Raw genomic sequence first — 54,678 nt, 5'->3', positions numbered from 1 at the left:
AGAGGACGTCCGCGCGCAGCGCGTCCGCCTGCGCGGGGTCGGTCCGCTCGGTCTCGGCGATCCGCTGCCCGATCGCCCCGTCGAGGGCGTCGGTCAGCACGACGTACTCCTGGAGCTTGCCCATCGTCTCCCACAGCCGGGCCCGCTCGGTGTGCAGCGCGGCGTTGTCGCGGCGCAGCTCGTCCTGGCCGCCGCGCAGCGCGCCGACGATCCGGTTGAGGGTGGCCTGCGAGGAGGCGTACTTCGCCACGTGGTCGCGGAACCTGTTGCCGCCCGGGAGCTTGGCCAGGAGGCGGCGGGCGCCCTTGGCCGGGGTGTCGCGCGGGTCCAGGTCCTCGACGGTGCGCCGCAGCTCGACCAGCGAGCCGGCGACCCGGGCCTGCGCGTCCCCGCCCTCGGTGCTCAGCGAGCGCACGGCCCGGTCCAGCATCCGGTTGGACTGCTGGGAGGCGCCCCGGATGTCGGCGGCGCCGAGCCCGGCGATCTCGCCGATGCGCTGCGCGAACTCGGGGGAGCGGGCGTCGAGTCCGGCGAGCGAACCGACGTACTCCCCGGCCCGGCGGGCCATCTCGTCGCGGACCCCGTCCTGCAGCGGCACCAGGCCCGCGGCCTGTTCCGTGCGGATCGCGGCGACCGGTTCGGGGGCGGTCAGGACCAGCGGACCGTCCCCGGAGGATCCGGGCCCCTCGGGAGGTGTCAGTGTCATGGCGTGTCCCCCTGCGCCTTGGCGCGCGCCGCGAGCGTCATCAGGATCTTGACGGTGGGCGTGTTCACCTGGCGGATTCCGGTGAGCTTCTGGTTGAGGTAATCGGTGTGCGGGGCGGTGGCCGCGGTGAACTCGGCCAGTCCGTCCTGCGGGCGCAGCCCGTGCTTGACGGCCAGTTGGCGCAGGGTCGGATCGCTGGCCAGCAGTGCGCCGAGGTCCTTGGCCCTGTCGTTCAGCGGCACGAAGGTGTGCGCGGAGTTGACGGTGGTGTCCGGGTAGAGGACCACCACGCCGTCGAGGTCGGCCGGCTGCTTCTGCAGCAGCAGCGCGGCCACCTGGGACTCGTACACCAGGATGAGCGGATCGCCGGCGCCGCTGATGAAGGCGCGGAAGGGGTCGTCGGTGGAGGGCGCCAACGCGCCCTGTACGGCGATCAGCTTGCGCAGCAGCGGTGCGGTGCGGTCGACGCCCGCGTCGTCGGAGACGACGGCGGCGTTGTTGGCGACGTTGGAGGCCGCGGCGAGGAAGAGGGCGCCGGAGTTGGACGAGGCGGGGTCGGTGGTCCTGATGAACACCGTCCCGCTGAGCGCGGCGTCGGCGGCGGATCCGGGCAGCTGCTGCCAGGTGCGGTCCTCGGCGGCGGCCTTGAGGTAGGGACCCATGAGCAGGGTGCCGGTGTGCTTGCCGGTCATCGTCACGAGCTTGTTGCCGGCGAGCACCTCGGCGGCGCTCGCACGGGCCACGACGACGAGCGGCGAGTAGAAGGGACGGGTGGTCTGCGCGCCCTGGAGCTTGGCCTTGGCCTCGATCTCGCGGGCGGGCTCGCTGCTGCTGGGGAAGGCGAAGTCGTACTGGTCCAGGGGCAGTTTGTCCATCGCCCAGGACCCGGAGGTCTCCGTCTTGAGGGTGTAGCCCTTGGCGGACAGGGCCTTCACCACGTCGGGATCGGCGAAGAACTCGGCCTTCTCCGAACCGATGACTCCCCGCACGGTCTTCGTTGCCGTGCGCTCTGTGCCCCGGTCTCCTTGGCCCACCAGGACGACGGCTATGACGCCGCCGATCAGGAGGGCCGCCAGGGCGATTCCGAAGATGCGTCTCACGAGGGCAGCGTGCTCACGGAAACCCACATTCCGCGCGCGGTTGAGTGAACGTCAGGTGAGCAGGTGGTCCCACTTCGACCGCGGGTGAATCATCGGTGCATGAAGCGGGGGCTCGGGCAAGGACGCAAGGGCATGAGGCGACCATGAAGCAAGTGAGCGGGTGGCTGGCGGCGCTGGTGATGGTGGCCGCGGGGATGGTCTTCGTCCCCTTCGGCCTGTACGTGTGGGCGAGCAGCGGGCCCGGGCCGTCCGGGGCGGCGGCGCGGCCGGTGGCCGAGGACGTGGCGGTGACGGGCTGCCGAATCGATCCGGCAAGCCATCGGGTGCTGGCCCGGGTCGAGGTGGTGAGCCGCACGGCGCGGTCGGGCTCCTACGCCGTGACCGTCGAGTTCCGTCGCGGCACGGTGGGCGCCGCGGGTGCTGCGGGCGCCGCGGGTGCTGCCGAGGCGGACGACGTACCGGTGCGGTCCCTGGTGAAGGTCGCCGCCGCGGGACCGGGTGAGGTCGGCCGGGGCGAGGCGGTCGGTCCGGCCTGGCCCGTCGGCGTGGTGCCCTGGTGCGGGGTGGCGGGGGTGGAGCTGGTCGCGCCGGGCGGCTGAGCCGAGGGCGCGCAGGACGCGCGGGGCGCGGGGGAGGAGCATGGCACCCGGTCCGAGGCCTCCGCGGCCCCGGACCGGGGCCGTCTAGAGGGCGCCTGCCGGGTCGACGGCGGCGGAGTGCGCGTCCATGCGCTCGGCGGCGAGGATCGCGACGGCGGTGTCGGCGCGCGAGGCGGCGACGAGGAGCGCGCGGGCGGCGAGGTCGTGGGCGCGCTGGTGCAGGGCGCCGCGATCGGCGTCCCCGGCGGCGGCGGGCCTGCCCTTGATCCGTGCGGGCACGCGCCCGCGCAGCCGGGCGACCTGGCCGGAGATCTGCTCGGCGGCCTCGTCCAGACCCAGCTCGTCGGTGACGGCGAGGAGGGCGGCCAGGTGTCCGGCGAGCTGGGTGTCCAGCGCTTCGCCACGGCTGCTGTGCGGGTAGTCGGCGCGGCCGCCGCCCATGCGGTGGACCGACTTGGTGCGGATCGGCTCGTACACGAGGGGGCCTCCTGCGGGGTCAGGAGACCATCCTACATTGGATCCGGTCTAAAGTTGAGCTGAATCCGGCTGTGGCTGCCGGTCGGTGCTAATGCTGGCTGTAACCGTCCAGGAAGCTGCCGATCCGGGTCACCGCGTCGGCCAGGTCCTTGGCGCTCGGCAGGGTGACGATCCGGAAGTGATCGGGCTCGGGCCAGTTGAAGCCCGTACCGTGCACGACCATGATCTTCTCGGCCCGCAGCAGGTCGAGGACCATCTGGCGGTCGTCCTTGATCTTGTAGACCGAGGGGTCCAGCTTCGGGAAGAGGTACAGCGCGCCCTTGGGCTTCACGCAGGTGATCCCCGGGATCTGCGTGAGCAGGTCGTAGGCCGTGTCGCGCTGCTCCAGCAGTCGGCCGCCCGGCAGCACCAGGTCCACGATCGACTGGCGGCCGCCGAGGGCCGTGGCCACGGCGTGCTGCGAGGGCATGTTCGCGCACAGTCGCATGTTGGCCAGGATCGTCAGGCCCTCGATGTAGGACGAGGCGTGCTGCTTGGGGCCGCAGACGGCCATCCAGCCGGAGCGGTAACCGGCGACGCGGTAGTTCTTGGAGAGCCCGTTGAAGGTCAGGGTCAGCAGGTCCGGCGCGATGGCGGCGGTCGGCGTGTGGGTGGCCCCGTCGAAGAGGATCCGGTCGTAGATCTCGTCGGAGCAGACCACGAGGTTGTGGCGGCGGGCGATGTCGGTGAGCCCGCGCAGCATCTCGTCGTCGTAGACCGCGCCGGTCGGGTTGTTCGGGTTGATGATCACGAGCGCGCGGGTGCGGTCGGTGATCTTCCGCTCGATGTCGGCCAGGTCCGGCATCCAGTCCGACTGCTCGTCGCAGCGGTAGTGGACGGCGGTGCCGCCGGCCAGCGAGACGGAGGCGGTCCACAGCGGGTAGTCGGGCGCCGGGACGAGCACCTCGTCGCCGTCGTCCAGCAGCGCCTGCATGGACATCTGGATCAGCTCGGAGACCCCGTTGCCGATGTAGATGTCCTCGACGTCCAGGTCGATGCCCTTGGTCTGGTAGTGCTGCATCACCGCGCGGCGCGCGGACAGCAGCCCCTTCGCGTCCCCGTAGCCGTGGGCCGTGCCCAGGTTGCGGAGCATGTCCTCGAGGATCTCGGGCGGGCACTCGAAGCCGAAGGCCGCCGGGTTGCCCGTGTTGAGCTTGAGGATGCGATGACCTGCTGCTTCGAGCCGCATGGCCTCTTCGAGCACGGGCCCGCGGATCTCGTAGCAGACATTGGCGAGTTTCGTTGACTGGATCACCTGCATGGCGGGAGCTTACGGGGCCGGGCGCCCCGGCGCTGCGGGATTCGGCCCGCCGGGTGAAGGGCGAAATGCCCTGGTTCGCGGAATGGGCGGGGTGGGGGTGGGCCGCGCCCTTGGAAACGTGGGTGCGCCCGCGTTCCGGCCTGCGGAATGGCGCGGGGCCGGGTCCAGGACGCGGACCGGTGTTGCGCTCGTCACGCCGCTGCGCATAGGTGATCACCTGGTGAGGTGATCACCTGAACGGAGAGGGGGTTGCGGGATGGCCGGAACGAGGGAGCGGGCGCCCGGGAACGCGCCGGGGCCGGACTCGGTGCTGCGCTTCGCGACGGAGCTGTGCGCGTGGGTGGCCGCGCCCTGGGCGCTGGCCGGATGGTCGGTGTGGGCCGCCGTGGCGGGCGTCGTGCTGCTGATCGGCCTGCCGACCGTGTTCGCGACCCCGGGCGACAAGGCCCAGGTGATCGTCCCGGTCCCGGGCGCGGTCACGGTGGCCCTGGTGCTGCTGCAACTGGTGGCCGCCGTGGTCGCCTCCTGGGCGGCCTGGCCGGTGTGGGCCGCGATCGCGGTGAGCGCCCTGGCCGCGGCCTGTCTGGTGACGGAACGGGGCCGCTGGCGGCGCCTGCTGACGGTGTGACGCGCTGCGGGACTTTCAGGCGGTGCGGCGGAGGACGGCGTACGTCGTCTGCATGAAGCCCGCGTCCAGGACCTTTGCGGCGGTCAGCTGGAGGTCGATGTCCCGGTCCAGGGCGCCGAAGAGGGGCAGGCCCTCGCCGATCAGGACCGGGGCGGTGGTGATGATCAGCTCGTCCAGGAGGCCCTCCCGCAGGAAGGTCTGGATGGTCCTGCCGCCGTCGACGTACACCGCGCGCGCCCCGTGCACGGTCAGCCCGGCCAGCAGCTCCGCCGGTGAGCGGTGGACGGTGACGCGCGGGTCGTCGGTGGTCAGCCCGGTGCTGAGGACCACGACCCGCTTGCCCGCGTAGGGCCAGAAGCCGAAGGTGAGGACCTTCTCGTACGTGCGGCGGCCCAGGGCGACGGTGTCGATCCCGGCGAGGAACTCCAGGTAGCCCGTCTCCCCGGCCTGCGCGCCCCGCATGGTGAGCCACTCGATGTCGCCGTCGGGGCGGGCGATGAAGCCGTCGAGGCTGACCCCGATGGTCGCGGCGGTCCGGAACGGCCGGTCGGCGGGGGCGGTCCGCTCGGCGGGGTCGATCCGGTAGCCGGTGGGGTCGCCGGCGCCGTCGGCGTCGCTCATGAGGGGGTGCTCCCGGAGTGGAGGAACGATTGTTCGATCATTGAAGCATGTCGTCGACGGCTGTCGGTGGCCCCTGGCAGCATGGCCTGATGCAGCCGTTGAGGATCATCAAGGGGGACGCCACCAGCCCGCAGGCGAAGGGGCCGAAGATCGTCGCCCACGTGTGCAACGACCTGGGCGGCTGGGGCAAGGGGTTCGTCCTGGCCGTCTCGAAGCGCTGGCCGGAGCCCGAGGCCGCGTACCGGGCCTGGCACCGGGGCCGCAGCGGGAACGACTTCGGGCTGGGCGCCGTGCAGCTGGTGCAGGTCCGGGCGGACGTCTGGGTCGCCAACATGGTGGGCCAGCGCGGCATGCGCACCGGCAGCGGCGGCCCGCCCGTCCGCTACGACGCCGTCGGGCGCTGCCTCGCGGCCCTGGCCGAGCACGCCGTCGCCCTGGGCGCCTCCGTCCACATGCCCCGCATCGGCTGCGGGCTCGCGGGCGGTACGTGGACCCGCGTCGAGCCCCTGGTCACGGCCGCGCTGTCCGCCCGTGACGTGGCGGTGACGGTCTACGACTTCGACTGAGCCTCAGCGCTCGATGATCGCCAGCGGGATCTCGCGCGCGGTGCGGGCCTGGTCGTCCTCGAAGGGCGGCCACAGGGCGGTCAGCGCCGGCCAGTAGGCCTCGCGCTCCGCGGCGGTGGCCGGGCGGGCCTTGGCCTGGAAGGGGGCCGGGCCCCGCTGGACGCGGACCTCGGGCTCCGCTTCGAGGTTGCGGTACCAGTCGGGATGGTCCGGGGCGCCGCCGGCCGAAGCGGCGACGATCAGGCGGCCCTCGTCCTCGACGTAGATCAGCGGGGTGCGGGCCGTGCGGCCGCTGACCCGGCCGAGCGTGGTGAGCAGGAGGGTGGGGACGCCGTGCCAGAGGTGCCCGTCGACACCGCCGGTGGCCACGTACGCGCGTACGTGCGCCAGCTCCCGCTCGCCCCGCGGGTCCGCGGGACGGTCCCAGTCTGCGTGGGGATCGTGCATGGGCGGGTCCTGCCCTCCGTGGTGCGGGTGCGTGCCGTTCGGCGCGGATGCGAGCGGATGTGAGGGGCTAACGAGGAGCCGCGGGTTCCGTCACGATGGCCGGTCGCCGGTCGCCGGTCGCCGGTCGCCGGTCGCCGGTCGCCGGTCGCCGGTCGCCGGTCCGCCACCGCGGTCCGGCCGGTGTGCGGGGGCGCCGCCGTCCGCGGCGTGCCCCCGCGGGCGGCGCTCAGGCCAGTTCGGCCCGCTCGATCAGGACCGCCTCGGCCGGCACGTCGCCGTGGCCGCCCGCGCGACCCGTCCTGACGGCGGCGATGGCGTCGACGACCTCCCGGCCCTCGGTGACCGTGCCGAAGACGGCGTAGCCGAAGCCGCCCGGGGTCGGGGCGGTGTGGTCCAGGAAGGCGTTGTCGGCGGTGTTCACGAAGAACTGCGCGGTGGCCGAATGCGGGGCGCTGGTGCGGGCCATGGCGACCGTGTACTTCGTGTTCTTCAGGCCGTTGGCCGCCTCGTTCTCCACCGGCGCCCGGGTGGGCTTCTGGTTCATGTCCGGGGTGAAGCCGCCGCCCTGGTTCATGAAGCCGGGGATGACCCGGTGGAAGATCGTTCCGGCGTAGTGGCCGCTCTCGACGTAGGAGAGGAAGTTCGCCACCGTCGCGGGAGCCCGCTCCTCGTCGAGGTCGATCACGATGGCGCCGAAGTTGGTCGTCAGTTTGACCTGGGGCATGGGGGGTCCGGTCCCTTCTGGGGGCGTGGAGCGTGCGGGAGGGGCGGATCCTGGGTGCGGACCCTGGCGTGGATCCCTGTGTGGATCTTCCTTTTAGCTTCGCAGACCTGGCAATACGTGCCAACGGGCAGGGGTGGCCGAAGCGGTGCGGGTCGCGCGCGGGACCGGAGGAGGGCGTGCGGAAGCCCCGGGGGCGGTGCCCCGGGGCACTGGATCCGAGAGGGACGGCCTAGGGCGTGTTTCGAAAGTCCCGCCTGGCTCGCGACGCCTGGTACCGCGCCTCGCGGCGTTGTCGGAACGCCCGATTACGTCCGGTAGGCGGGCGATCCTCCGCCTTGCGATGCACGGCACCAGACGCCGCGAGCCGCGCCCTTCGGGCGCCCGGCGCTACTTTCGAAACACGCCCTAGGGGAGGTAGCGCTCGATGACCGCCGGACCCTCCTTCTCCATCAGCTCGCGCGCCTTTTCGAGCCGCTCCGGAGTCGGGTCCTGTCCGCGCGCCATCACGAGGTCTTCGGGGTCGTAGGGCCGCTCTCCGCCGGAGAAGAGCTTGGCCGGGCGGCCGGGCTGCTGGTCCGTGTCACTGTCCATCGGTACCTCCTCCACTGCCCCCTGGCCCCATCCTGCGGCGCCCCGCCCTTGAACGCACGTCGGCCGTGCGCGGCGGCCGGGTGCGGCGCGCTAGGCGACGGTCAGCGTCAACAGGGCCCCGGCCGCCACCAGTGCCCCGCAGATGATCAGGTTCACCAGCTTGTGCTCCATGAACACCGCGACGAACTCGCGGATCGTCGCGCTCGGCCAGAAGTACGCCGCCGTCGGCGAGCCGAGCACCTGTCCGTTGACCCGTGCCTTGCGCGCCATCATCGCGGCGCGGAAGGCGTGGAAGTTGTTCGTGACGACCACGCAGCGGTACCCCGGCACGGACTCGGACATGATCCGCTCGCTGAACAGGAGGTTCTCCTCCGTGGTCCGAGAGCGGTCCTCCAGGCGCACGTGCTCGGCCGGCACGCCCTGCGCGATCAGCCAGTCCGCCATCGCCCGGGCCTCGGCGACCTTCTCGTTCGACCCCTTGCCGCCGGAGGCCAGCAGCAGCGGGGCCGGGCCGCCGCGGGCGGTCTGGGCCGCGTGGATCTGCATGCCCTTGCGCAGCCGGGACGCCAGCAGCGGCGGCACCCGGTCCCCGCCGATCAGGCCGGAGCCCAGCATCACCACGAAGTCGACGTCACCGCGCACCGCGATCCGCCCGTAGAGGTAGGCGTAGCCGAGGAAGCAGAGGAAGAGGAAGGAGACGTAGAGCGAGACCAGCAGCACCGTGGCGACGGGGACGGCGAGCGCGTTCGACTCCGTGGCGAGGGCGAGCGCCGTCAGCACCAGCAGCCCGATGATCGCCAGCCCGGCGAGCAGCGACAGGAGGTTGGCCAGCGCGACGCCCTCCTTGCGGGCCATCGTCACGCCGTTGGCGATCAGGAACAGCGCCAGCGCGACCACCCCGAGCGCCGGGACCGCGAGGACCAGCGGGGCCACGAACCGGCCGCTGCCGGCGGGCAGGCGGTCGATCTGGGACAGCACCGCCACCGAGAGGCTGATGCAGGTCAGGCCCAGGTAGACGGCGTTGCGAAAACGCCTCCGGTCCTCGCGGACGCTTATCCAGAAGAGGAGGAGGAACAGGCCGGACACCGCAAAGGCGAACATGTCGCACATCGTAGGCGGCGCGCCCGTGGCGGCCGCGCCTGTGGTCGCGGCCGCCGCCCCGCCCGCGGCCGTCGCCCCACCAGCGGTGGCCGTGCCTCAGAAGAAGGTGCGGACGAACTCGGTGACCGTCCCGTCCGCCGCGACGACCGGGACCAGCTGCCACTTCTCGAAGATCGTGCACGGGTGGGACATGGCCAGCCCCACCAGGTCGCCGACCTCCAGGTCCCCGGCGCCGTCGGTCTCCAGCCAGGCGTGCTGGTCGGAGAGCTTCACCAGGCGCACCCCCGCGGCCGGGCGCTCCACCCCGTCGAGGGCCCCGCGCACCACCTCGGGCACCGGCAGCCCGAGGTCGTACGCCACGTCCCGCTTGCCGGCGTTCAAGAACGCCTGGGTGGGGGAGGGGCGGGAGACGACCTGGGCCCAGAGCCGGAAGGCGGGCAGCAGCCCGCCCTCCTCGGGCACCCGGTTGAAGGGGGTCAGCTTGGTGTACCAGTCGTGGTCGTGGGAGACGTACGCGCCGGAGCGCAGCAGCTTCAGGACCGGCCGGGACAGCGGCGGCAGCTCGGCGAAGGCCTCGGCGACGGCGTCGAACCAGGAGCTGCCGCCCGCGCTCAGCACGATCTCCTCGCCGGGTGCGAGGGCGCCGAAGCGGCCCTCCGCGTCCAGGGCGACGGTGAGGGCGGTCAGGCGGCGCAGCCAGGCGGTGACCTTCGCGGGGTCCGCGCCGGGCACCTCGGCCTCGTAGCCCGCGACGCCGACCAGGCGCAGGGTGGCGGTGCGGGCGACCGCGTCCGCGACGGCGCGGCACTCGTCCTCGGTCCGGGCGCCGGTACGGGCCCCCTCGCCGGCGCCGAGTTCGAGGACGACGTCCACGGGGCGGGTGGCGCCGCTCGGCGCGAGGGCCCGGTCCATCAGCTCGACCCCGCGCACGGAGTCGACGTAGCAGACGAACCGGAACTCCGGGTCGGCCGCCAGCTCGGCGGCGACCCAGCGCAGCGCGGCGGCGTCGACGAGCTGGTTCGCCAGGAAGATCCGCTGGATCCCGAAGGCGCGGTACACGCGGGCCTGGTGGGGCATGGCGGCGGTGATGCCCCAGGCGCCGTGCTCCAGCTGGCGCTCGAAGAGCTGCGGGGACATGCACGTCTTGCCGTGCGGGGCGAAGGCGAGGCCGTGGCGGGCGGTGTAGCGGCCGAGCACGGCGAGGTTGTGTTCGAGGGCGTCGGCGTCCAGGGTCAGGACGGGCGTGGTGAACCCGCCCGTGTGCAGGTCGCGGCGCTGGGCGGCCAGCTCGCCGACGGTGAGGCCGGCGGCCTCGGCGTCCGGGGGCAGGCCCTTGAAGCGGTGGTCGACCGGTTCGTCGGCGAGCCGCGCGACGGCGTTCCCGGGCTTCCCGGCCTCCGTGGCGTCCGGGGTGCGGGCGTCGTCCGCGGCGGGCCGGGCGGCGCGGGCCGCTTCGGCGGGGGCGTGGTCCATGGGTGCCTCCTCGCGTTGCGGTTGATGCAACGGTCGTTGCCGGTTGTGGCTCCCGCTGTCTAACATCCCGGATGACGGCGGGTCAACGCGGCCCGCCCCGCCGCACCCGCCGCGCACGCCGTGCCCGGACCGGGGCGGGGGACGGACGGGGGAGCCGCATGAGCCAGTCGGTCGACCGCGCGCTCGGCATCCTGCCGCTCCTGGCCCGCGGACCGGCGGACCTCGGCGGCGTCGCGCGCGAGCTGGACGTCCACAAGAGCACCGCCCTGCGCCTGCTGCGCACCCTGCACGCGCACGGCCTCGTCTACCGCCAGCCCGACGGCCGCTACCGCCTCGGCGCGCACCTCTTCGCCCTCGCCGCCGAGGCCGTCGAGAACCTCGACGTGCGCGAGATCGCCCACCCCCACCTCGTCGAACTCGGCGCCCGCACCGGGCACACCGTGCACCTGGCGGTCCACCAGGACGACGAGGTCGTGTACATCGACAAGGTGGACAGCCGCTACCCGGTGCGCATGTACTCGCGCATCGGCAAGCCGGTCCCGCTGACCGTCGCCGCCGTCTCCAAGGTGCTGCTCGCCGACCTGCCGGAGCCGGAGCGCCGCGCACTGGCGGCGCGCGTCGAGTACCCGCGCTACACGGCCCGCTCGGTCCCGGACGCCGATGCCTTCCTGCGCGAGCTGGACCTCGTACGGGACCAGGGCTGGGCGGCCGACCTCGGCGGCCACGAGGAGTCGATCAACTGCGTGGGGGCGCCGGTGCGCGGGGCGGACGGGCGGGCCGTCGCCGCGATGTCGCTGTCCGCGCCCGGCGTGGTCGTCACCGCGGAGGAACTGCTCGACCTGCTGCCGCTGGTGCGCGCCGGCGCCGAGGCCATCAGCAGGGAGTACGCGGGCTCGGGCCCGCTGCCCGCCGCCCTCTAGGCCGTCTCCTTCGGATCGTGCCCGACGGCCCGCGGTCCCGCCGGACAGGGGCGCTGTCCGGCGGGACCGAGGGGTGCGCGTCACGCGGTGCCGAGCGGTGCTACGCGGTGCAGTACTGCGCGGCCTTGCCGATCGAGCGGTACATGCAGTCCGCGTTCTCCAGGAGTTGGAGCACCGCGTCCTTGTTGCGCGCGGTCTCGCGGTCGATGACCTCGTCGGGCGGGTAGAAGCCGCCGCCGCTGCCGGACTCGCCGGGGTACATCTCGAAGGTGTAGGTGAAGATCTTCTGCGAGCCCCACAGCCAGTCGTCGATCGTCCCGTCCGTGATGTACAGGTCGCTCGACTGCTCGGGGGTGTAGCCGTTGCTCGCGGCCATGCTGGTGCCGATCTTCTTGTAGACCGCGAGGTCGTCCGCCGTCAGGCCCGGGGCGGTGTCGTTGTAGGTCCAGCCGTACGGCCACAGGACCAGCTGGCTGTAGGTGTGGAAGTCGATGGACGCCTTGATCTGCTGCTTGCCGCCGATGACCCGGCTGCGCACGAAGTCCGCGACCACCTTGACCTCGGGCGCCGACTCGGCCGCCGCGCCGCGGTAGGTCTCGGATCCCTTGCTGCTGGAGGAGCCGCCGCAGCAGCCCCACTTGTAGTTCCAGTTGCGGTTCTCGTCGGTGCCGACGGAGGAGGAGCCGGAGTTGGGCTGCCGGTTCTTGCGCCAGGACCGGTAGGAGCCGGAGGCGATGTCGTACTCGCCCCCGTCCGGGTTGAGGTCCGGCACGACCCAGATCTCGCGGTCGTTGACCATGCTGGTGATCCGGGAGTCGGTGCCGTACTTGGACCCGAACTCCTTGAGCAGGTACAGGGCCATCTCGACGGTGAGGTGCTCGCGCGCGTGCTGGTGCGCGGTGAAGAGGACCTCGGGCTCGTTCTCGTCGGTCGCGACGTTGTCGCTGATCTTGATGGCGATGATGTCCCGGCCCTCGTAGGACTTTCCGATGACCTTCTTGCTCATGATCGAGGGATAGGCCGCGAGGTCCTGGTTGATCTCCGCCGTGGCCTCGGCGTAGTTGTGGTACCTGGAGTCGGCCGAGGGGAAGTCGAAGGGGGCGGCGGCGATGCCGGGCATCGAGCGGTCCGGCGGCCCGGCCAGCGCGGTCAGCTCGTAGCCGCGTGCGCGCAGGGCCTTGGCCTGCATCGGGTCGGCGCTGACGACGACGGTGTGGTCGTCCACCTCGTCGATCGACACGCCGGTCGCGAGCAGCGCCGTACGGTCGGCGGCCGAGGAGGGGCCGTGGATGCGGTACTGGACGATCGCCTCGTCCTGGGTCTGGGTGGAGGGGGTGGGCGGTGGCGAGGCCGTGGCCGCGCTCATGCCGTAGGCGGGTGCGCCGAGCGCGAGCGCCAGCAGGGCCGCCGTGACGGCGGCCCTTCGGCGGGCGTGGAGCCGCATGCGTTCTCCTGGGTGGGGAGTGTGGGGGTAGCCGTGCGGACGCGCACAGCGTCCGCCCGTGGCATGTCCAGGTCAAGAGTCGGTATCCGGTCAAGAGCCGGGATCCGGCCACCCCCACAGGTACCCGCTACGGCAGGCCGTGCACGTGCGGACCCACCGCGTTGGACCAAGCGCTACCCGCTTTGGCGTCCCAGTTGGTCGACCAGGTCATCGCGCCGCGCAGCCCCGGGTAGGTCTTGGACGGCTTGAAGGATCCGCAGTTCGTGCCCTTGGCCAGGCAGTCCAGCGCGTTGTTCACGACGGTCGGCGAGACGTAGCCGCTGCCCGCGCCGCTGGGCGAGGCCGGCACGCCCAGGCCCACCTGCGAGGGGGCGAGCCCGCCCTCCAGCTGGATGCAGGCCAGCGCGGTGAGGAAGTCCACCGAGCCCTGGGAGTAGACCTTGCCGTCGCAGCCGAGCATCGCGCCGCTGTTGTAGTACTGCATGTTGACGACGGTGAGGATGTCCTTGACCGCGAGCGCCGTCTTGAAGTAGCCGCCCTGCGTCGACTGCATGTCGATGGTCTGCGGGGCCATGGTGAGGACGAAGGACGAGCCGGCCTTCTGGGCCAGGGAGCGCAGCGCCTGGGTCATGTAGGTCGGGTTGAGACCGTTCTCCAGGTCGATGTCGATCCCGCTGAAGCCGTACTCCTGCATCAGGGCGTAGGCCGAGTTCGCCAGGTTGTTGGCCGAGGCGGAGTCGTTGACCGAGATCGTGCCCTTCTCGCCGCCGATCGAGAGGACGACCGACTTCCCGGCCGCCTTCTTCGCCGCCACGTCCGCCTTGAACTGCGCGACCGTGTAGCCGCCGAGTCCGGCCGAGTCGAGGTTGAAGGAGATGGCGCCGGGCGTGGAGGTGGCGTCGGCGAAGGACACCGCGATGATGTCGTACTGCGCCTGGACGTCGGAGAGCTTCTGGACGGTCGCGCCGTTGTTGAAGTTCTGCCAGTACCCGGTCAGCGCGTGCTTGGGCACGGACGGGTTCGGGCCCGGGTCGCCCCCGCCGCCGGTCGTGGTGCCGCTGACGGGCGCCGAGCGCGGACCCTCGCCCGCCTGGTTGTAGGCGCTCACCTGGAGGGAGTACGTCGTGGACGCGGCCAGGTTCTGGAGCTGGGCCGAGGTGGCCCCGGTGACCGTCTTGACCCGGACGCCGTCCTGGTAGACGTAATAGCCGGTCGCGCCGCTGACCGCGCCCCACGAAAGGGTGAGCGCGTTCTGGCTCTGGCCGGAAACCGCGAGGGCCGCCGGGGCGCCGGGGACCGAGGGCCCCGGATCGGTGCCGCCGCCCCCGTCGGGGCCGAAGACGCTGAAGTCGTCGGCGTAGTAGGCGCTCTGGCCGTACCAGCCGTGCGTCCACACGGTGACCTGGGTGGTGCTGGGGCCCGTGGTGAAGGTGGTGGACAGCTTCTGCCAGCCGGAGCCCGAGCCGGGGGTCCAGGTGGAGACGTCCTGGGTGCCGGTACCGGTCGCGCCGAGGTAGACGTACGAGCCCTGGACCTGCGTGCTCAGCGTGTAGGTCGAGTTCGGCTTGACCGTGACGCTCTGGCTGCACTGGGCGTTGTCCTGGCCCGCCGGGGTGGCTTTGAGGGCGCCGGTCCCGGCGAAGACGGGGGAGGAGACGGCCGCGCCGCTGGAGCCCGTACAGCTCCAGTTGGACAGCCCGGACTCGAAGCCGCCGTTGCGGGCGACGTTCACGTCGGCGGCCTGGGCGGTGCCGGCGGCGAGGGCGGTGAGCCCGGCGGCCGTGAGGGTGGTGGCGCCCAGCAGGGCGAGCGTGCGGATGCGTTTCACGGAGGACTCCGGTGGGGGGAGTGGGACGGCGGGGAGCGGGGAAGGCGGGGGAGAGCGGCGGGGCGGGGCAAGTGGGGTGCCCCGTCGTCGCGTTGGCGGTCGAAGGTGGTAGCCAAGTTGGTCCAGACCAATCTCCATGTCAAGGGTCTTTGCGATGTGGCCGGAATTGGCCAGTCATCGGTTCCTTGTTGTCCCGGTTTCCGGCCACCTGTGACACGTGCCCGCAGCACGGGAATCGGCAAGCCCCTGCCCCGCCAGGGAGGACGCGGATATGGTGCTCGGGCAGGAGGGAAGCGCGTCGGTCGTTTGCGGTCGCGCAGCATGTGCGCGGACGCGCCGGACCCGTGAACGTCCGTGGCGCACGGGGTGAACAGGGGGATTCGCGTGCCGACCGCCATCGCTGTCACCAGTGCCGATCTGGTGCTGCCCGCCCCCGACCGGCACACCCCGGCGGGCGTCGTGCTGCACCCGCCGGAGCAGCTGGACCTGGAGGGCGCGCTCGCCGAAACCACGGCCCTGTTGGAGCGCCACGGGCACGTCGTGGCCGTCGTGCCGACCTGGTTGCCGGCCGCCACGGTCCGTCGGCTGCACACCGTACGGGCCATCCTGGAAAGCGACCGGATCGCGCTCATCGGCACCGATCTGCCGCCGCTGGCGACCGCCTTGCTGGTGCGTCAGCTGCGCCAGCTGAGCGTGTGCGATTTCAGTCCCGGAATCATTGCGTCCGCCGCGCGACTGCTCTCCCACTACATCTACGCGGGCGCCCTCCTGGGCACCGTGGCCAAGCTCGACCGGGTCCCGGTCGGCCTCAAGGCCCACGCCAGGTCCTGGAGCCCGAACGCCCAGTTCGCCGTACTGGCCAACCCCGAGCCCCACCTGGTCAAGCTCGGCGGTTCGAGCGGGGGCGGCGGGGCGCACGGCGGCGGGGGAGCCGTCCTGCCCCCGGGGCCCGGCTTCGCCACGCACCTCACCTTCGCCCGCGGCCAGCTCGCCTCCGACTGGGTCACCGCCGAACTCGCCCCCGCCTGGCAGGTCCAAGGGGTGATGGAGAACCCGCTGCCCGCCGACTCGCCCGCCTGGTGGGCCACCGGCAAGCTCGTCGAGTTCGCCGCGGCCATCCCCGACATCGCCATGCTCTACCAGCTGGTCGCCTCCGTCCGCCGCGAGCGGTGCCGCTGGTGCGGGGCCGAACTCATCGGCGACCGCTGCGGATTCTGCGCCGCCCCGCTCGTCGCACCCTCCTCAGCCCCCTCCGCCGCCGCACCGTCCACCGCCGTCCCCGGAGCCCGCTCCGCGGAGGGCCCCGCGTCCCGTCCCAGATCCTGACCGGCCCGAACGAAGAACGACGAGGTAGTCCCGGCCATGAACTCACGCCAGCGCCGCGGCGTCATCCTGCTGCTCCTGTCGGTCCTGTGCGCCCTCGGCGCCATCGCCGGGGTGCTGATGGTGATCGGCGACGTCAACTCGAAGGTCGGCCCCGAGGTCGTGGCGTACCGGGCCAAGGGCGACATAGCCCCGTACAGCCCGCTGAACGCGGGCCAGTTCGAGGAGATCAAGATGCCCAAGCGCTGGCTCTCGACGACCGCGATCACCGACCTGGGCGCCGTCCGGGACAAGATCGCGCTCACCACCCTGCGCAAGGGCTCCCTGCTCCAGAGCGACATGGTCGTCGACAAGCCGCAGCTCCAACCCGGTGAGCAGGAGATCGCCATCATGATCGACGCGGCGACCGGAGTGGCCGGAAAGATCTACTCCGGCGCCAAGGTCAACATCATCGCCACCTTCAAGGGGGCCAAGGAGAACGACCCCGCCCGCTCGGTGATCATCGTGGCCAACGCCCGCGTCATCAACGTCGGCAAGCTGACCTCCCTCGACAAGGACGGCAGCCGCACCGGACCGGCCGAGGTCGTGCCGATCACCTTCGCCCTGAACACCAAGGACACCCAGCGCGTCGCCTACGCCGAGTCCTTCGCGGCGCACGTCCGCCTGGCCCTCGTGGCCCCCGGCGCCGAATCGGCGCCCGCCCCGAGCGATCGCACGTACACCCTCGACGGGGACAAGTGAGGCCCGGATGACCACCCGAATCCTCCCGGCGGTCGGTGACCCGGAGGCCGCCCGCTCCATCATCACCCTGCTCAGCCAGCTCCCCGAGGCGGAACCGGCCGCCCCGGTGCCGGACTCCACCTCGCTCCTGGACACCCTGGCCCGGCTGGCCGCGGAATCCCTCGACGAACTGCCCGAGGTGGTGCTGGTCCACGAGCGGATCGGGCCCGTCCCGGCCCTGGAACTCATCCGCGACGTCGCCCTGCGCTTCCCGGCCGTCGGCGTCATCCTGGTCAGCTCCGGAGCCGGCCCCGGCCTCTTCTCCGCCGCGATGGACTCCGGCGCGCGCGGCCTGATCGGGCTGCCGCTGGCCTACGAGGAGCTCGCCGCCCGCGTCCAGGCCGCCGCCCAGTGGTCCGTGGGCGTGCGCCGCCACCTGGGCCGCGGCCCCGACGTCCTGCCCGGCCCCGGCGGCCGCGTGGTCACGGTCACCGGAGCCAAGGGCGGGGTGGGCGCCACCTTCACCGCCGTCCAGTTCGCGCTGGCCGCGGCCGCCGCCGGGCGGCGCACCGCGCTGGTCGACATGGACCTCCAGGCCGGGGACGTGGGCTCCTACCTCGACGTGCAGTTCCGGCGCTCCATCGCCGACCTCGCGGGGATCCAGGACATCTCGCCCCGGGTGCTCCAGGACGCGGTGTACGACGACCGCACCGGCCTCGCCCTGCTGCTGGCCCCCGGCGAGGGCGAGCGCGGCGAGGAGGTCGACGAGCGGGCCGCCCGCCAGGTCATCGCCGCCCTGCGCGGACGCTACGACCTCGTCGTCATCGACTGCGGCACCCAACTGACCGGCGCCAGCGCCACCGCCGTGGAGAGCGCGGACGTGGCGGTCCTGGTCACCACGCCGGACGTGGTCGCCGTACGCGCCGCCAAGCGGATGGTGCGGATGTGGGAACGGCTCCAGATCCGCAAGGCGGAGGAGACCTCCATGGTCGTCAACCGCTGGACCAAGCACACCGAGATACAGCCCTCGCTCATCCAGAAGATCACCAAGACCCGGGCCACCCGGACCCCGGTCCCCGCGGCCTTCAAGGAGCTCCAGGCCGTCGTGGACGCGGGCCGCGTCCAGGACCTCGACAACCGCTCCACCGTCAAGCAGGCCCTGTGGACCCTGGCCGGGGAGCTGGGCCTGCTCGCCGCACCGGACGCGGAGGAGCCGCCGCCGACGCCCGGCGGCGCCCTCGCGGTGCGCGCGGGCGGCCCCGTGGCCCGGCTGCGCGGCGGCGACCGCGGCGCGGTGGGCCCGTGGCGGCGCCGGTCCGGGGAGGGCTGAGGGGTGCGCGCCGGGGGGCGTGCACGACGTACGGCGCTCCGCGGGCGCGGGCGCGGGACCGGGCGCGGGACCGGGGGGCCGGGCGGCGGGCGCGCGGACGGCCGTCGGGGCGACCGCGGGCAGGTGGCCATCGAGTTCCTGGGGACGGTGCCGCTGATCCTGCTGCTGGTGGTCGCGGTGTGGGAGTGCGTGCTGATCGGCTACGCCTTCTCGCTCGCGGGCAACGCGGCGGACGAGGCGGCGCGCGCGGGCGCGGCCCGGGGCGACGGCGCCTGCGCGGCCGCCGCGGGCAGGCACATCGGCGGCGCCTGGCGGATGACCTCCAGCTGCGGGACCTCCGGCGACATCTACAAGGCGACCGTCACGCTCAACCTCCCCGTGCTCTACCCGGGGCTGAACATCGGGGTGCCCATCGTCGGCGAGGGCGGATCGGCCAAGGAGAGCGCGAGGTGAGCGGCGACGTGTTCGGGAACCGGAGGAGGGCGCGCTCCGACCGGGGCCAAGTGGCCCTGGAGTACATCGGGTTCGTCCCCATCGTGCTCTTCGTCGGGCTCTGCGGCATCCAGCTGGGCTGGATCGGCTACGTCCACGAACAGGCCGACACCGCGGCCCGTACGGCCGCCCGCGTGGAGGCCCGTTACGGCGAGGGCGGCGAAGCGGCGGGCCGGGCCGCGATCAGCGGCGGTCTGGCCTCGCGCGCCCGGGTCGTGGTCTCGAAGAACGACGACGCGGTGACGGTGACGGTGACGATCTCCGTCAATTCCATCGTCCCCGGGCTGAGCGTGCCCGACGCCACCCGCACCGCGATCATGCCCAACGACGACCCGAAGGTGACCGGACCATGAGCCTGCGTTCCCGGGTCAACACCCCCGACGACCGGCACGGCCCGCGCGAGGACGGCCGCCTGGTCTCCGCCTACCGCGCCAAACTGCTGGAGGAGATCGACCTCGCCGAGATGTCCGCGCTCGCGCCCGCCGAGCGCCGGGCGCGCCTGGAGCGCGTGCTCGGGCACATCATCAGCCGCGAAGGCCCGGTCCTGTCCACCGCCGAGCGCGCCCAGCTGATCCGCCGGGTCGTCGACGAGGCCCTCGGTCTCGGCGTGCTCGAACCGCTCCTGGAGGACCCCTCCATCTCCGAGATCATGGTCAACGGACCGGACCAGATCTTCGTCGAGCGCGGCGGCCGGGTCGAGCAGCTCCCGCTCCGCTTCGCCTCCCACGACCAGCTCATGCAGACCATCGAGCGGATCGTCTCCACCGTCAACCGCCGCGTGGACGAGGCCAATCCGATGGTCGACGCGCGGCTGCCCAGCGGCGAGCGCGTCAACGTCATCATCCCGCCGCTGTCACTGACCGGCGCGACCCTCACCATCCGCCGCTTCCCGCGCGCCTTCACCCTGCACGAGATGATCGGCCTCGGCTCGCTCGACGAGCAGATGCTGCTCCTGCTGTCCGGGCTGGTCCAGGCGAAGATGAACGTGATCGTCTCCGGCGCCACCGGCACCGGCAAGACCACCCTCCTCAATGCCCTCTCGGGGCTGATCCCGGAGGGCGAGCGCATCATCACCATCGAGGACTCCGCCGAACTCCAGCTCCAGCAGCCGCACGTGATCCGCCTCGAATCGCGACCGGCCAACGTCGAGGGCAAGGGCCGCATCACCATCCGCGACCTCGTCCGCAACTCCCTGCGCATGCGCCCCGACCGCATCATCGTCGGCGAGGTCCGCGGCGGCGAGACCCTCGACATGCTCCAGGCCATGTCCACCGGCCACGACGGCTCGCTCGCCACCGTCCACGCGAACAGCTCCGAGGACGCCCTGATGCGCCTGCAGACCCTCGCGTCCATGTCCGAGGTCGAGATCCCCTTCGAGGCGCTCCAGGACCAGATCAACAGCGCCGTCAACGTCATCGTCCAGCTGACCCGCTTCGGCGACGGCTCCCGCCGGATCACCGAGATCTCCATCCTCGACTCGCACGGCCGCGAGCCCTTCCGGATCACCACGGTGTGCCGCTACCGCGCCCAGCCCCCGGGGCCCGACGGCCGCGTCCTCGGCTACTTCGAGTACCGCCCGCTGCCGCGCCGGATCGCGGACCGCCTGTACATGAACAACCAGCCGGTCCCGCAGGCCTTCGGCGTCGCGACGGCCGACGGCGGCCACCCCTACCCAGGGCACCAGCCGCCGCACCGGCCCCACCAGCCGCAGTTCGAGGCGCACCAGCCGCCCTACCCGGCGGCGCTCCAGCCGCCGTACCCACACGATCCGCTCGATCCGCTCGACCCCCGGACCATCCTGTGAACGCTCTCGTGCTCCTCACCCTCGGAGCCACCCTGCTGGCCGGCCTGCTCGTCGTCCTCGGCGCGCACGCGTACGCCGCCGGACGCGCCCAGCGCGCGGCCCTCGTCGAACGGCTCACGGCGAGCGGCGAGCCCCCGCCCGGCGGCCGCAGGCGCCGCTTCCCGACCCTCGACCGCCGCCTGCGCACGACCTCCTTCGGCCGCCGGATCGAGCAGAAGCTCGCCACGACCGGACTCGACCTGACCCCGGGCGAGTTCCTCGTGTACGTCCTGGCCGCGGTCGCCGGGGTCTGGCTGCTGTCCGCCGCCTTCCTCGCGCCCTTCTTCGGCCCGGTCGCGGGCCTGATCGGCATCTGGGCGGGCAACGCCTTCCTGAACTGGCAGCGGGCCCGGCGCACGGAGCGCTTCATCAACCAGCTCCCCGAGCTGGCCCGGATCCTGGCCAACGCCACCCAGGCAGGCCTCGCCCTGCGCACCGCCATCGGCATCGCCGCCGAGGAGCTGGAGGCCCCCGCTGGCGAGGAACTCTCCCGCGTCGCGGACCGGTTGGCGATCGGGCACTCCATCGAGGAGGCGCTGGGCGAGATCGCCGAGCGGCTGCCCTCGCGCGAGCTCGTCGTGCTGGTGTCCACGCTGGTCCTCTCCGCCCGCGCGGGCGGCGCGATCGTGGGGAGCCTGCGCAACCTGACGGTGACCCTGGAACAGCGCAAGGAGACGCGGCGCGAGATCCGCACACAGCTCTCGCAGGTCACGGTGACCGCGTACCTGGTGCCCGCGATCGGACTGGCCTCGCTGCTGCTGGTGGACGCGATGATGCCGGGCGCGCTGGACCGGATGACCGGGGCGTTCATCGGACAGACCGCGGTGCTCGTCTCGCTCGGCCTCTTCGCCCTGGGCTTCGTCCTCATCCGCCGCCTGTCCAAGATCGACGTGTGAGGGCCGCCGGATGACGCTCGCCATGACCTCCATGACCTCGATGACTTCCATGACTTCCATGACCTCCGTGACTTCCCTGGCAGCCGTGCCCCCCGTGACCGGTTCCGGTTCCGGTTCCGGGTCCGGTTCCGGTTCGGGTGCGCTGGCCGCGGCGGTGGCGACCGCCGGATGGCTGGGGCCCGTACTGGCCCTGGTCGTCGGCCTGGCCGTCTTCGGCGCCTTCCACGGCCTGCGGCTCTACCGCGCCGACGCCAAACTCCCCACCGACCTCGCCCTCGCCCTGGAGGTCGGCGCCTCGCGCACCACCGCCGTCGGCTCCCTCGTCGACCGGCTCGGCATCCGCTGGGCACCGCTGGTGCTGCGCCTGATGGGCCGGGACCGGGTGGCCCGCAAGCGCCGCCAGATCGACATGGCGGGCAATCCGGCCGGTCTGACCATCGACCGCTACGCGGCGCGGCGCGCGGTGTACGGCGCCCTCGGCGCGCTCGGCGCCTTCGCGATGCTGATCAACGGCCAGCTGGTCGCGGCGCTGCTGATGGTCGCGTTCGGACTGTTCTGGATCGAGTTCGGCCTCTGGTCGGCGATCCGGGTCCGGCGCGACCACATCGAGCGGATCCTGCCCGACTTCCTCGACGTGCTCGCCGTCGTGGTGAGCGCCGGACTCGGCTTCCGCCAGGCGCTGGAGCGGGTCGCGGACAAGTACGAGGGCCCCTGGGCCGACGAAGTGCGCATCACCCTCCAGCAGATGAACATGGGCGTCAGCCGCCGCCAGGCCTTCGACGAACTGCGCCGCCGCAACGACTCCGAGCAGGTGGCGCAGTTCGTCACCGCGCTCCAACAGGGCGAGGAACTGGGCTCGCCCATCGTCGACACGCTGATCGCGATCGCCGAGGACATGCGCCGCACCGACGCCCAGAACGCCCGCCGCCGGGCGGCCCGCGCGGTCCCCAAGGCGACCTTCGCGGTCACCATGTTCATGCTGCCCGGCACGCTGATCCTACTGGTCTGCGGCTTCGTCTACGGCGCGAACGTCGACTTCGGCGCGATCCTGGGGGGTGGCTGACGACGATGGCCGCACTGTCCTTCACCGGGCCGGGAGGCGGACGCGCACCCCGCATCGGGTACGTCCGCCGGGCCGCGCCGACGGCTCCTGCGGCGGCGGCGATCGCCCTCCCGCTCCAGGCGAACGCCCTCCAGGCCCTGTGCCGCCAGGTCTTCGCCTTCCGGCTGGTGATGATCGCCCTCGGCGCCCCGCTGGCGCTCACCCACACCGCGCGCGGCCTGCCGCTGTGGCTGGTCTCGGGGGCGCTGCTGACCGTCTTCATGTTCTCGTACGCCCTCTTCCGCGACTGGGAGCGCTTCGGCCCGCTGCTGTTGCGCCACCCCTGGCTGCTCGCGGTGGACATGACCTTCAGTGCCCTGCTGCTGGTCACCGCCGGCCCCGAGTCCCCGCTCGGCTTCGTCTCGGTGTGCACCCCGCTGTTGGCCGGGCTGGTCCAGGGGTGGCGCGGCTCGGCCCTGTACGCCGCCTTCCAGGCGGTGGCCGTGGCCGCGCTGGCGCACCACGTACCGGCGGCGTACCTCCTGGCCACCCTGTGCCTGCTCGCGGGGGCGGCCGGATCCAGCCTGCGCGGCCTGCTGCTGCGGGTCGGCGAGGCGAGCCGGGCCCTGACCGAGACCCGGGCCCGGCTGGCGGTGGCGGAGGCGGTCCGCGACGAACGGGCCCGACTGGCCCGGGAGATGCACGACTCGGTGTCCAAGACCCTGCACGGCCTGGCCCTGGCCGCCGAGGCGCTGGGCCGGACCACCGACCCGGAGGCGGTACGGGGCCAGGCCGCCCTGATCGCCCACGCGGCCCGCCGCGCGGCGGCGGAATCCCGCGAGCTGCTGTGCGAACTGCGCGGGGCCGACGCGGCCCCGCCCGCTGCGCTCGCCGAGGAACTGGGCGCCTGCGCGGCCCGGTTCCCCGGCGCCGAGCTGTCGACCCCGCCGCACCTCCCCGACTACCCCGCGCGCGTACGCCGCCACCTCCTGGCCGTCACCGCCGAGGCCCTGGAGAACGCCGGGCGCCACGCGGGGGCCACCCGTACGACGGTGACGGCCTCCGTCACCGGCGCCCTGTTCACCCTCGCCGTGCGGGACGACGGCCGCGGCTTCGCCGTGGACGCGCCGCCCGCGGCCCTGCGGGCGGCGGGCCGCTTCGGCCTGCAGGGCATGCGGGAACGGGCGGCGGCGATCGGCGCGGAGCTGACCCTGGCCCGGGCCACCCCGTCGGGCACGGAGGTCCGCCTGACGCTCCCGCTCCCGGCCCCGGCCCCGGCCCCGGGGGAGGGCGCCGGATGACACCCCCCACCACGGTGCTGCGCGTCCTGATCGCGGACGACAACCCGGTCGTCCGGGCGGGTCTGGCCGCCCTGCTGGCCACCCACGAGGACCTCCGGGTGGTGGCGGAGGCCGCCGACGGCCGCGGCGCCCTCCAGCTGACCCGCACCCACCGCCCGGACGTGGTCCTGCTGGACGTCCGGATGCCCGGCGTGGACGGCATCTCGGCCCTCCCGCACCTGGTCCGGCTGGCGCCCGTACTGATGCTGACGTACAGCCGGGAATCCGAAATCGTCCGCGAATCCCTCCTGTTGGGCGCGGCGGGCTACCTGGTGCACGGCGAATTCACCCCGGACCAGCTGACATCGGCGGTCCGCGACGCCCACGCCGGCCGCGCGAACTTCACCTCGACCCCGTCGAGCATCTTGCTCGCAGACCTCCGGGGGGCTTCGCAACCGCAACGAGTTATGGCACAGTCTTCCGTACAGCACCACAACCACGCGGCATACGGCTTGAGTTCGAGGGAGGTGGAGGTGATGGACCTGATCGCATCCGGAATGAGCAACCAGCAGATCGCCGCCACCTGCTTCATCAGCGAGAAGACGGTCAAGAACCACATCAACCGCATCTTCGCGAAGCTCCACAGCACCACCCGCAGCGAAGCCATAGCCCGCTGGCTGGGAACCGCCCGTCCAGGAGTGACCGGCCATGGGTAGACGCCGAGCGCATTGGGTCCGTAATTGGGCCCCGGGACCCTTGGGCCCCCCACCCCCCACCCCGTACGGTCCGCAAATCGACAGCGGCACCGGACCGGGAGGGAACGCCCATGCCGAACAGCATGCTGCTCAAAGTGTGGATCGAGGCGAGACTTCGAATGATGGACGGGCACGAGGAGGACCGGGGACAGACGGCCTTCGAGTACCTGGGCATCATCCTGGTGGTCGTGGTGATCATCGGAGCTATCGTCGGCACGGGCATCGGCACCGCGATCACGGACCGCATCGCCGCTGCCGTCGCTGCCATTACGGCGGGCGGCGGCTAGGGGTCGTGCGCGGTTCACGCGACAAGGGGCAGGCGTTTCCGATCTACATCGTGACGGTGGCGGGTCTGCTCTTCGCCGCGTTCGCCTTCTTCGCCATCAGCCAGGCCGCCGTGGTCCGCAGCAATGCCCAGAAGGCAGCGGACGCGGCGGCCCTGGCTGCCGCGGGGGACGCGCGCGACCACCTGCTGCCCGGCTTGGACTTCACGAAGCTCAAGCCCGAGGACTGGCGCGACATCCTTGACGGCAGGCTGTTCGACGGGATGGGTGCGTGCGGTGCGGCCCGCGCATTCGCATCGGACAACGGGGCGACGGCGACCTGCGAGGCGGCGCTGCCCAGCTTCACGGTCGAGGCGACGACGGAGACCGGGGTGGGAAATTCGGTCGTCCCGGGTATCGCCGGGACGAGGGGAACCGCCAAGGCGACGGCGCGCATCGACCCCCGATGCGTCCTGGGCTCCGCACCCGCCCCCGGGGGCGAGCCCCCCGCGGAAGGGAGCCCGCCGCCGAAGCCGGACCCCGTCGAGATCTTGTGCCGGGGTGGAGACGTCATCCATTTCGATCCGTCAAAGCCGGACCCGTGGCGCACGTTGGCGAGGAGCCTCTTCGACGTCCGCCTGGTCCACTGAAAGCCAACGAGAGACAGGGAACAGGCGTAGATGAGCATGCGGCACACGGTGAAGGTCCGCGGGGGAGCGACTGTCGCGGTTGCGGCGGTCCTGGCCCTCACACTGGCCGGATGCGGAGGCGGGGACGACAAGAAGCCCCAAGGTGACGCGAAGCCGTCCGCAGCTCCGTCACAAGGCGGTACCTCGAAGAAGCCCACCACCGACACGGCCCCGAGTGCGGAGCCCACCGAGATCCTCGCCACGACGAACGGCGATCCGGGCATCGTCCTGACGGTCAATGCGGCCGCTCGCGATCAGGGTGGATTCGTCACGGTGAGCGGCCAGATCAAGAACAACACCGACAAGGTGTTCACGAAGATCACCGCTTGGCGCGGCGACGAGAAGAACGCCAGCGGTACGTCGGTCGCGGGCGCGACGCTGGTCGACAAGCCTGGCAAGAAGCGCTATTACGTGCTCAGGGACACCGAAAGCCGCTGCTTGTGCACGACGGGGATCACCCGTATCGAACCAGGTGCGACGATCCCCTTCTTCGCCCAGTTCCCCGCGCCCCCCGCCACCACGACGGAGGTCGACTTCAGCCTCCCCACCTTCGCCACGGCCACCATCAAAATCTCCGGGTGACCCCATGACCACACGCACACGCGCACGCTCACACACCCGCCATCGCGCGGCCGCCGCCACCGCGGTCTCCGCGCTGATCATCGCCGGGGGGCACCTGCTCGGCGCGACGAGCGCCCACGCCGACGACAAGACCGGCGCGGCCGTCGGGGCCGCTCCCTCCGGCTCTCCGCGCCCCGGCGGCACGCCGACCGGCACCACGCCCCCCGGGACCGAGGCGTCCAGTGCCGCGCCCGTGGCCATCGACTCCAACTCGCCCGGGCTCAAGATCCCGCAGGGCGGGACCCTCGCCCCCGCCAAGGTGCTCGACATCGCCGAGGTCGTCGAGGACCTCGGGGGCGAGCAGCGGCGGCAGGAGACCAACCAGAACGTCATGATGGCGCTCCAGTCGGAGGTCCTCTTCCCCGAGAACAGCGCCGTCTTCAACGCCCAGGCCGCGGCCCGCATCCTGGCCATCGCCAACGAGATCAACCAGCAGAAGGCCACCCGCGTCCGCGTCTTCGGCTTCACCGACGACCAGGGCAGTTACGAGCACGGCCTGGAACTCTCCAAGCAGCGCGCCGAGGCCGTGCACACCGAGCTGGCCAAGACCGTCACCAACGCCTCCGTCGTCTTCGACATCCGCGGGTACAGCGAGGACTACCCCATCGCCGACAACGGCACGGAAGAGGGCCGCAAGAAGAACCGCCGCGTGGAGATCACCTTCCCGCGCGGCAGCACCTCCTAGCGGGACCCGCTCCGCGCCAGGAGGAGTTCCGCCATGTCGCGCGCCCGCAGGGCGGCGGTCGGGCCGGGGTCCAGGGCCGCCACCGCCGTCGCGCCCTCGACCAGGATCATCAACCGGTCCGCCAGCTCCGCCTCCCCGGGGCCCGCCACCTCGCCCAGCAGTTCCCGCAGCTGCGCCTTGTGGCGCCGGACGACCTCCCGCACCCCGGCCGGTCCCGCGCCCAGCTCCCCGTGCGCGTTCAGGAAGGCGCACCCCCGGAAGCCGGGCTCCGCGAACCACTCGGCCAGCCAGTCGAAGACGGCCGCCACCGCGGCCGCCGGTTCGGGTCCGGCCGCGACCACGGCGGTGCGCAGGCCGGCCATCCACCGCCGGTCGCGTCGGTCCAAGTAGGCCTCGACCAGCGCTTCCTTGGCCGGGAAGACCCGGTACAGCCGTTTGAGCGGGATCCCCGACCCGGTGCGGATGCGGTCCATGCCCACGGCCTGGACGCCTTCGGCGTAGAACAGCTCCTCCGCCGTGTCCAGCAGCCGGGTCCGGGCCTCTTCGTCGTCCATGAGGGCAGCGTAACCCGTTTTCACTTGCGGCGAGAACGACCGTTCTCTACGGTGAGAACGTACGTTCTCCACTCGCGCAGCGTCGAAAGGCCCCGCCATGTCGTCGTCCGGCCCCAGCTCCAGCTCCAGCCCCAGCACTCCGCGCCCGCCCCTGCCGCCCTTCACGCGGGAGAGCGCCCTGGCCAAGGTCCAGGCCGCCGAGGACGCCTGGAACACCCGCGACCCCGAGCGGGTCGCCCTCGCCTACACCGAGGACTCGGTCTGGCGCAATCGCGACCGCTTCCTCACCGGACGCGCCGAGATCAGGGAGTTCCTCGCCGACAAGTGGACCCGCGAGCTGGACTACCGGCTGCGCAAGGAGCTGTGGTCCTACACCGGCGACCGCATCTCCGTGCGCTTCGAGTACGAGTGGCACGACGCGGCGGGCCAGTGGTGGCGCAGCCACGGCAACGAGCAGTGGGAGTTCGACCCGAACGGCCTGATGCGCCGCCGCGAGGCCAGCATCAACGACGTCCCGATCGCGGAGACGGACCGCCGCCTGCGCACCCACTGACGCCCGCCCGGGCGCACCCGCCCGCCCGCCGGGCCCCCACCCGGGCGACCCGGCACGGCGGGAAGGTATTGCCGGTGCGCCGCACCGGAGGGCCCGATTAGCCTGCCCCCATGCCCCTTGAGATGAACGACACCGTGCGCAGCCTGCTCGACGCACCGCACCCGGCCGTCATGTCCACCCTCAACCCCGATGGCAGCCCGCAGAGTTCGGTGGTCTGGGTGAGCCGTGACGGCGGCGAGCTGCTGATCTCCACCGAGCAGGGCCGCCGCAAGGAACGGAACATACTCCGCGACCCGCGCGTCGGCCTGACCGTCTTCGACCTTGCCAACCCCTACCTGTACGTCGAGATCCGCGGCACGGCCACCGTTACCGAGGACGCCGACCGCGCGGTGGCCGTCCGCATCGCCGAGGAATACCTCGGCCCGGGCGGCGGCAAGGAGTACCTGGAGGCCCCGCCGGAACAGGTTCGGGTGGTCGTCCGCATCACCCCGACCAAGTTCCTCGGCAACGCCACCAAGGCCGCCTAGGTTCTGACCGGCGGGCCCTCTGCCGGGAACGACGAGCAGGCGATCCGGCGGTCACACGTTCCGCCGGACGCCGCCTACCCCTCCTCGTGCGCGCGCGTGATCAGGTCCATCGCGACCTCCAGGGCGGCCAGCCGGGTCTCCTCCGGGTCGGCCTCCACGTGCTGGAGGAACATCATTCCCGCGTGCAGCGTGAAGATCGCGCTGACGCAGCGCACCTGGTTCGGCAGCGGGGCCTCGTCGGTGCGCAGCAGGTCGACCATCTTCAGCATCCGCTTCTTGACGGTCTCGCCGATGCTCAGCTCGCGCATCGTCGCCTGGTTCTCCTGCATGAAGCGGTAGAGCTGGCCGCCCGAGCACATCGCCTCGCTGTAGCGGCGCAGCATCTCCTTCTTCGTCGCCAGCGTGCGCGGCTGCTCCCCGGCCCAGGCGATCAGTTCGTCGATCGGGCGCGTCGTGTCGTCGAAGATGCTGATCAGGATCTCCTCCTTGGTCTTGAAGTGGTAGTACAGCGCCGCCTTCGTGACCTCGAGTCGCTCCGCGATCTCCCGTAGTGACGTCTTCTCGTACCCCTGCTCGGCGAAGAGCTCCAGTGCGACGTCCTGGATGAGCTGGCGCGTGTTGCCACGGCGCGGCTGCGGACTGCTGGACATGGGCACGCTCCAATTACTTACTTGACGCCCGGCTAGTTACGGGTCTAGTTTCCCCAGTGTAGTGAACTAGCCGGGCGGCAAGTAAGTGCCCGGGTGTCATCGGGGAGCGGACGACATGAGCAAGACGACACAGGCGGAGCCCGGAGTGGGGACGGAGGCGCCCGAGGGCGGAGCCAAGCCGCGCAGTGTGCGCGTCGTACTGCTCGCGCTCATGATCGCCATGCTATTGGCGATGCTGGACAACATGATCATCGGCACCGCGATGCCGACCATCGTCGGCGAACTGGGCGGCCTGGAGCACCTCTCCTGGGTGGTCACCGCCTACACCCTCGCCACCGCCGCCTCCACCCCCATCTGGGGCAAGCTCGGCGACATGTACGGGCGCAAGGGCTCGTTCCTCACCTCCATCGTGATCTTCCTGATCGGCTCCGTGCTCAGCGGCATGGCCCAGAACATGGGCGAGCTCATCGGCTTCCGCGCGATCCAGGGCCTCGGCGCCGGTGGCCTGATGGTCGGCGTCATGGCGATCATCGGTGACCTCATCCCGCCCCGCGAGCGCGGCAAGTACCAGGGCATGATGGCCGGCGTCATGGCCCTCGCGATGATCGGCGGTCCGCTGATCGGCGGCACCATCACCGACCACTGGGGCTGGCGCTGGTCCTTCTACATCAACCTGCCCCTGGGCGTCGTCGCCCTCGCGATGGTCACCGCCGTCCTGCACCTCCCCAAGAAGAAGACGCAGGGCAAGATCGACTACCTGGGTGCGGCCCTGCTCACCCTCGCGATCACCTCCACCGTCCTCGTCACCACCTGGGGCGGTACGGAGTACGCCTGGGGCTCCGCCGAGATCATCGGCCTGATCGCCGTCGGCATCGTCTCCATCGCCGGTTTCCTCTTCGTCGAGACCCGCGCCGCCGAACCGGTCATGCCGCTGCACATCTTCCGCAGCCGCAACTTCACCCTCATGTCGGTGATCGGGTTCCTGACCGGCTTCGCGATGTTCGGCGGCGTGCTCTACCTGCCGCTCTTCCAGCAGTCCGTCCAGGGCGCCTCGGCCACCAACTCGGGCCTGCTGCTCCTGCCCATGCTGCTGTCGATGATGGTCGTCTCGCTGATCGCCGGCCGCGTCACCACCAGCAGCGGCAAGTACAAGATGTTCCCGATCGCGGGCGGCGCGCTGATGGTCGTCGGCCTGTTCCTGCTCTCGCAGATGGACACCGGCACCAGCCGACTGATGTCCGGCGTCTACATGGCGGTCCTCGGCGCCGGCCTCGGCTTCCTGATGCAGATCACCATGCTGGTCGCGCAGAACAGCGTCGAGATGAAGGACATGGGCGTCGCCTCCTCCTCCGCGACCCTCTTCCGCACGCTCGGCGGCTCCTTCGGCGTGGCCCTGATGGGCTCGCTGTTCACCAGCCAGGTCACGCAGACCATGACCGACCGGCTCGGCCCGGCCGCCGCCGCCAAGTCCGGCTCCGCGCAGCTCGACGCGGCGCACCTGGCGCAGCTGCCGTCCGTGGTGCGCGAGGCGTACCAGCACGCGGTGGCCGCCGGTACGCACTCCGCGTTCCTGCTCGGCGCGGGCATCGCGCTGATCGGCTTCATCGCCGCCTGGTTCGTCAAGGAGGTGCCGCTGCGCGGCGCCGGCCCCGCCGCCGGCGGCGGCAAGGACGCGGGCACGGACAAGGGCGCCGCGGCCGCGGCCGCCGCGCAGGCCTCCGTGGCCCACTGATACCTGCCGCGAAGCCCGGCCCCCGTGGATGGACGGATCCACGGGGGCCGGGCCTTTTCGCGTGCGGTCACGTACTCCGGCGACGGCGACGCGACGGCGACGGCGACCGCGACCACGCCCGCGCACCGGCCAGCGGCGCGTCGCCGGGTGAACCGCCCGGCCCCGCCGCGGGCTTGGGGCGCCGCCCCGCGGGGTAGGAGTGTCCGTACATGTGGTGCGGTTCCCCATGGGACCTGAAAAGGGACGATCAAGGACCAAGGTCACTTGTGCCCTATACGTAGATTTTATGGTCAAAGCAGCTGGAACCGGCCGTGGTTCACCGTCATCCTCCCTCACAGGACCTGCAAAGGCGGATGGGGAGTGGACGGTTCATGGAACGCATCACGAGTCACATGGCGCAGCGAGGGGTTCGGGCCCGGATAGCCGTGGCGGCAGCGGCCGCGGCCGTCGCGGCCACGGTGTGGGGCGTGGCGACGCTCGTACCGTCCGGGCACGGCCCGGGCGACCCGCCCAACCACCAGAACGTGTCCCGCCAGAAGGACGCGCCCGACGCCCCCGCCGCCCCCGGCGCCCCGAACGCCCCGAACGCCCCGGGCCAGGTCCCCGACACCATCGCCCACGCCTCGGAAGCGGGCGGGAACGCCGTCAACATCACCATCGACGACGGCCCCGACCCGACCTGGACCCCGAAGGTCCTGGAGGTGCTCCGCAAGCACGGCGCGAAGGCGACCTTCTGCATGATCGGGCCACAGGCCAAGGCCCACCCGGAGTTGGTGAAGCAGGTCGTCGCGGACGGCCACCGGCTCTGCGACCACACCATGGACCACGACATCTCGATGGCCAAGAAGCCGGTGGACTACCAGAAGCGGCAGATCCTGGACGCGAAGAAGCTGATCGAGGACGCGGCCGGGGGCGGCGCCGAGGTCGAGTACTACCGGGCGCCCGGCGGGGCGTTCACCCCCGAGAGCCGGTCGCTCGCGGCCGCCGCGGGCATGCGCCCCCTCGGCTGGAACGTCGACACGAAGGACTTCAAGAAGCCCGGCAGCGACGCGATCGTGAAGACGGTCGAGCAGGGGCTGCGCAGCGGCCCCACCGTCCTCTTCCACGACGGCGGCGGCAACCGCGAGCAGACCGTCGAGGCCCTCGACGAGGTACTGACCCGGCTGGCGGAGCAGGGTCGCCCCACCGGCTTCCCGGTCCGCACCACGCCCTGACCCGCACCACGCCCTGACACGCCGTCGGCTGCCGAACGGGTGAGGGTCGGTGCGCGGGCCCCGGCCCCGGTGTTCCCTGGTCGGCGTACGGATCCCCGTACGTCCCGCCCGTACGCACGCAGCCCAGGAGACTCCCGTGGCCCTCTCGCCCGACCAGCTGACCGACCCCGCCGTCAGGGCCTTCGTAACCGCCGTCAACGCGGGGGACAGGGCCGCGGTCTTCGCGGTCCTGACCCCCGACGCGACCATGTCCGACGACGGCTCGGACCGCGACGTCCACCAGTGGACCGAGAAGGAGATCTTCTCCTGCGACGGGCACATGGACGTCGAGTCCGAGTCCGACGACGGAACGGCCCTCGTCGTGAACTACCGCAACTCCACCTGGGGGGAGATGCGCACCGCCTGGCGGTTCGTGGTCGACGGCGCGGGCTCGATCAGCCGTTTCGAGACCGGTCAGGCCTGAGCGGCCGCCCGGGCCGAGGCCAGCACCGCCGCCGTCAGCGGGACGTTCTCCGGGGACGCGCCGCCCGGGAAGCCGAAGCGGCGGCGCGTGTACCCGTACGCCACCTGGGTCACCGGGTCGGCGAAGCCGAGACCCCCCGCGGCGCCGCAGTGGCCGAAGGCCTGCGGTCCGACCTGCGGCTGCTGCTCGAAGCCCAGTCCGAAATGATCCTTCTCCGGCGTCACGAGGTCGTCACCCGGGGTGTGCAGCTTCGCGAACTCGGCGGCCGTCTCCGGCTTCAGCAGCGCGGGCAGCCCGGCCTGTTCGCCGATCGCCGCCGCGTACATCCCCGCGACGCCGCGCGCCGTGCCGATGCCGCCCGCCGACGCGGGACCCCGCGACTTCACCGCGGGGTGGTTCGCGTAGGCCACCAGGTCCATCGGGGGCCGGGTGTGCCAGTTGAAGGCGGTCTCCATCAGCGCCGGCGGCGGCGGGCCGCCCGCCAGCGCGGCCAGCCCCGCGGCCGTCGGGACCTGCGGCAGCACCGGCTTCCAGCGCGCTTCCAGCTCCGCGGGGAGCCCGATGTACAGGTCCAGCCCGTAGGGCGCGCGGATCCGCTCCTCGTAGACCTCCCGCAGGCTCTTGCCGGTGGCCCGGCGCACGACCTCGCCGGTCAGCGCGCCGATCACGAAGGCGTGGTAGCCGTAGCCCGTTCCCGGCTCCCAGTACGGCTTCTGCCCGGCGAGCCGGGCGGCGACCAGCGCGTCGTCCGCGACCTCGTCGAGGGTGAAGCCCTCGGGAGTGTTGATCAGGCCGGACTGGTGCGAGACCAGCTGGCGCAGCGTCAGGCGCTCCTTGCCGTCCCCGGTGAACTCGGGCCAGTACTCCACCACCGGACGCTCCAGGTCCAGTACGCCCTCCTGCACGAGCAGGGCCACGACCAGGTGGGCCGCGCCCTTGGTGATGGAGTAGACGCCGGTCAGGGTCTCCGCCGTGGTGTCCTCGCCCGCCCACAGGTCCACCACGCGGCTCCCCCGGTGGTACACGGCCAGCTGCGCCTCCGGAGAGGTCTCCTCGGCCAGCACGAAGGCCGCGAACGCCTCCCGCACCGGCTCCCAGCCCGCCGCCACCGTTCCGTCCACCTGTACCGCCATGTCGTCCCCCTGTCGGATCCGCGGATCCGTGATCGCTTCGTACCGTCTGGTCTTCAGCTGCCCCAACGAGCGCCGGTGGGGTCATATTCCTGTCGCGGCGCAGTCCGTCACCTCGGTGCGCTCCCGTACGGGTGAACGCGCGCCCGGTGTCGTTCCGGCCCGCCCCGGGGGCCCGTTGGGCAGCGCATGAAGCGCACCCGTATCGCCGCCGTCGCCCTCGCCGCCGCCGCCGCGGCCCTCGTGCCCGCTCTCGTCGAGGGCGCGGCGGCCGCGGCGGCCGAGGGGTCGTCGTACCTCCAGGACCCGGCCGGTGGCGAGAAGGCGATGAAGTCCCGCTGGACCAAGGACGAGATGCACAAGCTGGAGGGGCAGCTGCGCTTCCACCCCGGCGTCCAGTACGAGACGAGGACGGTCCCGGGCCCGGCCGGCGCCCCGGAGTGGGAGGCGCAGAAGGCCGACCCCAAGACGCTGGCCTGGCAGCCGAAGTTCGAGTTCGCGTGGGCCATCTCGGACTCCACGCTGGTGAAGAAGGCGGTCACCACCAAGAACGGCAAGCACCCCATCACGCTGTACGCGGTGGTGCGCAGGGCCGACGGGACCGAGGTGGCGAAGGTCCGCAGCGAGTCCAAGGACCGCCCGGCCAACGGCCGCGCCACGATCGGCGGGGACAAGAGGATCGCCTGTGACACGGGGGAGTACACGGTGGAGTGGTCGGCGACCCGCACCGGCTACGGCACCGTGAACGGCAGCCTGCGCTGGAACTCCAGCTGCGAGCAGTACCGCACCGCCTTCGCCGGCGACAACGCAAGGCACTAGCGGCCGCGGTCGCGGTGGCCCGTCGCCCCGCGCGCCTTGTGGGCGCGGTGCGGGCGACCGGGCTGCGGCCTCGGATCGAGTGCCGTGACAGCCATCCTGGCGCACGCGGGGGGTGGTGGAACCGGGCCGAAGGTCCCTGATGTCAGGGCCGAACAGGCGGGACGCGCCGGGTTCAGTGGCGCTTGGACGCTTCGCGGGCCTTCTCCGCGATGCCCTCCAGAACGCCCTTCGGGTCGCCGGCGGGGTCCACGGCGCGGCCGATGTTGCGCTTGATGGTGTCGCTGACGGTCACCCAGGAGGGGTCGTTGACCGGGTAGAGCTGAGCGCCGCGCAGGGCGGTCAGGAACTGCTCGTCGCCCTTGTCGAGGCCGCCGCCCGCCGGGGTGCGCGACGCCGAGATGGTGGAGGGCAGCAGGTGGTAGCGGCCGGCGAAGTCGCTCAGGTTCTTGTCCTGGTAGACGAAGTCCAGGAACTGACCGATCTGCTCGCGGTGGCCGTTCTGCTTGAAGGCCATCATCCAGTCGGCGACGCCGACGGCCGGCGGGGTCTCGCCGCTGCCCAGGGCGTCGTTGACCGGCATGGTCACCGTGCCGACGCCGATGCCCTTGGCCTTCGCCTCGTGGAGCAGCGAGGGGTAGCCGTTGAGCATGCCGACCTCGCCGCGCAGGAAGGCGGCGAAGGCGTCCTGGCGGTTGAACTGGGCGGGCGGCACCGGCCCGAGCAGGCCCGGGACGACCAGGTTGTCCTTGATCCAGCGGAAGGTCTCGACGTTCGCGTCGGCGGCCAGGCTGTAGTTGCCGCTGCTGTCGGCGTAGCCGCCGCCGTTGCTCAGCTCCCAGATCATCGCCTCCGCGTGCGCCTCCTCGGGGCCCAGCGGCAGGGCGTACGGGTACTTCACGCCCTTGTCCTTGAGCGCCTTGGCCGCGCTCTTGAGCTCCGACCAGGTCCGCGGGGCGCCCACCCCGGCCTTGGCGAAGAGGGCCTGGTTGTAGAAGAGCAGCCGGCTGCTCGCGACGAAGGGCAGGCCGTAGAGGGTGTTGCCGACCGAGCCCGCCTCGGCCAGCGGCGCCAGGAAGTTCGCCTCGGCGGTGACCGACAGCAGTTCCTCGGCCGAGTAGAGCTTGCCCTGGGCCGCGAAGTCGGAGTACCCGCCCATGAGGGCCATGTCGGGTGCTTTGCCCGCCTTCACCATTTTGCTGACCTCGCGGTCGATGTCCGCCCACGGCAGCAGGCTGACCTCGACCTTGATGCCCGGATGCGCGGTGGTGAAGGAGTCCGACATCTTGTCCCAGAAGGCCTTCGAGCTGGTGCTCGGGCCGTCTCCGTATTCGGCGGCGACCAGCCGCAGCGTCACGGCGTCCCCACCGCCACCTGCGGTGGAACCGCAGCCGGTGAGCGGGAGCAGGAGTCCGAGCACGGCCGCGCCCGCGGCCGCGCCGAATGTTCTTCGTCGCACGAGAGAATTCCCCGAGTTTCTTTTGTAGCCCGACGTTACTTATGGGTTGCTCCGGGTCGGGGTGTCCCCGCACGGCCCGTTGGCCGGAATTCTCTCCTGGTGGAGGGCGATTGATTCCATTGGGGCACTACTTGTGGGCAATGCTCCAAGCAATGGATTTCGCAATGGTGTTTTCCGATATGTGATCAACAATTCGGACGCGCGTAGACATGCCGAAAAGCCCGTTTCCGGTCGGGAAACGGGCTTTTCCGGGGAGGTGGTCGCGCCGGCGCCGCGGGTGGCGCGAAGCGGCCGTCAGTTCGCGAAGTCGCCCGCGTACGGGTCCGGCTCGCCGGTCTCGGGGTTGCGGCCCTCCTGCCAGCGGCGCTGGGCCTTGCGCCAGTGCACGAAGCCGAGCTGCTCGCCGTCCCAGAAGGTGATGCCGACGGGGCTCATGTCGAACTCGTCCGAGCACATCCGCAGCAGGAACTCCGCCATGCCGTACGGGTACACCGCGAAGACGTCGGCGGTGTGCCGCCCGCAGACCAGCACCGGCCAGCGGTCCGGGTCGGGGTCGGTGGTCAGCCAGCACAGGATGTCGGCGCCGCCGACCACGCCCCAGGCCAGGATCGACTCCGGATCGACGTCGAAGGCGGCCCGGCCGCCCTCCGCCGCCCACAGGGCGCGGGCGTTCGCGGTCTCCTCGGCCATCTCGGCCGGATCCCACTGCGGTCCCGGCTTGGGCAGCGGCAGCAGGATGCCCGCCTCGCCGTTGATGGTGCCCGCGCCGAAGCGCCCCATGAAGGCGACGTAGTCGGCGGGGAAGCGGGTGCCCCAGACCGCCTCGGCGGCCGGCCAGTCGATGTCCTCGTCGGCCCCGTGCGTGGCGGACATGATCTGTTCCAACGCCTTGACCCGCGCGTTCTCCGCCACGTCCGCTCCCCGACGATCCCTGCACCCCGCCCGATGCCCAACCGTCCCAACCTACCCCGCGCCGCGGGCCGGTCCCAGTGCCGTGCTCAGCCGGGGACGGACCCGCCCTCCGCCCCGCCCGCCGTCCCGCCCTCCGCGCGCACCCGCACGCTCACGCCCCGCCGCAGTCCCCAGCCCGCCATCGCCCCCGCCGACGCCTCCAGCACGTGCCGCGCGCGCGGCCGCGGCAGCCCGAGCCGGCCCGGGACCATCGTGCGCACCGCCAGGACCCGCAGCCGCCGGTCCAGGTAGGCCACGTCGATCGCGAAGCGCATCCCGAAGGTGTGCACGCCGGCCGCCGGGGTCAGCAGCAGCGCGCCCCCGATCCCGTCCCGCCCGAGCAGCCCCCGGGTCCGCGCGCGGTAGGAGGCCGCGATCTCCAGGGCGACCGCGCCGCCCTCCGGGAGGTCGAGCGCGCCCGGTCCGTCCTGCCAACGCCGTGCCATCCGCATCCCTCGTTTCCCGGCCGCGCGCCCCGGCGGGGCCCCGGCCGGGACCAGTCTCCGCCGGGGCGCGCGGCCGGGCCATGGGTCCCCGGGCCCATGACCCCGGGGGCGCGGGGGCCTACGGTCGGCGGGATGGGCGTGGTCGTGATCATCCTTGCCGCCGGTTACGGCGCGGCCGCCGGGCTGCTCCTGCCGCTGGCCGCCTACCGGCTCGGGGTCGAGCCCGAGGAGCCGTGGCGGGCGAGCTGCCCCCGGGGGCACCCGCTGGGCCGCGGGGCGCGCGGCTGGCTCGGGCCCGCGCGGTGCTCGGGCCGCCCGTACGGGCCGAGCGCCCCCCGTACGGCCGTACTCGCCGCGCTGGTCTGCGCGGCACTGGCCGCGGCCGCCGGGGCCCGGCCGGAGACGGCCGTCTTCGTGGCGCTGGCGCCCGTACCGCTCCTGCTCGCCCTGGTGGACCTGGCCGTGCACCGGCTGCCCGACGTGCTGACCCTGCCGCTGGCGGCCGCGGTGGCCGCGCTGCTCGGGGTGGCGGCCCTGCTGCCGGGGACCGCCGGGTCCTGGCCGCTCGCGCTGCTGGGCGGGGGCGCGCTCGGGGCGGCGTACCTCGTGCTCTTCGTCGTCAACCCGGCCGGACTCGGCTTCGGGGACGTCAAGCTCGCGCTCCCGCTCGGGGTCGCTCTTGGGTGGTACGGGTGGGGGGTATGGGCGACCGGCGCCTTCCTGGGCCTCCTCTACGGGGCCCTGTACGGCCTCGGCCTTGTGCTGCGGGGCCGGGCGCGAGGTCGGGACCCCTTCCCCTTCGGGCCCTTCATGGCCGCCGGAGCGCTCACCGGAATGCTGCTCGGCGGTTTCGGAGCGTAATCCTGGCGCGCCAATGCACGCAGCAGGCTTTACGAAGGGTTATGGTGGAACCCCCCCCTCGGGCCGGTCCGTATCCCCCCCACGGACCGGCCCGTTTTTCTTCTCCGGTCCCCCGGACCCGAGGGTGCGGGGAACGCGCAGGTCATCCCCGCTGGGCCCAGATGTTGGTCCCCGGAGTCGAGACCGCGAAGGAATCGATCTCCTTCAACTCCTCCTCCGAGAGCGGCGCGGCCCCCAGGGCGGCCACGTTCTCCTCCAGCTGCCTCACGCTGGACGCCCCGATCAGCGCCGAGGTCATCCGCTCGTCGCGCAGCACCCAGTTCAGCGCCAGCTGCGACAGCGACTGCCCGCGCCGGACCGCGATGTCGTTCAGGCCGTTCAGGCGCCGGACCACGTCCTGCGAGAGCAGGTCCGGATCGAGCGACTTCCCCTGGGTGGCCCGCGAGCCCTCCGGGATGCCCTTGAGGTACTTGCCGGTCAGCAGGCCCTGGGCCAGCGGCGCGAAGGAGATGCAGCCCATGCCGGCCTCCTCCAGCGCGTCCAGCAGCCCGTCCTCCTCCGTCCAGCGGTTGATCATGGAGTACGAGGGCTGGTGGATCAGCGGTCGCACGCCGAGGTCGCGCAGGATCCGCACCGCCTCGACCGTCTGCTCGGCCGTGTAGGAGGAGACGCCCACGTACAGCGCCTTGCCCTGCTGGACCGCGGACGCGAGGGCGCCCATGGTCTCCTCCAGCGGGGTGTGCGGGTCGAAGCGGTGCGAGTAGAAGATGTCGACGTAGTCCACGCCCATCCGCTTCAGGGACGCGTCCAGGGAGCCGAGCAGGTACTTGCGGCTGCCCCACTCCCCGTAGGGGCCGGCGTGCATCAGGTAGCCGGCCTTGGTGGAGAGGACCAGCTCCTCGCGGTGGGACGCGAAGTCCTGGGCGAAGATCTTGCCGAAGTTCAGCTCGGCGGAGCCGGGGGGCGGCCCGTAGTTGTTGGCCAGGTCGAAGTGGGTCACGCCGAGGTCGAAGGCCCGCCGCAGGATCGCGCGCTGGTTTCCCAGGGACGCGTCGTCCCCGAAGTTGTGCCAGAGGCCGAGGGAGATCTCGGGGAGCCGGAGGCCGCTGCGGCCCGAGCGGCGGTACGTCATGGAGTCGTAGCGCGAAGGCTCTGCCCGATAGGGATTGGTATCAGTCACGTTGTCCTCCCTATCACGGACCTGTGACAGACCGAGTTGGGTGAGGCCCCCGCAAGCGCAGTAATGTTGCGGCCTTGAGGGGGACCGCAATTCGCACGGGGGCATTGCACGGAGGGGCTGGAAGATCGTGAATCTGCGCGACCTGGTGTACAGGCTCTACGCACGCCGGGTGGAAGGCCGCATCGACCATGACGCGGCGCCCAAGCACATCGGCGTCATCCTGGACGGTAACCGGCGCTGGGCCAAGGCCTCCGGGGGCACCACGGAACAGGGCCACCAGGCCGGGGCCGAGAAGATCTCCGAGCTGCTCGGTTGGTGCGACGAGTCGGACGTCGAGGTCGTGACCCTGTGGATGCTCTCCACGGACAACCTCGACCGACCCGAGAACGAGCTCGGCCCGCTGCTGACGATCATCGAGAACACCGTGCGGGGCCTCGCCGCGGACGGCCGCTGGCGCGTCCACCACGTCGGGAACATGGACCTGCTGCCCTCCCGCACGCAGACCGTGCTCAAGGAGGCCGAGGAGGCCACCCTCGACCGCGGCGGAATACTGGTCAACGTCGCGGTCGGCTACGGCGGCCGCCAGGAGATCGCGGACGCGGTGCGCTCGCTGCTCCTGGAGCACGCCTCGAAGGGCACCTCCTTCGAGGAGCTGGCCGAGATCCTCGACATCGACCACATCGCCGAGCACCTCTACACCCGGGGCCAGCCCGACCCGGACCTCGTGATCCGCACCAGCGGTGAACAGCGGCTCTCCGGCTTCATGCTCTGGCAGAGCGCCCACTCCGAGTACTACTTCTGCGAAGTGTTCTGGCCGGCCTTCCGCAAGGTGGACTTCCTGCGCGCGCTGCGCGACTACGCGGCACGTCACCGGCGTTACGGGACCTGATCCCGACCGCTCCCCACCCCGCCACGACACCGGGCCCCGGACTCCGTCCGGGGCCCGGTGCGCGTGCGCGCCCCGCCCCCACGCGCCCCACCCGCGGCCTTCACCAGGGATTCACCGAGCGTCCGTCATATGCCGTGGCATGGCAGTGCGTGTTCGAGGGCATACCCCATGCAGGTCGACGCCCGGTCCACGGGTGTCGAGTCTCAGCGGGCGGCACAGGGCCGTCCGCCCGGGAGGCCCTTTGCACCAGGACGCGCGTGCGGTTCGCACGGACGGATTGGAGGGCCGGTGTTCGGCCCTGGCACGGCGGCCGATGACCGGTCCGGTCTTCATGGCCCGACCTCTTCCGAGGGGGTACGTCCTTCCGTGGTGACCAGCACAAAGCGCCGCCTGCCCGACAGGCGGACCTACGTCCTCGACACCAGCGTCCTGCTGGCAGACCCCAACGCGATCTCCCGCTTCGACGAGCACGAGGTCGTGCTCCCGATCGTGGTGATCACCGAGCTGGAGGCCAAGCGGCACCATCCCGAACTCGGCTACTTCGCCCGGCAGGCGCTGCGCCTGCTCGACGACTTCCGCGTTCGCTACGGTCGCCTCGACGCCCCCATCCCGCTGGGCGATCTCGGCGGCACCCTGCGTGTCGAGCTCAACCACTCCGATCCGGGCATCCTGCCCGCGGGCTTCAGGTTGGGGGACAACGATTCGCGGATCCTCGCGGTCGCCCGCAACCTCCAGGCCGAGGGGTACGACGTCACGGTCGTGTCGAAGGATCTCCCGCTGCGCATCAAGGCCTCCTCCGTGGGGCTGATCGCCGAGGAGTACCGGGCGGAACTCGCCATCACCGATGCCGGGTGGACCGGCATGAGCGAGATCGCCCTCTCCGGCGAGCAGGTGGACCTCCTCTACTCCGAGGACCGGCTGTACGTCCCGGAGGCGGCGGAACTGCCCGTGCACACCGGGTTGGTCATCCAGTCCGAGCGCGGCAAGGCGCTGGGCCGGGTCACCGCCGACGGCAACGTGCGGCTCGTGAAGGGCGACCGCGAGGCCTTCGGGCTGCACGGCCGCAGCGCCGAGCAGCGCATCGCGCTGGACCTGCTGCTCGACCCGGAGATCGGGATCATCTCCATGGGGGGCCGGGCCGGTACCGGCAAGTCCGCGCTCGCGCTCTGCGCGGGCCTGGAGGCCGTGCTGGAGCGCCGCCAGCACCAGAAGGTGATGGTCTTCCGGCCGCTGTACGCGGTGGGCGGCCAGGACCTCGGCTACCTCCCCGGTGACGCGGCCGAGAAGATGAGCCCCTGGGCCCAGGCGGTGTTCGACACGCTCTCGGCGGTCGCCGGACGGGACGTCATCGAGGAGGTGCTGGGCCGCGGGATGCTGGAGGTGCTGCCGCTCACGCACATCCGGGGGCGCTCGCTGCACGACGCCTTCGTGATCGTGGACGAGGCCCAGTCGCTGGAACGCAACGTCCTGCTGACCGTGTTGTCCCGGATCGGGGCGAACAGTCGGGTCGTGCTGACCCATGACGTCGCCCAGCGGGACAACCTGCGGGTCGGCCGGTACGACGGAGTGGTGGCCGTGGTCGAGAAGTTGAAGGGCCATCCGCTCTTCGCCCACATCACGCTCTCCCGCTCCGAGCGTTCGCCCATCGCCGCCCTCGTCACGGAGATGCTGGAAACGCTCTGAAAACAATCCGAAAGGACCCATAGCGGTACGGAAGTTGGCGCCGTCCGGCAAAGGCGAAGGAGCCTAGCCGGGCGGCGCACCGCTGCACAGGGCTTCGCCGAAAACAACGGCGTCGCGGCAGGTGTGACCTTTCCCACGCAACGGAGAATTGCCTCGCGGCGTCGAGGTCCGGCAGAGTCTGGTTTCCGTAAGGCCCCGCATACGGCACACGTGTATCCCTCGTGGCTGCACAGCTCAGCAACAACTCCACAGACGACCGCCGTATGCCGCCCGCAAGCACCATGTGGCACTCCCGAACCAGGGAGTTGCCCACGGGCCCGCGCCTCCCGTGACCACAGACCATGGAGGCCAGCGTCAGGGGCACTCCTGCGTCCCCGAGGTCACCGTCCGGACGCTGCTGGAAGGACACCGTGTGAGCCGCATCTCGGTCAGGGGATTCGCCGTGGCATCAGCCACCGCGGTCACCACCGTCGGCGCCGTCGTGGGTGTTGCCACAGGCGACCCCCAGAACTCGAACAACCTCGAGACGACCGCGTCGGGAGCGACTCTCCTCGCAGACATTCCCGCGGGCGAGCAGGCCCGTGTGCAGAACGCTTCGCTGACGCAGCAGGCCGACGCCCTCTCGCACGCCGCCGACACCGACGCCAAGCGTTCGACCGAGGAAGCCGCGCGCGTCCAGGCCGCCAAGGACGCCAAGGACAAGAAGTCCGAGGCCGTGGCCAAGGAGAAGTCGGACGCCGAGGCGAAGGCGAAGAAGGAGCGCGAGGAGAAGGACGAGGTCGCCAGCCGTTCGGCCGGCCGCGACGCCTCCTCCTTCACCCCGAAGAGCTCCTACACGATCGCCGACGTCAAGGCGATCGCGCGCCAGATCGTGCCGGCGTCGCAGTTCCAGTGCTTCTCGAACATCGTCGACGCCGAGTCGACCTGGAACTACCAGGCCGTCAACTCCAGCTCGGGTGCCTACGGTCTGGTCCAGGCCCTGCCCGGCTCGAAGATGAGCTCGGTCGCCTCCGACTGGCGCACCAACCCGGCCACGCAGATCCAGTGGGGCCTGAACTACATGAACGAGCGGTACAACAGCCCGTGTGGCGCCTGGTCCTTCCACCAGGCCAACGACTGGTACTAGGCCGCACCCCCCCGCTCAACCCCGAGGAGCCCCGCACCGTCCTACGGTGCGGGGCTCCTCGCGTGTACCGTCGTCGGGGTCGCGTAGGGACGGGCGGGGGGAAAGGGACGACATGTCGAAGTGGTCAGCCTGGCTGGGCAGAGTGGGCAGAGGGCTGAGCCAGGTCGAGGCGAAGCTGGACGAGCGCCGGGCCGAGGTGGAGGCGGAGAACGCGGAACCGGCGCCCGCCGCGGCGCGCACGGCGGCCCGGGGCGCCGGCGCCGAGGCGCCCGCGGGTCCCGGCGCGGCCGATCCCGTGTCGGCGCGCCTGCGGCCCGACCCGGTGGCCGTGGTGCCCTGGGGGATGCGGGTGGCCGCGGAGGTCAGCTGGCGGCTGCTGCTGGTCGCCGGGATGCTCTGGGTCGTGATGAAGGTGATCAGCGAGGTCAGGCTCGTGGTGCTGGCCTTCGCCGCCGCCCTGCTCGTCACCGCGCTGCTCCAGCCCTTCGTGGTCCGGCTGCGCAGGCTGGGCCTGCCCCGCGGGCTCGCCACCGCCGTCACCGCCATCCTCGGCTTCGTGATCATCGGGCTGGTCGGCTGGTTCGTGGTCTGGCAGGTCATGGAGAACCTCGACCAGCTCTCCGCGCGGGTCCGCGACGGCATCGAGGAGCTCAAGCGGTGGGCCCTCAACAGCCCGTTCCACGTGACCGAGCAGCAGATCAACGACATCGCCAAGAACCTCAGCGACACCATCGGCACCAACACCCAGGAGATCACCTCCGCCGGGCTCCAGGGCGTCACGGTGATGGTCGAGGTGCTGACGGGCATCCTGCTCGCCATGTTCTCCACCCTCTTCCTGCTGTACGACGGCAAGAAGATCTGGCAGTGGGTCCTCGGCCTGGTGCCCACCGCCGCGCGCGCCGGGGTCGCGGGCGCCGGTCCGCGCGCCTGGCGCACCTTGACCGCCTACGTGCGGGGCACGGTCATCGTGGCCCTCATCGACGCCATCTTCATCGGCCTGGGCCTGTGGTTCCTCGACGTGACGATGGCGGTGCCGCTGGCCGTCTTCATCTTCCTGTTCGCCTTCATCCCGCTGGTCGGCGCGGTCATCTCGGGAGCCCTCGCGGTGGTCGTGGCGCTGGTGACCCAGGGCCCGTTCACGGGCCTGATGGTGCTGGCCGTCGTCCTGGCCGTGCAGCAGATCGAGGGGCACGTGCTCCAGCCCTTCATCCTGGGCCGGGCGGTACGGGTGCACCCGCTCGCGGTGGTGCTCTCGGTGGCCGCCGGTGGCATGATCGCCGGTATCGGGGGCGCCGTGGTCGCCGTACCGCTGGTGGCCGTCACCAACACGGTCGTCGGCTACCTGCGGGTGTATTCCAGGGAACAGGACGCGCAGTTCGGACCGGGCCCGCACGGGGCGACGGCCGTCGACCGGGCAGCGGTCGAACAGGGGGAGTAGCACAGTGATATCCGAGCCCGAGGCCGACGCCGGTTGGACGACCGAGGTGACGGGCTCGGCCGAGGGGCCACCGGGGTCGCCCGCACAGGACCTCGCCGAGGGCCCCGGAGGCGCCGGTCGGCGCGCCGTGCGGGGCGGCCGGTGGGCGTGGGCCCTGGGCGGGGCGGTCGTGGCCTCCGCGCTCTGGGCGGGCTCCCTCTACGCCCTCGGGGACCGGCCGGACGCGCCGCCGATGGCCTACGCGCTGCCGGAGAAGCTGTGCGACGCGCTCAAGGCCAAGGCGCTCACCGCCGCCGTCGGGGACCTGCGCTCGGGCAACCCGACCAGTCAGACCGCCGACCATCCGGCGATGGGCTGGGCGATGTGCATGATGGGCAGCCCGTCCGACACGGACCGGGACGTCACCTACAACGTGTGGGCGTCCGTGCAGCTGCACAAGAAGACCGACCCGGAGCCGGAGTTCGGCGTCGAGAGTCCCTGGATGTCGCTCACGAACGCCGGGGACCGGATCCCGGTGCCGGACCTCGGCGAACGGGCCGTGCTGGCCCGGACGAACGACGGCCAGGGGCCCGAGCTGAGGGTGCTGGACGGCGGCGCGGTGTTCTCGCTGTCGGTCGTGTCGGTCAGCGTCAAGGCGCGGGACCCCGGGGCGGGCGACACCGTCGACTACGCCCCGATCGAGGCGGCGATGATCTCCGACATGCGCGACCTGATGGCGGCCCTGAAGAAGTAGCCGCGCGCACCCGCGGCCGCACGCACAAAGGGCCCCGCTGCCGTGGTGACGGCGGCGGGGCCCGGTGCGGTGCACGCGCGGTGGCGCGGATCCGTGGGGGTGTTACACGGTGGCGGTGGCCTCGGCGAGCGCGGCCTCCGCGTCGAGGGTGACCGCGACGGCCTGGATCACCGAGGCGACCTTGAAGGCCTCCTGCACCGTCTCGCGGTCGACGCCGGCCTTGCGCAGGACCTGCTCGTGCGAGTCCAGGCACTGGCCGCAGCCGTTGACCGCGGAGACCGCGAGCGACCACAGCTCGAAGTCGACCTTCTCGACGCCCGGGTTGCCGATGACGTTCATCCGCAGGCCCGCGCGCAGCGTGCCGTACTCCGGGTCGGAGAGCAGGTGCCGGGTGCGGTAGAAGACGTTGTTCATCGCCATGATCGCGGCGGCGGACTTGGCCGCGGTGTAGGCCTCCGCGGACAGGTTCGCCTTGGCCTCCGGCTCCAGCTCACGCAGGACGCGCGGGGAGCGGGCGGCGATCGCGCAGGCCAGGACGGTGCCCCACAGCTGCTGCTGCGAGAGCTTGTCCTGATTGCCGATGACCGAACCGAGGTTCAGCTTCAGGTCCTTGGCGAAGTCCGGGACGGCCGACTTCAGCGTGTCGAGGGACACGGGTCACTCACCGGCCAGCAGCGCGCCGGCGTCGAGGGTGCCCTCGCCCTTGTTCCAGTTGCAGGGGCACAGCTCGTCGGTCTGCAGGGCGTCGAGGACCCGCAGGACCTCCTTGGGGTTACGGCCCACGGAACCGGCGGTCACCATCGTGAACTGGATCTCGTTGTTCGGGTCGATGATGAAGACGGCGCGCTGGGCGAAGCCGTCCTCGCCCTGGACGCCGCAGTCGCGCATCAGCTCGTGCTTGGAGTCGGCCAGCATCGGGAAGGGCAGGTCACGCAGGTCGGCGTGGTCCTTGCGCCAGGCGTGGTGGACGAACTCGGAGTCGCCGGAGACGCCGAGGATCTGGGCGTCGCGGTCGAGGAACTCGTCGTTCAGCTTGCCGAAGGCGGCGATCTCGGTCGGGCAGACGAAGGTGAAGTCCTTCGGCCAGAAGAACACCACGCGCCACTTGCCCTCGTAGGCCTTGTGGTCGATCTGGGCGAACTCGCTACCGGCCTCCAGGGAGACACAAGCGGTCAGATCGTACGAGGGGAACTTGTCACCGACAGTGAGCACGCGCACTCCAAGCGGGAGGGAAAGTGGCCTTTTTGGGGGCTTTCCGAGGGGGTTGGACGGATCTCACATGCTGGCACACCTGGATTGATTACAGAAATAGCTACTCTTGTGGTGGGTGATCGGAGGTACCTATCAGTGGCTGCCAGTAAGAGTGGAACGAAGGGCGCCGTGTCGGCCCCTGCCAAGATCGGCGCGAAGTCCGGCCCGAAGGGTGGCTCGAAACAGCCCACGCTCGCCCAGCTGCGCGCCTTCGCGGCCGTCGCGGAGCACCTGCACTTCCGGGACGCGGCCGCCGCCATCGGGATGAGCCAGCCCGCCCTGTCCGGCGCCGTCTCCGCGCTGGAGGAGGCCGTCGGCGTCCAGCTCCTGGAGCGCACCACCCGCAAGGTGCTGCTCTCCGCGGCGGGCGAGCGGATCGCCGCCCGCGCGAAGGTGGTCCTGGAGTCCATGGCCGCGCTGATGGAGGAGGCCGAGGCGGTACGGGCCCCCTTCACCGGAGTGCTCCGGCTCGGGGTGATCCCCACCGTCGCCCCCTACCTGCTGCCGACCGTCCTCGGGCTCTTCCAGCGCCGCTACCCGCTGATGGACCTCCAGGTCCACGAGGAGCAGACCTCCTCGCTGCTGGAGGGGCTCACCGGCGGCCGCCTCGACCTGCTGCTGCTCGCGGTACCGCTCGGGGTGCCCGGGGTCACCGAAGTCCCGGTCTTCGACGAGGACTTCGTGCTGCTGGTCCCGCGCGAACACCCGCTCGCGGGGCGCCGGGACATCCCGCGCGAGGCGCTGCGCGAGCTCCAACTGCTGCTGCTCGACGAGGGGCACTGCCTGCGGGACCAGGCCCTGGACATCTGCCGCGAGGCCGGGCGCGGCGAGGGCGCGGACGTCACCACGACCGCCGCCGGGCTCTCCACCCTCGTCCAGCTCGTCGCGGGCGGCCTGGGCGTCACCCTGCTGCCGCGCACCGCGCTGCGGCTGGAGACCACCCGCAACGAGTACCTCGCCACCGGGTACTTCGCCGAACCCGCGCCGTCGCGCCGGATCGCGCTGGCGATGCGGACGGGCACGGCCCGGGCGCAGGAGTTCCGGGCCGTCGCGCAGTCGCTGCGGCACGCGGTGCGCCCGCTCCCCGTCTGGACCGCCGAGTAGGCCGCGGGGCCGCGGCTCTCACTCGGTCCGCAGGCCGTCCGGTCGCATCATCCGCAGCAGCGGCGGCAGGCTGAGCAGCGTCACCAGGAGGACCAGGGCGCCACCGGCCCCGACCATCGCCAGCACCACGTTCCACTCGATCAGCACGGGCAGCCCCGTCATCCGCAACAGGACCGAGCCCAGGGCCAGGCCCACGGCGCTGGCGAGGACCAGGGCCAGCGCGATCGGCAGCGCCGTCTGCCACAGCACCGACAGGCACAGCGTGCGGCGGGGGGTGCCGAAGGCGACCAGCGAGGACAGCAGCCGCGCCCGTTCGCGCAGCTGCTCCAGCTGCGCCACCAGCAGGCTCAGCCCGATCAGCACCAGCACGAGCACGGAACCGATGTACAACCCGGCCCGGATGGCGTCGTACTGGCCGTTGGTCTTGGAGTACTGGAGCTGGTACGCCCGGGCGAGCGGGTCCGCCCGGTAGGCGGCCGTGCGGACGTTCTCCACCGCCTCCGGCACCGCCGGGTCGAGCAGCACGTACACGTTCGCGAAGACCTGGGCGTCGGCCACCCGCGGTGCGGCGGACGGGGTGGCCAGCAGGCCGGTGTTCAGGCCCCCGTCCGGGTCGGGGCGGCTCGAGACCTTCCGGATGCCCCGGGGGACCGTCCACTCGACCGGCTTGCCGTCGTCCGGTTCTCCCGACACGGCGCCCGCGAAGAGCTTGGTGCCGGCCGCGGGCGGGGCGTCGTACGACCTTCCGTCCGGGTTCGTGCTCTCCGCCAGGGCGAAGGAGTCGCCCTCGGCGCAGGTCTGGATCACCGCGACCTCGCGCAGCGCGTCACAGGTGCCCACGGTGATCTGGACGCTCGAACCCTCGGCCGGCACCGTGGTGCCCGCGCTGATCCTGGTCAGGGCGACGGCCTTGGTGACGCCCTCGGCCTGCGCGACCTTCGCGGCGATGTCCTCGATCCGCAGGTCGGACCCGGGCTGGCGGTCCGCGGTCACGGCCATCTGGGCCCGCGAGGGGTCGACGCCGATGAGGGCGGTGTACGCGGACTCGGTGCCGGCGAAGAGGACCTGCAGCGCGATGGCCCCGGCCACCGCGACCGCGACGCCGTTGACCAGCCGGGCCGCCGTACCGCTGGCGACCTGGAGGCGGCGCACCGCGAGCTGCCAGGAGACGGGGCCGCGGGACAGCCGCGAGACGCTCCGCTCGACCAGCCAGGGCAGCACGGCCGTGATGCCCACGAGCAGCAGGACGACGCCCGTGCCCACCTGGCCCTGGTTGAAGCGCGCCGGGTCGCCGGAGTTCCGGTTCGCCAGGGGCGCGAGGAGCGCGATCCCGCCGAGCGGAGGCAGCAGCCGCCACCAGATCCGCCGCTTGACGGGGGGCGCGGCCCGTACGACGCCCAGCGGTTCGATGCCCACGCCGCGCAGGGTGAACAGGGTGACCGCGACCGAGAGCAGCGGCACGGCGACGGCGACGAGCGCCGCCAGCCAGGGGCTCGGGTCGAGGTCGGCGGGGAAGACGCCGCGCCGCCCCAGCGCCGGGCTGCCGACCAACTGCCGCGCGGCGAGGAAGAAGAGGACGCCCAGGCCCAGGCCGAAGACGGACCCGGCCAGCGCCTCGCCCGCGGCGATCCGGCGCACCATCCAGACGTCGGCGCCGACCAGGCGGAGCGCGGCGAGGCGGCGGTCGCGCTGCTCGCCGCCGAAGCGGGTGGCGGCGGCGATGAAGACGGTGACCGGCATCAGCAGGGCGACGAAGGTCAGGAGGACCATCAGGGCCAGGACCGGGTCGAGCCGGTCGTCCTCGTCGTCGGCGCCGAAGGCGTCGTAGCGCTGGACCTGCCCGTAGCGGGCGCCGTTGGTGCGCAGGTCGTCGGTGCCCGCGTAGAAGAACAGCTCGCCGGGGCCGACCAGGCCCGCGTCGCCGATCAGGGTGAAGGACTTGGCCCCGAAGCGCTCGCGGAGCTGCTGCCCGTCGGCGGACCTCAGCAGCGCGTCCAGGGCGGGGGAGACGGCGAGTTCGTCCGGGCGGGGGAACCGGGAGAGGCCGGGCGGGGCGGGGGCGTTCGGCCCCTCGGCCTTGATGCGGAACCCCTCGATGGACTGGTGGTGGTACTCCTGGCCGGTCCGCGCGATGAGGAAGGTCTCCGGGCGGGGGCGCTCGGGGCCGGTCAGCGACATGTTCGTGCGGGCGTCGCCGCGGTCGGTACGGGCGGTCAGCGCGCTCGGCAGCGCGGCCGTGACCAGCAGCAGGGCGACGCCGAGCCCGACGCCGATGCCGGTGAGCAGCGTGCGGGTCCAGCCCTGGCGGCCGCCGTTCAGGGCGAACCGGGCGCCCATGAGGAGGTCGCGGGTCCAGCCCTGCGCAGCGGTCATACGATGCGCTCCATGTCCTGCGTCCTGCCGTCCCGCACGACGACCTCGCGGTCCGAGAACGCGGCGACCCGGGCCTCGTGCGTGACCAGGACGACCGCGGTGCTGGCGGCCCGGGCGGCTTCGGTGAGCAGCTGCATGACCAGTTCGCCGTTGAGGGTGTCCAGGGCGCCGGTGGGTTCGTCGGCGAAGACCACCCGGGGGCTGGTGACCAGGGCGCGGGCGATCGCGACGCGCTGGCCCTGGCCGCCGCTGGCCTCGCCGGGGCGCTGGGCGGCTATGTCCTCGACCTCCAGCCGGGTCATCCAGGCCAGGGCGGTGGCCTCGGCCTGCTTGCGCTTCACGCCGTTCAGGCGCAGCGGCAGGGCCACGTTCTCCAGGCAGGTCAGCTCCGGCACGAGCTGGCCGAACTGGAAGACGAAGCCGAACTCGCTGCGGCGCAGGGCGCTGCGCTGGGCGTCGTTCATGGCGGACAGCTCGCGTCCGGCGTAGGTGATGGTCCCCGCGTCCGGCGCGACGATCCCGGCCAGGCAGTGCAGCAGCGTCGACTTGCCGGAGCCGGAGGGTCCCATGACGGCCACGACCTCGCCGGGGTGGATGGAGAACTCGGCGCCGATCAGGGCGGAGTTGGAGCCGTAGGACTTGTGCAGCCCTTCGGCGCCGAGCAGCGAACCGTCGGGGATCACGGGCGCACCTCGTGGCGGAGCTGGTCCAGGCGGGCCGCGGTCAGCTCCAGCCAGCGCAGGTCGGCTTCCAGGTGGAAGAGGGCGTGGTCGCAGATCAGTTGGGCGGCGAGGTCGCCCTTGCGCTTGCGGTTGGTCAGCAGGCGCATGGTGCGCAGGTGCTCGGCGCGCTGGGTGTCGAGGAGCTGTTCGGCGCTGCGGCCGGTGAGCAGGGCCAGTACGACCTTGGTGTAGAGGGTCGACTGGAGGTAGGACTCGGGCTTCTCCGGGGATCCCAGCCAGACCTCGACATCGGTGATCCCGGCGTCCGTGATGGTGTACCGCTTGCGCTCCGGACCGCCGTCGCCCTCGACGCCGTCGACCTCGACGAGGCCGTTCTCCAGGAGCCGGGCCATGGTCGCGTAGACCTCGCCGTAGGCGAGCGGCCGCCCCTGGCCGAACTTCTCGTCGAAGGCGCGCTTGAGGTCGTAGCCGTGGCGCGGCCCGGCCTCCAGGAGGCCGAGCAGTGTGTGACCTATGGACATGGAGCGACTCTACCCACGGCGCACACGCCGTCCGCATACGAGGGGCGCGGGGCCGGGAGCGGGTGCGCGAACGCCCCCGGGCCGGTGGGCCGGGGGCGTTCGCGCGGGTCGCCTATTCGGGGGTCGCCTTCGGGGGGCGCCCGCGGCGGGGCATCGGGCCCGGTGCGGAGGGGAGCCGTCCGGACTCGGCGAGCGCGCGGCGGAGCAGGAACTCGATCTGGGCGTTGGCGCTGCGCAGTTCGTCCCCGGCCCAGCGGGCGAGGGCGTCGTACACCTGCGGGTCGAGCCGCAGCAGCACCTGCTTGCGGGCCGCGCGCCGGGCCGGGCCCGTGGCCGCCGGTCGGTCGTCCTCGCCGGCCCCGTCGGGGACCGGCGGCTCGCCGCCCGCCCTCACTGGTAGAGGGTTCCGGTGTTCACGACGGGCTGGGCCGCGCGGTCCCCGCAGAGCACCACCATGAGGTTGGAGACCATGGCGGCCTTGCGGTCCGGGTCGAGGTCCACGACGTCCTCCTCCTGCAGGCGGGTCAGGGCCAGCTCGACCATACCCACGGCGCCCTCGACGATCAGGCGACGGGCCGCGACGACCGCGCCGGCCTGCTGGCGCTGGAGCATGGCCGAGGCGATCTCGGGTGCGTAGGCGAGGTGCGTGAAGCGGGACTCGATGATGTGGACGCCGGCCGCCTCGACCCGGGCGTGCAGCTCGACCGCGAGCTTCTCGGTGATCTCCTCGGCGTTGCCGCGCAGGGAGAGACCGCCCTCGTCGTGGGCGTCGTAGGGGTACTCGATCGCGATGTGGCGGACGGCGGCCTCGGTCTGGGTCTCGACGAACTCGGTGAAGTCGTCGACCTCGAAGAGGGCGCGCGCGGTGTCCTCCACCTTCCAGACGACGACCGCGGCCAGCTCGATCGGGTTGCCGTAGGCGTCGTTGACCTTCAGGACGGCCGTCTCGTGGTTGCGCACGCGGGTGGAGATCTTCTCGCGGGAGGTCAGCGGGTTGACCCAGCGCAGGCCGTCGGTGCGGATCGTGCCCCGGTAGCGGCCGAAGAGCTGGACCACGCGGGCCTCGCCCGGCGCGACCGTGTTGAGCCCGCACATGCCGTAGAGCGAGCCGAGGACGACGACGACGCCGAGGGCGATCAGGCCCGCCTTGGCGCCCACGGCGGTGAGGACGGCGCCGGTGGCGATCAGGCCCGCACCGAGCAGCAGTCCCAGCAGTCCGAGCAGCAGCGCGAGCCCGCCGCCCACGCTCTTCGCGGTGAACTCCCGTACCTGTGGCGCCGGCATTTCAGTGATGTTCGTCATGGTTCGCCCCGTTTCACTCAAGGGGAGCCGGTCGGACTCCCTAGCAAAGTGATATCACTTTTTTGGCGCACCGCAACTCTTCTGGTCTCCTAGGCGTCGGTTCATAGGGCGCGGGTGCTGATTCTCACGTCCGAATTGACCGTTATTGATCGGGATTGTGCAGCCCTTGTCACAGCCTGCGGTGTTAGCTTTCTGAGCTGACGTCGGGGGTAATTGAGCGGAGCGGGAGCGATGGGCCGAGCAGAAGCGCGACGGGCGCAGCAGCAGCGCGGGACGCGGCGCGCGTCGCGCGGTCGCGCGTCGAAGAGCGACCGCGGCAAGAGCGGTGCGGGCGCGGGCAAGAAGACCGGCATACGCAGGTTCTTCACCTGGAAGAAGATCCTCGGCACCTTCTTCGGCCTGATCCTGCTCGGCATGGCGGCCCTGGTCGGCCTCTACTTCTACGTCGACGCCCCCAAGCCCAACGAAGAGGCGACGCTCCAGAGCAACGTCTACCAGTGGTCCGACGGCTCCGTCATGACCCGCACGGGCAAGTACAACCGCGAGATCCTGCCCTTCGACAAGGTCCCGGAGGACGTGCGCACCACGTTCATCGCGATCGAGAACAAGAACTTCTACAAGGACCAGGGCATCGACTTCAAGGGTCTGGTGCGCGGGTTCATCTCCACGGTGACCGGCAAGGGCAAGGCCGGTGGTTCGACGATCACGCAGCAGTACGTCAAGAACTACTACCTGAACCAGGACCAGACGGCGACGCGCAAGCTCAAGGAAATGGTGATCGCCCTCAAGACCGACCAGGACATGGACAAGAACCAGATCCTGGAGGGTTACATGAACACCAGCTACTTCGGTCGCGGTGCTTATGGGATCCAGGCCGCCGCCCAGGCGTACTACGGCGTCGACGCGCAGAAGCTCACCCTGGAGCAGGGCGCCTACCTCGCCGCCGTCCTGCAGGCCCCCAGCTCCTACGACTGGGCGACCGCCGGTCCCAACGGCAAGCGCCTCGTCATGGTCCGCTTCAACGCGACCCTCGACAACATGGTCGGCATGGGCAAGCTGGACGAGGCCAAGCGCAAGACCTTGAAGTTCCAGGAACCCATCAAGCCCAAGCCCACCCCCGGCCGCGAGGGCCAGAAGGGCTACCTGATGGAGGCCGCCGACGCCGAGCTGAACCGGCAGGGCGTCCCCAAGGCCGCGATCGACGCGGGCGGCTGGACGATCAAGCTCAACATCGACAAGAAGAAGCAGGCCGCCCTGGAGAAGGCCGTCAACGACGAGCTGGAATCCAAGCTGGAGCGCAAGAACACCGCGGAGCGCCCGGTCGACCAGAACGTCCAGGCGGGCGCCACCTCGGTCGACCCCAAGACCGGCGCCATCGTCGCCATGTACGGCGGCACCGGCCAGGCCGAGAAGTGGTCCAGCAACGCCCTGCGCACCGACTTCCAGCCCGGCTCGACCTTCAAGCCGGTCGTGCTCGCGACCGCGCTGCAGAACGGCGCCAAGACGCAGGACGGCAAGCCGATCAACCCGAGCACCCTCTACGACGGCACCAGCGGCCGCCCGGTGGTCGGCAGCGACACCCCCTTCGCCCCGCAGAACCAGGACAAGCAGGACTACTGGCAGATCGGGCACGACGTCACCGTGCAGAGCGCGACCAACTCCTCGGTCAACTCGGTCTACGCGCAGATGACCGTCGACGCGAAGCCGCAGAAGGTCAAGGAGATGGGCCTCGCCCTCGGCATGCGGGACCGCGAGGGCTGGCCCGCCGACAAGCCCGCCATGGCGCTGGGCACCATGAGCGCGAGCACCGTCGAGATGGCCGGCGTCTACGCGACCTTCGACCACCACGGCAAGAAGGTCACCCCGTCGATCATCAAGAGCGCGCAGAACCACTCGCGCAGCTACAAGCCGGTGGTCCCGATCGGTGACCAGGTGATCGACACCTCGACCGCCGACACCGTCACGAAGGTGCTCACCGGAGTGGTCACCGACGGCTCGGGCAACAAGGTCTACAGCGATGCCTACCAGGCTGCGGGCAAGACCGGCACCACCGAGTCCAACGTGGCGGCCTGGTTCACCGGCTACACCCCGGAACTGGTCACCGTCGTCGCGATGTTCGGTGAAGAGGCGGGGACGGGCAAGCAGATCACCCTGACCGGTACCGCGGGCGGTGGCCGCGCGGGCGGCTCCAGCTTCCCGGCCGCCATCTGGAAGGCGTACACGCTGGCCGCGCTCTCGGGCGTCGACACCAGCAAGTTCGAGCTCCCGGACGCGGACATGGGCACCCCGCCCCCGAGCCCCACCCCGTCCACCTCGGCCTCGACCAGCCGCACCCCGTCGCCGAGCAACAGCCGCTCCTCCTCCGGGTCGAGCAGCCCGAACCCGACGAGTTCGAGCTCGCGCAGCTCCAGCCCGGACCCCGGCCACTCCAGCCCGGACCCCGGCCACTCCTCGCCGGACCCGGGGCACACCACACCGGGGCCGACCCGGAGCCAGGGCTTCCCGCCCTTCCCGTAGGCGCCCGCGGGCGCGCACGCACCACGAAGACCGCCGCCCGGCAGCAGGAACGCTGCCG

The 54,678-nt window shown here is 71.8% G+C and carries 58 protein-coding genes (1 of these 58 only partly in view); 32 read left to right on the top strand and 26 right to left on the bottom strand.

Annotated features, from left to right (window positions below; translation table 11 throughout):
• Together ACFWAR_RS27650 and ACFWAR_RS27645 are read right to left on the bottom strand one after the other, a co-directional pair.
• Window positions 1-706, bottom strand: partial view of a toxic anion resistance protein gene (locus ACFWAR_RS27650; RefSeq protein ID WP_385782515.1) — the 5' portion only. 497 nt of this gene lie to the left of the window's left edge; the window shows 706 of its 1,203 coding nt (coding positions 1-706); the start codon lies at window positions 704-706; its stop codon lies beyond the left edge, outside the window.
• Window positions 703-1,806 (bottom strand): hypothetical protein, encoded by a 1,104-nt coding sequence (locus ACFWAR_RS27645; RefSeq protein ID WP_385782512.1) that lies wholly within the window; start codon window positions 1,804-1,806, stop codon window positions 703-705. Before ACFWAR_RS27645 ends, ACFWAR_RS27650 begins: the two co-directional genes overlap by 4 nt.
• Before the next feature lie 143 nt (window positions 1,807-1,949).
• Between ACFWAR_RS27645 and ACFWAR_RS27640 the strand changes: the two genes are divergently transcribed.
• Window positions 1,950-2,405, top strand: coding sequence for a hypothetical protein (locus tag ACFWAR_RS27640; protein WP_385782510.1), 456 nt, complete (start codon window positions 1,950-1,952; stop codon window positions 2,403-2,405).
• Between the two features lie 84 nt (window positions 2,406-2,489).
• Here the strand turns inward: ACFWAR_RS27640 and ACFWAR_RS27635 are convergent, their stop codons facing one another.
• Both ACFWAR_RS27635 and ACFWAR_RS27630 read right to left on the bottom strand, forming a co-directional pair.
• Window positions 2,490-2,882, bottom strand: a complete 393-nt coding sequence (locus tag ACFWAR_RS27635; RefSeq protein WP_385782508.1) for a hypothetical protein — start codon at window positions 2,880-2,882, stop codon at window positions 2,490-2,492.
• Between the two features lie 88 nt (window positions 2,883-2,970).
• Window positions 2,971-4,182, bottom strand: a complete 1,212-nt coding sequence (locus tag ACFWAR_RS27630; RefSeq protein WP_385782505.1) for a pyridoxal phosphate-dependent aminotransferase — start codon at window positions 4,180-4,182, stop codon at window positions 2,971-2,973.
• 256 nt (window positions 4,183-4,438) lie between these two features.
• Between ACFWAR_RS27630 and ACFWAR_RS27625 the strand changes: the two genes are divergently transcribed.
• Window positions 4,439-4,810 (top strand): hypothetical protein, encoded by a 372-nt coding sequence (locus tag ACFWAR_RS27625; RefSeq protein WP_385782503.1) that lies wholly within the window; start codon window positions 4,439-4,441, stop codon window positions 4,808-4,810.
• Window positions 4,811-4,825: 15 nt separating this feature from the next.
• Here ACFWAR_RS27625 and ACFWAR_RS27620 read toward each other — a convergent pair whose 3' ends face one another.
• Window positions 4,826-5,431 (bottom strand): dihydrofolate reductase family protein, encoded by a 606-nt coding sequence (locus tag ACFWAR_RS27620; RefSeq protein ID WP_385782501.1) that lies wholly within the window; start codon window positions 5,429-5,431, stop codon window positions 4,826-4,828.
• A gap of 89 nt (window positions 5,432-5,520) precedes the next feature.
• Between ACFWAR_RS27620 and ACFWAR_RS27615 the strand changes: the two genes are divergently transcribed.
• Window positions 5,521-5,997 (top strand): macro domain-containing protein, encoded by a 477-nt coding sequence (locus ACFWAR_RS27615; protein WP_385782499.1) that lies wholly within the window; start codon window positions 5,521-5,523, stop codon window positions 5,995-5,997.
• A gap of 3 nt (window positions 5,998-6,000) precedes the next feature.
• Here ACFWAR_RS27615 and ACFWAR_RS27610 read toward each other — a convergent pair whose 3' ends face one another.
• From ACFWAR_RS27610 to ACFWAR_RS27590, 5 genes are all read right to left on the bottom strand, one after another.
• Entirely contained in the window at window positions 6,001-6,444 is a 444-nt protein-coding gene (locus tag ACFWAR_RS27610) for a nitroreductase family deazaflavin-dependent oxidoreductase (RefSeq protein ID WP_385782496.1), read from the bottom strand.
• A 226-nt stretch (window positions 6,445-6,670) separates the two neighbouring features.
• Entirely contained in the window at window positions 6,671-7,168 is a 498-nt protein-coding gene (locus ACFWAR_RS27605; protein ID WP_385782493.1) for a peptidylprolyl isomerase, read from the bottom strand.
• A 405-nt stretch (window positions 7,169-7,573) separates the two neighbouring features.
• Complete coding sequence (locus ACFWAR_RS27600) at window positions 7,574-7,759, bottom strand: hypothetical protein (protein ID WP_354379713.1); 186 nt, start codon at window positions 7,757-7,759, stop codon at window positions 7,574-7,576.
• 90 nt (window positions 7,760-7,849) lie between these two features.
• On the bottom strand, window positions 7,850-8,860 hold the full coding sequence (locus ACFWAR_RS27595) for a YdcF family protein (RefSeq protein WP_385782490.1): 1,011 nt from the start codon (window positions 8,858-8,860) through the stop codon (window positions 7,850-7,852).
• Window positions 8,861-8,956: 96 nt separating this feature from the next.
• Window positions 8,957-10,333 (bottom strand): amino acid deaminase, encoded by a 1,377-nt coding sequence (locus tag ACFWAR_RS27590; protein ID WP_385782487.1) that lies wholly within the window; start codon window positions 10,331-10,333, stop codon window positions 8,957-8,959.
• Between the two features lie 158 nt (window positions 10,334-10,491).
• Here ACFWAR_RS27590 and ACFWAR_RS27585 point away from each other — a divergent pair, with 158 nt between their 5' ends.
• Window positions 10,492-11,253 carry an IclR family transcriptional regulator gene (locus ACFWAR_RS27585; protein WP_385782485.1) on the top strand — a complete coding sequence of 254 codons (762 nt, stop codon included), beginning with the start codon at window positions 10,492-10,494 and terminating at the stop codon, window positions 11,251-11,253.
• Window positions 11,254-11,353: 100 nt separating this feature from the next.
• Here the strand turns inward: ACFWAR_RS27585 and ACFWAR_RS27580 are convergent, their stop codons facing one another.
• Entirely contained in the window at window positions 11,354-12,697 is a 1,344-nt protein-coding gene (locus ACFWAR_RS27580) for a M14 family metallopeptidase (protein WP_385782482.1), read from the bottom strand.
• A 127-nt stretch (window positions 12,698-12,824) separates the two neighbouring features.
• Entirely contained in the window at window positions 12,825-14,525 is a 1,701-nt protein-coding gene (locus ACFWAR_RS27575) for a chitinase (protein WP_385782479.1), read from the bottom strand.
• Window positions 14,526-14,909: 384 nt separating this feature from the next.
• On the opposite strand from ACFWAR_RS27575, the gene ACFWAR_RS27570 reads away from it, so the two are divergent.
• From ACFWAR_RS27570 to ACFWAR_RS27505, 14 genes are all read left to right on the top strand, one after another.
• A complete protein-coding gene (locus tag ACFWAR_RS27570; protein WP_385782476.1) occupies window positions 14,910-15,851 on the top strand; it encodes a hypothetical protein in 942 nt (313 codons plus the stop codon).
• Window positions 15,852-15,887: 36 nt separating this feature from the next.
• A complete protein-coding gene (gene cpaB / locus ACFWAR_RS27565; protein ID WP_385782474.1) occupies window positions 15,888-16,589 on the top strand; it encodes a Flp pilus assembly protein CpaB in 702 nt (233 codons plus the stop codon).
• A gap of 7 nt (window positions 16,590-16,596) precedes the next feature.
• On the top strand, window positions 16,597-17,898 hold the full coding sequence (locus ACFWAR_RS27560; protein WP_385782471.1) for a CpaE family protein: 1,302 nt from the start codon (window positions 16,597-16,599) through the stop codon (window positions 17,896-17,898).
• Window positions 17,899-18,021: 123 nt separating this feature from the next.
• Complete coding sequence (locus tag ACFWAR_RS27555) at window positions 18,022-18,351, top strand: TadE/TadG family type IV pilus assembly protein (protein WP_385782468.1); 330 nt, start codon at window positions 18,022-18,024, stop codon at window positions 18,349-18,351.
• Entirely contained in the window at window positions 18,348-18,743 is a 396-nt protein-coding gene (locus tag ACFWAR_RS27550) for a TadE/TadG family type IV pilus assembly protein (protein WP_385782465.1), read from the top strand. Before ACFWAR_RS27555 ends, ACFWAR_RS27550 begins: the two co-directional genes overlap by 4 nt.
• Window positions 18,740-20,194, top strand: coding sequence for an ATPase, T2SS/T4P/T4SS family (locus tag ACFWAR_RS27545; RefSeq protein ID WP_385782462.1), 1,455 nt, complete (start codon window positions 18,740-18,742; stop codon window positions 20,192-20,194). Before ACFWAR_RS27550 ends, ACFWAR_RS27545 begins: the two co-directional genes overlap by 4 nt.
• Complete coding sequence (locus tag ACFWAR_RS27540) at window positions 20,191-21,129, top strand: type II secretion system F family protein (protein WP_385782459.1); 939 nt, start codon at window positions 20,191-20,193, stop codon at window positions 21,127-21,129. Before ACFWAR_RS27545 ends, ACFWAR_RS27540 begins: the two co-directional genes overlap by 4 nt.
• A gap of 172 nt (window positions 21,130-21,301) precedes the next feature.
• Window positions 21,302-22,192, top strand: coding sequence for a DUF5936 domain-containing protein (locus tag ACFWAR_RS27535; protein ID WP_385782533.1), 891 nt, complete (start codon window positions 21,302-21,304; stop codon window positions 22,190-22,192).
• 5 nt (window positions 22,193-22,197) lie between these two features.
• Window positions 22,198-23,472, top strand: a complete 1,275-nt coding sequence (locus ACFWAR_RS27530; protein ID WP_385782456.1) for a sensor histidine kinase — start codon at window positions 22,198-22,200, stop codon at window positions 23,470-23,472.
• On the top strand, window positions 23,469-24,167 hold the full coding sequence (locus ACFWAR_RS27525) for a response regulator (RefSeq protein WP_385782453.1): 699 nt from the start codon (window positions 23,469-23,471) through the stop codon (window positions 24,165-24,167). The genes ACFWAR_RS27530 and ACFWAR_RS27525 overlap by 4 nt, the downstream gene beginning before the upstream one ends.
• Window positions 24,168-24,289: 122 nt before the next feature.
• Window positions 24,290-24,493, top strand: coding sequence for a hypothetical protein (locus ACFWAR_RS27520; protein WP_385782530.1), 204 nt, complete (start codon window positions 24,290-24,292; stop codon window positions 24,491-24,493).
• Between the two features lie 5 nt (window positions 24,494-24,498).
• Window positions 24,499-25,119 (top strand): pilus assembly protein TadG-related protein, encoded by a 621-nt coding sequence (locus ACFWAR_RS27515; protein ID WP_385782451.1) that lies wholly within the window; start codon window positions 24,499-24,501, stop codon window positions 25,117-25,119.
• A 30-nt stretch (window positions 25,120-25,149) separates the two neighbouring features.
• The gene (locus ACFWAR_RS27510) at window positions 25,150-25,740 is read left to right on the top strand and encodes a hypothetical protein (RefSeq protein ID WP_385782447.1); all 591 of its coding nucleotides are present in this window, start codon (window positions 25,150-25,152) and stop codon (window positions 25,738-25,740) included.
• A gap of 4 nt (window positions 25,741-25,744) precedes the next feature.
• On the top strand, window positions 25,745-26,464 hold the full coding sequence (locus tag ACFWAR_RS27505) for an OmpA family protein (RefSeq protein WP_385782444.1): 720 nt from the start codon (window positions 25,745-25,747) through the stop codon (window positions 26,462-26,464).
• Here the strand turns inward: ACFWAR_RS27505 and ACFWAR_RS27500 are convergent.
• Window positions 26,461-27,018, bottom strand: coding sequence for a TetR/AcrR family transcriptional regulator (locus ACFWAR_RS27500; RefSeq protein WP_385782441.1), 558 nt, complete (start codon window positions 27,016-27,018; stop codon window positions 26,461-26,463). The genes ACFWAR_RS27505 and ACFWAR_RS27500 overlap by 4 nt on opposite strands.
• A gap of 97 nt (window positions 27,019-27,115) precedes the next feature.
• Here ACFWAR_RS27500 and ACFWAR_RS27495 point away from each other — a divergent pair, with 97 nt between their 5' ends.
• Complete coding sequence (locus ACFWAR_RS27495; protein ID WP_385782439.1) at window positions 27,116-27,571, top strand: nuclear transport factor 2 family protein; 456 nt, start codon at window positions 27,116-27,118, stop codon at window positions 27,569-27,571.
• 110 nt (window positions 27,572-27,681) lie between these two features.
• Window positions 27,682-28,098: a PPOX class F420-dependent oxidoreductase gene (locus ACFWAR_RS27490; RefSeq protein ID WP_385782436.1), complete on the top strand. Its 417-nt coding sequence runs from the start codon at window positions 27,682-27,684 to the stop codon at window positions 28,096-28,098.
• Window positions 28,099-28,172: 74 nt separating this feature from the next.
• Here the strand turns inward: ACFWAR_RS27490 and ACFWAR_RS27485 are convergent, their stop codons facing one another.
• Window positions 28,173-28,748 carry a TetR/AcrR family transcriptional regulator gene (locus ACFWAR_RS27485; RefSeq protein ID WP_385782433.1) on the bottom strand — a complete coding sequence of 192 codons (576 nt, stop codon included), beginning with the start codon at window positions 28,746-28,748 and terminating at the stop codon, window positions 28,173-28,175.
• A 115-nt stretch (window positions 28,749-28,863) separates the two neighbouring features.
• Here ACFWAR_RS27485 and ACFWAR_RS27480 point away from each other — a divergent pair, with 115 nt between their 5' ends.
• The 3 genes from ACFWAR_RS27480 to ACFWAR_RS27470 all read left to right on the top strand — a co-directional run bounded on the left by ACFWAR_RS27480 (window position 28,864) and on the right by ACFWAR_RS27470 (window position 32,157).
• Entirely contained in the window at window positions 28,864-30,480 is a 1,617-nt protein-coding gene (locus ACFWAR_RS27480; protein ID WP_385782430.1) for an MDR family MFS transporter, read from the top strand.
• Between the two features lie 371 nt (window positions 30,481-30,851).
• The gene (locus ACFWAR_RS27475; RefSeq protein ID WP_385782428.1) at window positions 30,852-31,694 is read left to right on the top strand and encodes a polysaccharide deacetylase family protein; all 843 of its coding nucleotides are present in this window, start codon (window positions 30,852-30,854) and stop codon (window positions 31,692-31,694) included.
• A 136-nt stretch (window positions 31,695-31,830) separates the two neighbouring features.
• Entirely contained in the window at window positions 31,831-32,157 is a 327-nt protein-coding gene (locus ACFWAR_RS27470) for a nuclear transport factor 2 family protein (RefSeq protein WP_385782425.1), read from the top strand.
• Here ACFWAR_RS27470 and ACFWAR_RS27465 read toward each other — a convergent pair.
• On the bottom strand, window positions 32,148-33,290 hold the full coding sequence (locus ACFWAR_RS27465) for a serine hydrolase domain-containing protein (protein WP_385782422.1): 1,143 nt from the start codon (window positions 33,288-33,290) through the stop codon (window positions 32,148-32,150). The genes ACFWAR_RS27470 and ACFWAR_RS27465 overlap by 10 nt on opposite strands.
• 186 nt (window positions 33,291-33,476) lie before the next feature.
• Here ACFWAR_RS27465 and ACFWAR_RS27460 point away from each other — a divergent pair, with 186 nt between their 5' ends.
• Complete coding sequence (locus tag ACFWAR_RS27460) at window positions 33,477-34,106, top strand: hypothetical protein (protein ID WP_385782419.1); 630 nt, start codon at window positions 33,477-33,479, stop codon at window positions 34,104-34,106.
• 172 nt (window positions 34,107-34,278) lie between these two features.
• Here ACFWAR_RS27460 and ACFWAR_RS27455 read toward each other — a convergent pair whose 3' ends face one another.
• The 3 genes from ACFWAR_RS27455 to ACFWAR_RS27445 form a co-directional block, all read right to left on the bottom strand.
• On the bottom strand, window positions 34,279-35,562 hold the full coding sequence (locus ACFWAR_RS27455) for an extracellular solute-binding protein (protein WP_385782416.1): 1,284 nt from the start codon (window positions 35,560-35,562) through the stop codon (window positions 34,279-34,281).
• 294 nt (window positions 35,563-35,856) lie between these two features.
• On the bottom strand, window positions 35,857-36,474 hold the full coding sequence (locus ACFWAR_RS27450; RefSeq protein ID WP_385782413.1) for an SMI1/KNR4 family protein: 618 nt from the start codon (window positions 36,472-36,474) through the stop codon (window positions 35,857-35,859).
• Between the two features lie 86 nt (window positions 36,475-36,560).
• Window positions 36,561-36,959, bottom strand: a complete 399-nt coding sequence (locus ACFWAR_RS27445) for a DUF192 domain-containing protein (protein WP_385782410.1) — start codon at window positions 36,957-36,959, stop codon at window positions 36,561-36,563.
• A gap of 132 nt (window positions 36,960-37,091) precedes the next feature.
• On the opposite strand from ACFWAR_RS27445, the gene ACFWAR_RS27440 reads away from it, so the two are divergent.
• Window positions 37,092-37,820, top strand: a complete 729-nt coding sequence (locus ACFWAR_RS27440; protein ID WP_385782407.1) for a prepilin peptidase — start codon at window positions 37,092-37,094, stop codon at window positions 37,818-37,820.
• A gap of 142 nt (window positions 37,821-37,962) precedes the next feature.
• On the opposite strand, the gene mgrA is transcribed toward ACFWAR_RS27440, so the two are convergent.
• A complete protein-coding gene (gene mgrA, locus ACFWAR_RS27435) occupies window positions 37,963-39,000 on the bottom strand; it encodes an L-glyceraldehyde 3-phosphate reductase (RefSeq protein ID WP_385782404.1) in 1,038 nt (345 codons plus the stop codon).
• Window positions 39,001-39,127: 127 nt separating this feature from the next.
• On the opposite strand from mgrA, the gene ACFWAR_RS27430 reads away from it, so the two are divergent.
• From ACFWAR_RS27430 to ACFWAR_RS27410, 5 genes are all read left to right on the top strand, one after another.
• Complete coding sequence (locus ACFWAR_RS27430) at window positions 39,128-39,889, top strand: isoprenyl transferase (protein WP_385782401.1); 762 nt, start codon at window positions 39,128-39,130, stop codon at window positions 39,887-39,889.
• A gap of 366 nt (window positions 39,890-40,255) precedes the next feature.
• Window positions 40,256-41,572 (top strand): PhoH family protein, encoded by a 1,317-nt coding sequence (locus tag ACFWAR_RS27425; protein WP_354379683.1) that lies wholly within the window; start codon window positions 40,256-40,258, stop codon window positions 41,570-41,572.
• Window positions 41,573-41,984: 412 nt separating this feature from the next.
• On the top strand, window positions 41,985-42,698 hold the full coding sequence (locus ACFWAR_RS27420; protein WP_385782398.1) for a transglycosylase SLT domain-containing protein: 714 nt from the start codon (window positions 41,985-41,987) through the stop codon (window positions 42,696-42,698).
• Window positions 42,699-42,810: 112 nt separating this feature from the next.
• On the top strand, window positions 42,811-44,136 hold the full coding sequence (locus ACFWAR_RS27415) for an AI-2E family transporter (protein ID WP_385782395.1): 1,326 nt from the start codon (window positions 42,811-42,813) through the stop codon (window positions 44,134-44,136).
• Between the two features lie 4 nt (window positions 44,137-44,140).
• Window positions 44,141-44,869: a hypothetical protein gene (locus ACFWAR_RS27410; RefSeq protein WP_385782392.1), complete on the top strand. Its 729-nt coding sequence runs from the start codon at window positions 44,141-44,143 to the stop codon at window positions 44,867-44,869.
• Window positions 44,870-44,971: 102 nt separating this feature from the next.
• Here the strand turns inward: ACFWAR_RS27410 and ACFWAR_RS27405 are convergent, their stop codons facing one another.
• Window positions 44,972-45,523: an alkyl hydroperoxide reductase gene (locus ACFWAR_RS27405; protein WP_385782390.1), complete on the bottom strand. Its 552-nt coding sequence runs from the start codon at window positions 45,521-45,523 to the stop codon at window positions 44,972-44,974.
• Window positions 45,524-45,526: 3 nt separating this feature from the next.
• Complete coding sequence (locus tag ACFWAR_RS27400) at window positions 45,527-46,081, bottom strand: peroxiredoxin (RefSeq protein WP_354379678.1); 555 nt, start codon at window positions 46,079-46,081, stop codon at window positions 45,527-45,529.
• Between the two features lie 168 nt (window positions 46,082-46,249).
• On the opposite strand from ACFWAR_RS27400, the gene ACFWAR_RS27395 reads away from it, so the two are divergent.
• The gene (locus tag ACFWAR_RS27395) at window positions 46,250-47,224 is read left to right on the top strand and encodes a hydrogen peroxide-inducible genes activator (RefSeq protein ID WP_385782387.1); all 975 of its coding nucleotides are present in this window, start codon (window positions 46,250-46,252) and stop codon (window positions 47,222-47,224) included.
• Window positions 47,225-47,242: 18 nt separating this feature from the next.
• Here ACFWAR_RS27395 and ACFWAR_RS27390 read toward each other — a convergent pair whose 3' ends face one another.
• From ACFWAR_RS27390 to ACFWAR_RS27370, 5 genes are all read right to left on the bottom strand, one after another.
• Entirely contained in the window at window positions 47,243-49,597 is a 2,355-nt protein-coding gene (locus ACFWAR_RS27390) for an FtsX-like permease family protein (protein ID WP_385782384.1), read from the bottom strand.
• Window positions 49,594-50,280: an ABC transporter ATP-binding protein gene (locus ACFWAR_RS27385; protein ID WP_385782382.1), complete on the bottom strand. Its 687-nt coding sequence runs from the start codon at window positions 50,278-50,280 to the stop codon at window positions 49,594-49,596. The genes ACFWAR_RS27390 and ACFWAR_RS27385 overlap by 4 nt, the downstream gene beginning before the upstream one ends.
• Window positions 50,277-50,801, bottom strand: a complete 525-nt coding sequence (locus tag ACFWAR_RS27380) for a PadR family transcriptional regulator (RefSeq protein ID WP_385782379.1) — start codon at window positions 50,799-50,801, stop codon at window positions 50,277-50,279. The genes ACFWAR_RS27385 and ACFWAR_RS27380 overlap by 4 nt, the downstream gene beginning before the upstream one ends.
• Window positions 50,802-50,913: 112 nt before the next feature.
• Window positions 50,914-51,195, bottom strand: coding sequence for a hypothetical protein (locus ACFWAR_RS27375; RefSeq protein ID WP_385782376.1), 282 nt, complete (start codon window positions 51,193-51,195; stop codon window positions 50,914-50,916).
• Window positions 51,192-52,085: an SPFH domain-containing protein gene (locus ACFWAR_RS27370; RefSeq protein WP_385782374.1), complete on the bottom strand. Its 894-nt coding sequence runs from the start codon at window positions 52,083-52,085 to the stop codon at window positions 51,192-51,194. The genes ACFWAR_RS27375 and ACFWAR_RS27370 overlap by 4 nt, the downstream gene beginning before the upstream one ends.
• A 249-nt stretch (window positions 52,086-52,334) precedes the next feature.
• Between ACFWAR_RS27370 and ACFWAR_RS27365 the strand changes: the two genes are divergently transcribed.
• Complete coding sequence (locus ACFWAR_RS27365) at window positions 52,335-54,620, top strand: transglycosylase domain-containing protein (protein WP_385782372.1); 2,286 nt, start codon at window positions 52,335-52,337, stop codon at window positions 54,618-54,620.
• The last annotated feature ends 58 nt before the right edge of the window (window positions 54,621-54,678 follow it).

Source organism: Streptomyces sp. NPDC059917, from assembly GCF_042730635.1.
GTDB lineage: Bacteria > Actinomycetota > Actinomycetes > Streptomycetales > Streptomycetaceae > Streptomyces.
Note: the sequence above shows the minus strand (reverse complement) of the source record. Positions and strands in the feature narration are given on the sequence as shown.

Bases quoted from the DNA above. Each gene is read 5' to 3' on its own strand.
- ACFWAR_RS27605 (WP_385782493.1), bottom strand. From the start codon at position 7,168: ATGCCCCAGGTCAAACTGACGACCAACTTCGGCGCCATCGTGATCGAC.
- ACFWAR_RS27440 (WP_385782407.1), top strand. From the start codon at position 37,092: ATGGGCGTGGTCGTGATCATCCTTGCCGCCGGTTACGGCGCGGCCGCC.
- ACFWAR_RS27560 (WP_385782471.1), top strand. From the start codon at position 16,597: ATGACCACCCGAATCCTCCCGGCGGTCGGTGACCCGGAGGCCGCCCGC.
- ACFWAR_RS27480 (WP_385782430.1), top strand. From the start codon at position 28,864: ATGAGCAAGACGACACAGGCGGAGCCCGGAGTGGGGACGGAGGCGCCC.
- ACFWAR_RS27545 (WP_385782462.1), top strand. From the start codon at position 18,740: ATGAGCCTGCGTTCCCGGGTCAACACCCCCGACGACCGGCACGGCCCG.
- ACFWAR_RS27490 (WP_385782436.1), top strand. From the start codon at position 27,682: ATGCCCCTTGAGATGAACGACACCGTGCGCAGCCTGCTCGACGCACCG.
- ACFWAR_RS27625 (WP_385782503.1), top strand. From the start codon at position 4,439: ATGGCCGGAACGAGGGAGCGGGCGCCCGGGAACGCGCCGGGGCCGGAC.
- ACFWAR_RS27580 (WP_385782482.1), bottom strand. From the start codon at position 12,697: ATGCGGCTCCACGCCCGCCGAAGGGCCGCCGTCACGGCGGCCCTGCTG.
- ACFWAR_RS27485 (WP_385782433.1), bottom strand. From the start codon at position 28,748: ATGTCCAGCAGTCCGCAGCCGCGCCGTGGCAACACGCGCCAGCTCATC.
- ACFWAR_RS27390 (WP_385782384.1), bottom strand. From the start codon at position 49,597: ATGACCGCTGCGCAGGGCTGGACCCGCGACCTCCTCATGGGCGCCCGG.
- ACFWAR_RS27495 (WP_385782439.1), top strand. From the start codon at position 27,116: ATGTCGTCGTCCGGCCCCAGCTCCAGCTCCAGCCCCAGCACTCCGCGC.
- ACFWAR_RS27460 (WP_385782419.1), top strand. From the start codon at position 33,477: ATGAAGCGCACCCGTATCGCCGCCGTCGCCCTCGCCGCCGCCGCCGCG.
- ACFWAR_RS27520 (WP_385782530.1), top strand. From the start codon at position 24,290: ATGCTGCTCAAAGTGTGGATCGAGGCGAGACTTCGAATGATGGACGGG.
- ACFWAR_RS27475 (WP_385782428.1), top strand. From the start codon at position 30,852: ATGGAACGCATCACGAGTCACATGGCGCAGCGAGGGGTTCGGGCCCGG.
- ACFWAR_RS27510 (WP_385782447.1), top strand. From the start codon at position 25,150: ATGAGCATGCGGCACACGGTGAAGGTCCGCGGGGGAGCGACTGTCGCG.
- ACFWAR_RS27530 (WP_385782456.1), top strand. From the start codon at position 22,198: ATGGCCGCACTGTCCTTCACCGGGCCGGGAGGCGGACGCGCACCCCGC.
- ACFWAR_RS27415 (WP_385782395.1), top strand. From the start codon at position 42,811: ATGTCGAAGTGGTCAGCCTGGCTGGGCAGAGTGGGCAGAGGGCTGAGC.
- ACFWAR_RS27595 (WP_385782490.1), bottom strand. From the start codon at position 8,860: ATGTTCGCCTTTGCGGTGTCCGGCCTGTTCCTCCTCCTCTTCTGGATA.
- ACFWAR_RS27610 (WP_385782496.1), bottom strand. From the start codon at position 6,444: ATGCACGATCCCCACGCAGACTGGGACCGTCCCGCGGACCCGCGGGGC.
- ACFWAR_RS27380 (WP_385782379.1), bottom strand. From the start codon at position 50,801: ATGTCCATAGGTCACACACTGCTCGGCCTCCTGGAGGCCGGGCCGCGC.
- ACFWAR_RS27640 (WP_385782510.1), top strand. From the start codon at position 1,950: ATGAAGCAAGTGAGCGGGTGGCTGGCGGCGCTGGTGATGGTGGCCGCG.
- ACFWAR_RS27600 (WP_354379713.1), bottom strand. From the start codon at position 7,759: ATGGACAGTGACACGGACCAGCAGCCCGGCCGCCCGGCCAAGCTCTTC.
- ACFWAR_RS27615 (WP_385782499.1), top strand. From the start codon at position 5,521: ATGCAGCCGTTGAGGATCATCAAGGGGGACGCCACCAGCCCGCAGGCG.
- ACFWAR_RS27365 (WP_385782372.1), top strand. From the start codon at position 52,335: ATGGGCCGAGCAGAAGCGCGACGGGCGCAGCAGCAGCGCGGGACGCGG.
- ACFWAR_RS27620 (WP_385782501.1), bottom strand. From the start codon at position 5,431: ATGAGCGACGCCGACGGCGCCGGCGACCCCACCGGCTACCGGATCGAC.
- ACFWAR_RS27630 (WP_385782505.1), bottom strand. From the start codon at position 4,182: ATGCAGGTGATCCAGTCAACGAAACTCGCCAATGTCTGCTACGAGATC.
- ACFWAR_RS27465 (WP_385782422.1), bottom strand. From the start codon at position 33,290: ATGGCGGTACAGGTGGACGGAACGGTGGCGGCGGGCTGGGAGCCGGTG.
- ACFWAR_RS27445 (WP_385782410.1), bottom strand. From the start codon at position 36,959: ATGGCACGGCGTTGGCAGGACGGACCGGGCGCGCTCGACCTCCCGGAG.
- ACFWAR_RS27505 (WP_385782444.1), top strand. From the start codon at position 25,745: ATGACCACACGCACACGCGCACGCTCACACACCCGCCATCGCGCGGCC.
- ACFWAR_RS27590 (WP_385782487.1), bottom strand. From the start codon at position 10,333: ATGGACCACGCCCCCGCCGAAGCGGCCCGCGCCGCCCGGCCCGCCGCG.
- ACFWAR_RS27370 (WP_385782374.1), bottom strand. From the start codon at position 52,085: ATGCCGGCGCCACAGGTACGGGAGTTCACCGCGAAGAGCGTGGGCGGC.
- cpaB (WP_385782474.1), top strand. From the start codon at position 15,888: ATGAACTCACGCCAGCGCCGCGGCGTCATCCTGCTGCTCCTGTCGGTC.
- ACFWAR_RS27525 (WP_385782453.1), top strand. From the start codon at position 23,469: ATGACACCCCCCACCACGGTGCTGCGCGTCCTGATCGCGGACGACAAC.
- ACFWAR_RS27500 (WP_385782441.1), bottom strand. From the start codon at position 27,018: ATGGACGACGAAGAGGCCCGGACCCGGCTGCTGGACACGGCGGAGGAG.
- ACFWAR_RS27585 (WP_385782485.1), top strand. From the start codon at position 10,492: ATGAGCCAGTCGGTCGACCGCGCGCTCGGCATCCTGCCGCTCCTGGCC.